We start from the raw sequence: 56255 nt of genomic DNA, 5'->3' as shown, positions 1-56255 counted from the left end.
GGCCAGTTGCAGCGCGGTGTCCGTGTCGCCGCTGGCCAGCTTTTGCTTCATGATCCCGCGAATGCCGACAAACCGCGTGCTGTCGGTTTTCAGCAGGCGCTTGTAGACCTCTTCAGCCTTGCGGTTGTCACCGACCATTTCCGCCGCCTGCGCGGTGATCAGGTCGGTCAGTTCCGGCTTGTGCAGGTACTTCTCGGCCTTGGTGGCCTTGGCAATCGCCAGCCGCCCCTCGCCCGAGGACAGCGCCATCAGCCCTTCGGCCAGCGCCTGATAGCCTTTGCGCTCGCGGTTGCGGTCAAAATAGCGGCTCAGCGCAGTGTCATCGCCGTTGATGAATTTCAGCGTCGCAATGACCAGACCGAACAGCTTGAAAAGCACCCATACGGCAAAGACAACGACGACGGCGGCCATGACCGATTGCAGGGGGCCAAGGGTGAACTCCATCCCTGCGACGGTGACTTGAATGCCCCCCTGACTTTCCAGCAGATAGCCCGCGCCAAGGGTCAGGGCCGCGACCAGCGCGACGAACACAACGATCTTGATTAGTGACCAAAGCATGGTTCCGACCCTTATTCCTGGTTCAGTGTCTGGGCGAGATCGGCAGCGGCGGCGAGGGCATCGCGCCGCAACCGGGCCATCGCCACCCAGTCCGACATTTCATTCCGTGCGGCCTCTGGCAGCGCCGCGAGTTCGGTCAGCACAGTGTCCAGATCGCCATTGCGCAGCGCCGCCTCGGCGCGCGACAGGACCGCGTCCGGGTCATTGCCTTCGCGTGGGGTGACAGAGCGTGCGCCCAGCTGATTGCGGAAGAACCCCGCAACGCCGCCCGCATCGTCCGCATTGGCACCGCTGGCGCGGGCCACGGCCAGCGCGTCACGCGCGGCGTCTGGAAAGCTGGAGATCAGCGCAGAGGCGGTGGGCAACCCGTCCTGAGCGCCCTCGACCAGCGGTGCCGGCACATCGACGCCGTTTCCTGTCAGCACCGCCAGCGGCTCTGCATAGGGCTGGCCATCGCGGGCGCGGGTGGTCAGGTCGGCCAGGGCCGCACGGCTTGCGGCAAGGGTCGCGCGGCTTTCGGCGCTTTGCTCTGACGCGCGGGCACGGGCGGCCATCGCCTCGATCTCTTTGCGCGCGGCCTCCATCGTGGCCAACTGGTCGGCCTGCGCGGCGGCGATTGCGGCCTTCTGCGCGGTCACATCGGCTTTCAGGGCCTCAAGCTCTCGCTCATAGGCGGCAACCGTCTCTGGCGAAACTGCGTCCACCAGCGGCTGTTTCTCGATCGAGGTCAGCCGGATGTCCAGCGCTGTGGCCTTGTCACTGATGGCTGTCAGTTTGGTCTCGACACTCGCGATGGCGGTCTGGAGGTCGGCAAGACCCCCTTCCAGCGCGGTGACAGAGGTACCAAGCGGGGTCAGATCGATCTTGCCCAGCGCCTCATCCGTCGCTGCGGTCCGCTTGGAAAGCGTGTCGATCTGCTCTGACTGTGACACCAGCGCGGCGCGGGTTTCCGCAAAGAACGGGTCTTCGACCTCTTCGGTGCCGCCCATGAAGGGCAGGTCCGGATAGCTGCCCGCGGCGTAGCCAAGCCCGGCGGCCACGACTCCCCCCAGCAGCATCGGCAGGAACCCGCCTTTGCGCTGAACCACCGTCTCTTTGATCACCTGCGGCGCAGCGGCGGCCATCGCCGGACCGGCACCGACCTCGGGCGCAGCGGCCTCGACCGTCAGCGTGTCCTCAAAGGGTGCTGCGGCCAGCACATCGTCCTCAACGATCACAGGGTCGGTATCCGACGGATCGCCGGTTTCCAGAACCGGATCGGCGACGGTGTCGTCCTCTGCTTGTGACCGAAAGGTGTCTTCGACAACATCTGTCGTCTCAGCCGTCAGTGTGTCTTCGCCCTCGGCACCCGTCAGGGTGTCTTCTGTCTCCGGCGCGTCAGGTGTCAGCGCGTCCGCCTCAGGCAGGCTGTCTTCGGCCGCACCGTTGTCGGCGGGCTTATCCTTCTTCGACTTCGCCACGTGATCTGTTCCCCTCGCATACCAACGGTCCACATAGATCGACCGAATCAATAATCTCCTGCCAGCGCCCGCTTCAGGAGGTCCGAGACAACCTCCCTCATTGCCTCCGACTCGGGCCGCTCAGCCACTTTCAGGTCCCGTTTATGCAGCGGCCTGAGCGCGTTGACCACAGCTTCGCTCATAGCCGCGACAAGAAGAGGCGCTTGTGCGCGTTCTTGCGCCAGCAATTTACCCGTCCGGGGGGAAAAGACCGGCACGACAACGGGCACCGTCCCCAGCAGCGCGGCGCGCGCCTGTTCCGTCAGGGGCTGCGCCGGTTGGTCGTAGATCACCGCCGAATTGCAGCTCACCCCGGCCTGAGACAGGCGTTGCGCCACGTCGCCCCGCGTGTGCCGCCCGTGTAGGTGCAACAGCGGCGCGGGCGTTTCGTGGGTCAACAGCATGGCGACCAGATCATCAGCCGAGCCATCGGCACTGTGCGCCCGCATACCCGCCGCCTCTGCCGCGCGCGCTGTCGCCGCCCCCACTGTGAAAGCAGGCAGATCGCGCCGACCGCCCAGCGCCTGCCAAGCCTCGACACCGTTGGCAGAGGTAAAGATCAGACCCCGCACCGCAGAGGCATCCGGCAGCGGCCCGGTCACATCGACCCGGAAAAGCGGAGAGATCACCGGGTCGAATTGCCGTCCCAGCGCCCTTAACTCCTCGGCAAACCGCCTTGAGGCTGGCTCTGGTCGGGTCAGGAGGAGAACGGGCAGCGGTCCGGGCATCGGGCCTCCGGGATTGTGGCGCGCGCCGGGTGGTGCTACCTGCAAGCGCCATAAGACGCAACGGGAACTCCTGATGTCCGCTCCCCTGATCCTTGGTCTGGAAAGCAGCTGCGACGACAGCGCCGCCGCCCTGCTGCGCGGACGGTCGGTGCTGGCATCCGTCGTGAAGGGACAGTCAGAGTTGCACGCGGATTTCGGCGGCGTCGTGCCAGAAATCGCCGCGCGCGCCCATGCCGAACGTCTGGACCTGTGCGTCGAAGAGGCGCTGGCCGAGGCCGGTGTGACCCTGCGCGACGTCGATGCCATCGCGGTGACGGCAGGGCCGGGGCTGATCGGCGGCGTGCTGTCGGGCGTGATGCTGGCCAAGGGTCTGGCCACCGGGCTGGAGGTGCCGCTGGTGGGCGTGAACCACCTTGCCGGGCACGCGTTGACACCGCGCCTGACCGATGATCTGGCCTATCCTTACCTGATGCTGCTGGTCTCTGGCGGGCATTGCCAGTTCCTGATTGTGCGCGGGGTCGAGGATTTTACCCGCCTTGGCGGCACCATCGACGACGCGCCGGGTGAGGCCTTCGACAAAACCGCGCGCCTGCTGGGTCTGCCGCAACCGGGCGGACCATCGGTCGAGGCCACCGCGCGGGAGGGCACCGAGACACGCTTTCGCTTTCCCCGACCGCTGCTGGACCGGCCCGGATGTGACCTGTCGTTTTCCGGGTTAAAGACCGCGCTCTTGCGGCAGCGGGATCAGTTGATCGCCGAACAGGGGGGGCTGCACCGTCAGGACGTGGCCGACCTCTGCGCCGGGTTTCAGGCCGCGGTGCGCGACGTGCTGGCGCAAAAAGCGCGGCGTGCCATTGCGGTATACATGGATGAGACCCCGGCCGCGCCCGCGCTGGCCGTGGCCGGTGGTGTGGCCGCAAACCTGACATTGCGCGGCGCACTGGAGGCACTCTGCGCCGAGACCGGGCTGCGCTTCACCGCACCGCCCCTGCGGCTGTGCACCGACAACGCGGCGATGATCGCCTATGCGGGCGGCGAATTGCTGGCGGCGGGTGTGACACATGACATGGGGCTGTCCGCCCGTCCGCGCTGGCCATTGGATCGGCTTGCGGCCCCGCTGGTGGGGTCGGGCAAGAAGGGGGCCAAGGCATGAGTGTCGCGGTCCTTGGCGCGGGGGCTTTTGGCACGGCGCTGGCTGTGGCGCTGTCGCGCAATGGGCCGGTCACGCTTTGGGCGCGCGACGCGAGGGCCCTGATGGACACCCGGCAAAGCCCGCGCCTGCCGGGTGTAACCCTGCCCGACGCGATCACGATTACCGGCGATCTGGCTCAGGCAACGGCCTGCGAAACCCTGCTGCTGTCGGTGCCGATGCAGCAACTCTCGGGCCTTTTGGACCGGATCGCCACGCCGATGCAGGGCCGCGCGCTGGTCGCCTGCTGCAAGGGGATCGACCTGACCGAAGGCGTCGGCCCCTCTGCCCTGATCGCGCACCACCAGCCGGACGCCACACCTGCCGTTCTGACCGGCCCCAGCTTTGCCGCCGATATCGCGCGCGGGTTGCCCACGGCTCTGACACTGGCCTGCGGAGACGGGGCCGCCGGGCGCAGCCTGCAAGCGCAGCTCTCGACCCCGGTGCTGCGCCTGTATCGCAGCGACGACATGGTCGGTGCGGAACTGGGCGGGGCGCTGAAAAACGTGATCGCCATCGCCTGCGGGGCCTGCATCGGCGCCGGGCTGGGAGACAGCGCCCGCGCCGCCCTGATGACCCGCGGCTTTGCCGAGATGGTGCGACTGGCCACGGCGCTGGGGGCGCGGGCCGACACCCTGTCGGGCCTGTCGGGCCTTGGCGACCTGACGCTGACCTGCACCTCTGACCTGTCGCGCAACTTTCGCTACGGGCTGGCGCTGGGACGAGGCGAGCCATTCGACCCGACCGTGACCGTCGAGGGGGCCGCCACCGCGCAGGCCGCTGCAAAGCTGGCGCAAGACCACGCGCTCCCCCTGCCCGTCTGCACCGCCGTCTCGGACCTGACCCAAGGCCGCTTGACCGTACGCCAAGCGATGGACACCCTGCTTTCCAGACCCCTCAAGGATGAATGACATGCTGATTGCCCTGATTGCCCACGACAAACCCGGTGCTTTGCAGATCCGCAAAGATACACGCGACGCGCATCTGGAGTATCTCAAGGCCACCAATGTCTCACAGGCCGGGCCGCTGCTGGACGATGAGGGCGGCATGATCGGCTCGCTGATCGTCCTCGACGTAGCGGACATGGCGGCCGCCAAGGAGTGGGCCGCAAATGACCCCTACGCCAAGGCCGGACTGTTTGAGAACGTCACCCTGACCGCGTGGAAAAAGGTGATCTGATGCGCTATTGGCTGTTTAAGTCCGAGCCGTCGACCTGGTCCTGGGACGACCAGCGCGCCAAGGGCGACGCGGGTGAGGAGTGGGACGGCGTGCGCAATTATCAGGCGCGCAACTTCATGCGCGAGATGGAATTGGGCGACCGGGGCTTTTTCTATCACTCGCAAAAGGAAAAGGCGATTGTCGGCACTGTCGAGGTGATCGCCAAGGCCCACCCCGACAGCAGCACCGACGATGACCGCTGGGAATGCGTGGACATCAAGGCGCTGGAAACGGCGCAAACGCCTGTCACGCTTGATGAAATCAAATCCGACCCACGGCTGTCCGAGATGGTGCTGATCAAGAACAGCCGCCTGTCGGTTCAGCCGGTTTCAGCAGAAGAATGGCGCGTGATCTGCGGTCTGGCCGGGCTGCCGCTCTGATCCTTGCTCTGACCCCCGGCTCCCTGGCCCAAGCCCAAGTCCATGCGCCGCTTCAGACCCGTTGAAGAAAACACAGATTTCGCGCACTGTTGCGGGGTTCGCGCGGCGCATCGGACCAGTATCCGCCTCTTGAAACCGTGCCGCAGACCTGTTGTGCAACCGGGATCTGGAGCCACCACACCATGTTGGAAATCGTAAACACACTTGTCGCCGCCGTGGTCGCCTTTGCCGCTGGCGCAGTCTGGTACATGAAGCTTGCGGACCCGTGGATGACGGCCGCAGGCGTGACGCGCGACGCCTCGGGCCAACCGGAGGGTGGGCAGAACCCGATGATCCTTGCCTTTACCTTTGTGATGCAATTGGTCGTTGCCGGGATGATGCGCCATATCCTTGCCTCCAGCGGGATCGACTCTGTCGGTGGCGGGCTGGTTTCGGGGCTTGGGATCGGGTTGTTCTTCATCACGCCGTGGATCGCAATCAACAATGCCAATGCCATGCGGCCCCCGATGCTGACAATCATCGACGGCGGGTATGCGACCGTGGCCTGCGGGCTGATGGGAATCGTGCTGACGCTGTTCTGAACAGCGGGAGGTCGAGAAAAACTAAATGGAGGGTTCCGGCATAGCCAGAACCCTCCGCTCACCCACGTGCTCCCTACGCACCACACGTGTAACGAAATCTACGGTTCCGGCCATTCTGGCCTGTCCCCTGCAACCTACGGATCAGGTCGCCGCAACGCAAATCCATTGTCCCGGCAATTTCGTTCAAATTCCTACGGCCCCTGTTCGGGTCAAGGGCGGGAAATGAAAAAGGCCCCCGTCCGGCGGGGGCCCTGGCAACACGGCGACTGCGTTCAGCCGTAGACCGATTCCTTGCCGAAATGCTTTGTCAGCATGTAGTAGATCACGGCGCGGTACTTGTTGCGCTCTGACTTGCCGTAGGTTTCGACAGCTTTGTTGATGGCCTCCATCAGTTCCGGACCATCGGAAAGGCCTAGTTTCTTGACCAGAAAGTTGTCTTTGACAGTGATCAGTTCCTGCTCCTGCGAGGAGGCGACGGTGGACGCATCCGCGTTATAGATGGCCGGACCGCAGCCGATTGTGACCTTGGTCAAAAGAGCCATGTCCGGGTCCATTCCGCACTTTGTCTTCAGATCTTCGGCATATTTGGCGATCAGTTCGTCGCGTTTTCCCATGTTCACTCCCACTGTCCTGCGCCGTTTGTGTCGGGCGCATTGTTTGCTGATGTCCGGCATTAACCTGCCGTGCGTGTGCATCGTGACCGCACAAGCAGGGCAATGGCAAGGGAAATGGCGGCGATAAGTTCCCCGTGGAGCGGATCAGCCGATGCCCCCAAGCGGCCTGTGCAATCCGCTGGCGTCCCCCGACACCGGACAGATTGGTCACCGGACAGGTCTGGCCAAAGGCTCCGGTATCTTGCGTTTCGCCCCGAAATCGGTGCCTTTTGGGGGCAGGCCCGACCACCGGCGTACCTGACCGGATCTGCGCCCCCCCACGGCAAGGGAGCCAAACATGACCGAACCCCGAACCGTCAGCTTTACCCAGATGAAAGACGGCACCAAAGCGGACTACGAACTTCTCGAAACACTGGAGAAACCCTATCTCGCCCTGACGCCCGACCGGGTGCTGGATGAGTTGCGTCGACAAGGCGATGTGACACTGGAGGGATACCGCATCACCCGGCTGACCCATGGACTGCAATCGGCCACGCGGGCGCAGCGCGACGGCGCTGATATCGACTGGATCGTGGGCACGCTGCTGCACGATGTCGGTGACGGGCTCGCTCCTCAGAACCATGACCGCTTTTCCGCCGAAGTCATCCGGCCTTTCGTGCGATGGGACGTCGCCTGGGTGGTGGAGCACCACGGCATTTTCCAGAGCTATTATTACGGCCATCACTATGGCTGGGACCGGAACGCACGCGACAGGTTCAAGGATCACCCCTGTTTCGAAAGCTGTGCCACCTTTTGCGAACGGTGGGACCAGTCAAGTTTCGACCCCGAGTACGACAGCCTCCCGTTGGCGCATTTTGAACCGCTTGTGCGGCAGGTCTTTGCCAGAAAAGCCTACGACCCCGACGTAATGCGTGAGGGTTTTGTCTCTGCGCTTGCGGGACCGAACTGAAACACTTGCCTTCGTTGAGCACCCGTTAACCGGGCATGGCTAGGGTCGCGACACGTCACGCAACCTTTGGATGCCATGGCCCGTACACTGATCGTTATCGTTTTGACCCTTACGGGTCTGGTGACCTGTCTCTGGCAGGGAAACCGCCTTGCCTACAACACATCCGAACAGGAACTGGCGCTCAGGGCAGAAACCTGGGCGCAGATGTGGGTGCGCCACATTGGCAACGAAAGTGGCCTCATAGACGCACTGATGCAGGGCGAACAGGTCACAGGGGATGAATGGACGCGCATCGCCGCCGGGGTCCACAACGACAACGTTTTCCGATTCAAGCTTTTCGATGCGCAGGGTCAACTGCTGTACGACAGCGACAAGGGGGCGCAGATGGCTGTCGGCGCGCCCGGCGCGCATGTCGACACCTCCCACAACCCGGACTTGGCGACCGTGTTGAGATCGCGGCAACCGCTGACCAAGCTGTTTTCCGGTGTCGGCAGAAACCGTCCCGCAAACTACGCGGAATCCTTTCTGCCGATCGTCAATGGCCCCGATTTGATGGCCGTACTGGAGATTTACACCGATGTCACCTTTGCGGCACAGCAAACGCGCCCGCTGTTTCGCAATCTGGTTCTGTCCGTCGGTCTCTTGATGGTTTCCGGCATGCTGCTCCCCCTGGGGTTCCTTTTGGTGCTCTGGGTCCAATTGGAGAAATCGAACCGCCGGTTGCAGGTCTCACGCCAGCGCGCCGAGGATGCGGAGCGTACAAAGTCCGAATTTCTCGCCAACATGAGCCATGAAATCAGGACACCGATGAACGGCGTGATCGCCATGTCCGAACTGCTGGAGCAAAGCGCGCTTGACGACGAACAGCGCAGCCTGACGCGGACCATCACCCAATCCTCTGTCGCGTTGTTGTCGATCATCAACGACATCCTCGACTTTTCAAAGGTCGAGGCAGGCAAGATGCAGGTCCATGAAGAAAGCTTTGACCTGCTGGCGGTGGTGCACGATGCCGCGACGCTGTTTTCTCCGGTCGCGGCGGCCAAATCCGTAGAGGTGGCCATCGAATGCACCCTCGCACCGCCGTTCTTTGTGGTGTCGGATCCGGCACGCCTGCGGCAATGCCTTCTGAACGTCATCGGCAACGCGGTAAAGTTCACTTTGGCGGGCCATGTCCACGTCTGGATCGGCCAGACCGAAATGGGCGAGGTGTCGATCAAGGTCACAGACACCGGGGTCGGCATCGCCGAGGACATGCTTGATCACGTCTTTGAGGAATTCTCACAGATCGAGGACGGGCGCACTCGGCGGTTCGAGGGCACCGGCCTTGGTCTTGCAATCACCTTGCGACTGACCCGTTTGCTGGGGGGAACTCTGACCGCGCGGTCCCGCAAGGGGGCTGGCTCGGTGTTCGAATTCCGCTTTCCCTTTGCCGCCGCACAGGCACCCCTGCGGGAGAAAACCTATTGGTCGACGGCCACCGAACGGCTTGCCGGGCACCGCGTCTTGGTGGTCGAAGGGTTCGACATCAACCGCCGCGCCCTGCGCACCATGCTGGAGTTCCTTGACGTCAAACCCGTTTTCGCGCGCGACCAAGAAGGCGCAAAAAGCCTGCTGTCCGCATTGGTGCGGCAACGCACGCCGCCGGACCTTTGCCTGATCGACAGCGCGCTGGACGGCAAAGCCCATGAGACCCTGCGCAAAGACCTTGAACACATAACCGGCGAGGGGTGCATGCCTTGCGTCCTGATGGTCGGTGCCGGACAGGAGGTGTCAAGCGATCGGCTGCAATCGCTTGGCTATGCAACGGTCCTGCGCAAACCGCTGGACATGCACGGTCTTGCGGCGGTCCTCAGCGGCGCACTTGGCGCGCCGCTGGACGCCACCCCGTCGTCCGACGATGCCACCGGCGACGCAAACGACAGGCCGCTTGCAGGCAAAACCGTTCTTGTGGCCGAAGACAACGCCACGAACCGGCTGGTCATCCAAAAGCTTCTCGCCGGATCGGGAGCAAAGCTGGAGATGGCCACAAACGGCGAAGAGGCGGTCGAATTCTATCAAAGGCTGCGGCCCGATCTTGTGCTGATGGACGTGTCGATGCCGGTCATGAACGGATATGAATCCACGCGGCACATCCGCGCCCATGAGGCTCAGGCCAATCTTGCCACCTGTCCGATCGTGGCCCTGACCGCCAATGCGCTGCCCGAAGACGAAAACGCCTGCCGTGCGGCAGGCATGTCCGATTTTCTGACCAAACCCGTGCGTCGGGCGGAACTGCTCGACACCTTGGATGGTTGGCTGCTGCCGCAGGAGGCACGGGCGCGGGCGGTTTGACCGTCCGCGCCCCGCCGCCTCAGTAGCGGTAGTGCTCAGGCTTGAACGGACCTTCGGGTTTGACGCCGATATAGCTGGCCTGCTCTTCGGTCAGCGCGCTCAGCTTGACGCCGATGCGGTCCAGATGCAGGCGGGCAACCTTTTCATCCAGATGCTTGGGCAGGATATAGACCTGATTTTTGTAGTTGTCGCCGTTCTTGTACAGTTCGATCTGTGCCAGAACCTGGTTGGTGAACGAGGCCGACATCACGAACGACGGGTGGCCGGTGGCGTTGCCAAGGTTCAGCAGACGGCCTTCGGACAGCAGGATGATCCGCGTGCCATCGGGCATCGTGATCATGTCCACCTGTTCCTTGATGTTGGTCCACTTGTGGTTCTTCAGCGCGGCGACCTGAATCTCATTGTCGAAGTGGCCGATGTTGCCGACGATGGCCATGTCCTTCATCGCGCGCATATGCTCGATGCGGATCACGTCCTTGTTGCCGGTGGTGGTGACAAAGATGTCAGCGGTGGCCACCACGTCTTCGAGCGGGGCAACCTGAAAACCGTCCATCGCCGCCTGCAACGCGCAGATCGGGTCGATCTCGGTCACGATCACGCGCGCGCCAGCACCGGCCAGCGACGCGGCAGAGCCTTTGCCCACATCGCCATACCCGCAGACCACGGCAACCTTGCCGGCCATCATGGTGTCGGTGGCGCGGCGAATGCCGTCGACCAGCGATTCCTTGCAGCCGTACTTGTTGTCGAACTTCGACTTGGTGACGCTGTCGTTCACGTTGATCGCCGGGAACGGCAGCAACCCGTCACGCACCAGTTGATACAGGCGGTTCACGCCGGTGGTGGTTTCCTCGGACACGCCCATGATCTGGTCGCGGACCTTGGTGAACCAGCCGGGGCTGGCGGCCATGCGCTTGGCGATCTGCTTTTTGATGACTTCCTCTTCTTCCGAGGTCGGCACCGCGATCACGTTTTCACCGGCCTCGGCGCGCGCGCCCAGCAGGACATACAGCGTGGCGTCGCCGCCATCGTCAAGGATCATGTTCGGGCCGTCTTCGAACATGAAGGATTTGTCGAGGTAATCCCAATGCTCTTCCAGCGACTGGCCCTTGATCGCAAAGACCGGAACACCGCTTGCCGCGATGGCCGCGGCGGCGTGATCCTGCGTCGAAAAGATGTTGCACGAGGCCCAGCGTACATCAGCGCCCAGCGCCACCAGCGTTTCGATCAGCACGGCGGTCTGGATCGTCATGTGCAGAGAGCCGACAATGCGGGCGCCCTTGAGCGGTTGTTCCGCGCCGTATTCGGCACGCAGGGCCATCAGGCCCGGCATTTCGGTCTCAGCAATGTCGAGCTCTTTGCGCCCGAACTCTGCCAGCGAAATGTCCTTAACAATATAGTCGTTTGTCATGTGGCTATGCTCCTGTGCCGCATATGCGGGATGCGACCCCGTACCAAAGCGGGCTATGATTGACAACAAGTGGGGATGCCATATTGAGAACGCGGTTTGAGGCCGGGGTGAAAGCTGATGGAATTTGAGCATCGCATCTGCGTGAACGCGTATGGATTCTACTGCGTGCCCGAGGCCTACGCGAAACGTGAGATCCCGAAAATCCTTGCGCAAGGTGGGGTTTATGAGCCCAACACCCTGTCCTTGATGGCGCGGCGGGCGCTGGGCGGCGACATTGTGTCCGGTGGCGCGTTTATCGGCGATTTCTTTCCGGCGCTCGCCCGCGCCGTGGCCCCCGGATCGCGTGTTGTCAGTTTTGAGCCTAATCCGCTCAGCTTTGCCGCGGCACAGCGCACAATTGCGCTGAACGGGTTGGGCAACGTCGATCTTGCAGCCGTCGCGGTGGGCGACGCCCCCGGCACCTTGCACCTGCAACTGGCGCGCGAAGGCGGCAGCGCCACGGCGGCCCGCGCCAAGATCGTCGGGACGCCGGATGAGGGTGAGACTGTCCCGGTCGAGGTTGTGACGCTCGACGATCTCTGCCCGGCAGATCGCCATGTCTCGATCCTGCATCTGGATGTTGAAGGCCACGAAAAACCCGCCCTGCTTGGGGCGCGGCGGATGATCGAACAAAACGCCCCGATGATCGTGCTGGAGGCGGACCGCCCGTGGCAACGCGGCATGTATACCGAATTCCTGACCGAACAGTTCCCCGGCCAAGGCTACGTCATGTGCGGCGGCATGGAACGGAACGTCTTTTTCATCGCCCAAGGTTGAGACAGAGCATGGCCCGCACACCCCGCGCATGGCAACGGATGCTGTCCGGTCGCAGGCTGGACCTGCTGGACCCGACGCCCGTCGATATCGAGATCGAGGACATCGCCCACGGTCTGGCCTTTGTGGCGCGCTGGAACGGTCAGACACGGGGCGACTATGCCTATTCCGTCGCCGAACATTCGCTGCTGGTTGAGGTGATCTTTGGCAGGCTTTGCCCACAGGCGCGCCCGGCGGAGCGTCTGACCGCGCTGTTGCATGATGCGCCGGAATACGTGATTGGCGACATGATTTCCCCGGTGAAGGCGGCGGTGGGGCCCGGCTATGAAGAGTTGGACAAACGGTTGACGGCGGCGATCCACATCCGTTTCGGACTGCCTGCGGTGACACCCCAGCGGTTGAAAAAGCAGATCAAGAAAGCTGATCGCATCAGCGCATGGATGGAGGCCACGCAGATCGCCGGCTTTACCCGCAGCGAGGCCGACAAGTTCTTTGGCGCGCCGGATCTGGACATGATCGCCGATCTGGGAATCCACCTGCGCCCCCCGGTGGAGGTGCGAAAGGAATTCACCGCGCGCCACGCGTTGCTTTTGCAGGAGATGCCATGATGCGGATCACTGTACGGACCGCCGGGCCGCTGGACTGTCGCCCGATGGTGGAACTGCTGAACGAGATCATCGCAGAGGGCGGGACAACGGCGATCACCCGTCCGCTCACCGCAGAGGACTTGCGCGAATGGATGGCGCGCGCGCAGGACCGCGCCGCGTGGCATCTGGCCGAGGATGAGGCGGGCACGATCATGGGGTTTCAATGGATCGAACCGGCGGGGTATCTGCCGCCAGAGGCCGCGGAAATCGCCACTTTCGCAGGACAGGGGCACACCGGCCTTGGCATCGGATCGGCGCTGTTTCGCGCAACGGAAGAGGCCGCGCGGGCGCTGGGCTACCAGTGGATCAATGCCAATATCCGCACCGACAATGCCGGTGGTCTGGCCTACTACCAGAGCCGGGGGTTCGAGGATTATGGCCGCAAGACCGGCGTGCCGATGGAAAGCGGGCAAATCGTCGACAAGGTGCTGAAACGCTACGATCTCTGAGACCGGCCAAAACCGACCAATAAACGGGCCGAAACAGGTGTCCGGCGCAATCCCATGCTCATCCCGTCGGACTGTCAGTTGCCGACATCCAGTCCTTTCGGCTCTGGATAGTCGATCATCAGATCGGTTCCGCTGGCCATGATGCAGCTTCGCGCATCGGCATTGGTGATCAGGACGGTAAAACGACCGCTGTCATCAGACCCCCAGAGTTCCAGCATTGTTGTCTTTGTCGTCAAACCTATCAGGATCTGGCGTTCGCCAAAGCGTTCATCAAGGCGCGCCACGACGGTGTCACGGTCGGCACAGAAAATCGCTGACTGCGCGACGGCAACAGGCGGCGCCAAGGCTGCGGCGCCCATGACAAGGGATGCGGTAAACAAACGTTTGAACATGTTCTCTCCTTTCGCTGGAGAGAGCACCACTGGCCCTCTCACCAGCATTCCATATCCTGTGACTTGGATATGGGGAGAGAACGGCCCGCGCGCCAACAAACGGGCCAGCACTTTTGCGTGTCGTGCCCGTCAGTGTCGGGGGACGGTCAGCGCGGAGAGCGTTTCGCCAGAATGCGCTGTAGCGTCCTGCGGTGCATGTTCAGACGCCGCGCCGTTTCCGACACGTTGCGATCACACAACTCATACACCCGCTGGATGTGCTCCCACCGCACGCGATCCGCGCTCATGGGATTTTCCGGCGGCGGCGGCAGGTCGTCGCCCTTGGCCAGCAGCGCGTTGGTGATGTCATTCGCGTCGGCGGGTTTCGACAGATAGTCCGTCGCGCCGATCTTGACCGCGGCCACGGCTGTGGCAATCGCGCCATAGCCGGTCAGGACAACCACCCGGCAATCCGGACGCTTGTCGCGCAGCACCTCGACCACGTCGAGCCCGTTGCCGTCCTCAAGCCGCAGGTCACACACCGCGTAGGCGGGCGGGCGGGCGGTGGCGATGGCGGTGCCTGCGGCAACCGATCCGGCCAGTTCCACCTCAAAGCCACGCTTTTCCATGGCCTTGGCCAGTCGCCTCAAGAACGGTTCGTCGTCATCAACCAGGAGAAGAGACCTGTCATCCCCAAGTTCTTCGATGCTGCGTTCCGCCAAGAGCTTTCCTCCTCACCGCCGGTGCGTGAGGTCGAGTATTAGCCGCGTAAACCTTGCTGGTCAAACGCATCTATTGCCGTCAAGAGGCGTCGATGTAGCAGGCCACCCGATTGGCCATTTCCTCAGGCGTCACTTCGCGGCGGAAGAAGTCGGCAAAGCCCGCCTCCGGCAGCACCAGATATGTGAAAGTCGAGTGGTCGACGAGGTAATATTCGGGGTCCCCGTCTTCCTGTTTGCGGTAGTAGGTGCGGTAGGCCTGGCTGGCCGCTTTGACCTGTTCGGGCGAGCCTGTCAGCCCGATCATGCGGTCATGCATCAATTCCGCGTACTCGCCCACAACCTCGGGTGTGTCGCGGTCGGGGTCGATCGAGATAAAGACCGGCGTCACGTCATAGCCGCGTTCCGTCAGCACATCCACGGCCTCGGCGTTGCGCGCTGTGTCGAACGGGCAGACATCGGGGCAAAAAGTGTAGCCAAAATACACCAGGCTCGGCGTTTTGATCACGTCTTTGTCGGTGACTGTCTCACCGGACTTGTTCACCAGAGTGAACGGCCCGCCAATTTGTTCGGCACCCCCGGCAATGCGGCTGGTGCGACATTGCGCATAGGGATCACCCGAGGCACCGCGCTGAGTGGCATACCAGATGCCGCCACTGACGGCGACAAGTGCTGCGAAGGCGGCGATTGCGGCAAGACGCTGCATGACTTTCTCTCTCCGGAATGTTTTAGCTTTAGCTATCGTGTGGGTGGCGGGACACAAGAGGGACGAAAGGGCGCAGATGGCGCAAGGCGACCTTGGATTGATCGGCGATGAGCAGCGCAGCAACTGGATTCGTCTCCGGACGATGATCCTTTTGCGCTGGTTTGCGGTGATTGGCCAGTTGACCGCCATCACAATCGCGCAACGCCTGTACAACCTGCAATTGGAACTGGGCCTGTGTTATCTTGCGGTGGGCGTCTCGATTGTCGGCAACCTGATCGCGATCTCGGTCTTTCCGGAAAACAAGCGGCTCAGCGAGACCGAGAACTTCATGATGGTGATGTTCGACCTGCTCCAGCTGTGTTTCCTGCTGTATTTGACAGGCGGGTTGCACAATCCGTTTTCCCTGCTGGTTCTGGGTCCGGTGACAGTCTCGGCAGCGGTGCTCAGCCTGCGGTCGACCTTTCTGCTTGGGTTGACCGCCTTCCTGCTGGTCTCGGGCATGGTGTACTATCACCTGCCGCTGCGGACAGAGCAGGGATTCATCCTGCGAATTCCGGATATTTTTGTGTATGGTCAATGGGTTGCAATCACGATCGCACTGGTCTTCATTTCTGTCTACTCGCGCCGCATCAGCCGCGAGATGAATTCGATGTCCGACGCGCTGGCGGCGACCCAGATGGCGCTGGCCCGCGCGCAGAAACTCAACGATCTGGGCGGCGTGGTGGCGGCGGCGGCGCATGAACTGGGCACCCCGCTGGCGACGATCAAACTGGCCTCGTCGGAACTGGCCGAGGAACTGGACGGCCACCCCGACCTGCGCGACGATGCCCTGCTGATCCGCGAACAGGCCGACCGCTGCCGCGATATCCTGCGCAGCATGGGCCGCGCCGGAAAGGACGATCTACACATGCGGCAGGCGCCGCTGGTCGAGGTGATCCGCGAGGCCGCCGAGCCACATCAGGATCGCGGCAAGGACGTCCTGATAGAGGACGGCCCCGGCCCCGGAGGCGAATACACCCAGCCGCAGATCCTGCGCCGTCCCGAAGTGATCCACGGGTTGCGCAATCTGATCCAGAACGCCGTCGACTTTGCCCGCACGCGGGTCTGGGTCGAGGCGATGTGGACCGATGACGTGGTGTCGATCCGTATCATCGACGACGGTCGCGGCTTTCCGCAACATCTGATCGGCCGCATCGGCGACCCCTTCGTGCGCCGCCGCCGCAGCGAAAGCGAAAAACGCGCACGGCCGGAGTATGAGGGCATGGGGCTTGGATTGTTTATCGCCAAGACGCTGCTGGAACGGACGGGGGCAGAGCTTAGCTTTGCCAACGGGACGGACCCCTACACGACCTCCGGCGACCAGACGGAGCGCCGTGGCGCTATTGTCGAAGTGGCCTGGCCGCGCGGTAAAATCGTGGCTGAAGCGACGAAACCCGGCAATCCATTGGGAGACAACCGACCAATTGAAATATGAACGTGAATTTTTCGTAAACGTTGCTTGGTTAACTTCAAATTAACCAAAGCACACTCAGAGTTTTCCCAAGTGATTGGAAACAGGGGACGAGGAAGAGCGTTGGAGGATTATCTCATTCTGGCAATCGGGGCCGGCGCCGCTGCCGCATTCCTCGTTGTTGTCTTGATCTTTCTCGCTCTGCGGCCGAAACGATCATCGCGACTGCACGTCGGAATTCCCGAAACGGTGTTGCTTTTCCGCAATGGCGAAGTTGTCGATCACACTCCGGATGCGGCCGAACTGTTCAACCGAACCATCCTGACCGGCATGGGCTGGGATGAGGTGCGTGAGGCGCTGTCGGCCGGTTTTCCGGACCTTCCCGCGAACGTGCCCGACCAACTTGTGACATGGTCCTCTCCCAGCGTTCCAAACGCCGAGCTTTTGGCGGAACCGTCGGGATCGCGCCTGCATCTGCGGCTGCGCTGCACGCCCGAAGGGGCCGCAAACCTGTTCCGCGCCCGGTGCCAAACGGACGAACACAGTCGGCTGGTCGATCTGTCGCGCAATGCGCCTGACGCTCTTTGGCACACGGACATGAACGGGAACCTGTTGTGGAACAACGACGCCTACGACGAATTGTGTCAGGATGCCGGAAAATCGGCAGAGGATTCCAGCCCGATTGATCTGAAACTGCCGGCGACGCGCGTGGAACGGACAACCCGCGTCAGCGTCAAGCCGGATGGACAGCCACAGCGCTGGTTCGAGGTGGTTTCGCGGCCTGTGCACGACGGCTGGATGCATTACGCCACCAGCATCGACAGTCTGGTGAATGCCGAGATGGCGCAGCGGAATTTTGTCCAGACCCTGACCAAGACCTTTGCCCATCTGCCCATCGGGCTTGCCGTCTTTGATCGCGACCGCCAGCTTGTGCTGTTCAACCCGGCTTTGGTCGATCTGACCCACCTGCCGGTGGATTTCCTGTCGGCCAAGCCTAACCTGCTCAGCTTTTTCGATCACATGCGCGAAAACCGCATGATGCCGGAACCCAAGAACTACGCATCGTGGCGCGACAAGCTGTATGACGTTGTCTCTGCCGCGCGCGAAGACCGCTATTGCGAGACATGGAACTTGCCGTCAGGCCTGACCTACAAGATCACCGGGCGGCCGCATCCCGACGGCGCTGTCGCGTTTCTGATCGAGGATATCAGCGCCGAAATCTCTCTCACACGCCGCTTCCGCTCGGAATTGGAGCTGACCCAGTCCGTGCTCGACTGCTTCGAAGATGCCGTTGCGGTGTTTTCCCGCCTTGGCGTCCTGACCTTTTCAAACGCGGCGTACCGGGCAAAATGGGAATGTGACCCGGACAGCGCCTTTACCGAAATTACCATCGTCGATGCCACCAATGACTGGCAGCAGGCCTGCGACGCCAGCCCGATCTGGCCGGATCTGCGCGAGTTTGTACTGACGCTCCGCGACAGGCAGGGATTTGAGGCGGATCTGGTCCGCAAGACGGGTGAAACGATGCGCTGCGTCGTGCAGCCGGTGGCCGCCGGTGCAACCCTTGTCCGGTTCTCTACTGTGGCTGCGATTTCAGAACGACAACTGCCGCACCCAAAAGAACGGCGCGCCGTCGGCTGAAGCCGCTTGCAGCGCCGCGCGGCGCTTGTATCCTCCGCGCCATGACGCCCCGCCACACCGCCCTGACCCTGCCCTCGCCAGAGGCGACCTGCGCCTTTGCCCAACGCATCGGGGCGGCGTTGCGGCCCGGCGATGTACTTTTGCTGTCCGGCCAGATCGGCGCGGGCAAGACCCATTTCGCGCGCGGCCTAATCCAGTCCTTGCTGGAAGTGCCAGAGGATGTACCCTCTCCCACCTTCACCATTGTCCAGACCTATGACACCACCGCCGGAGAACTGTGGCACGCCGATCTTTACCGGCTGACCGGCCCGGATGAGAGCGTGGAACTGGGCCTGACAGAGGCTTTCGAGACCGCCATCTGCCTTGTCGAATGGCCCGACCGCCTGCAAGAGCTTGCGCCCAAGGACGCCCTGCGCCTCAGCTTTGCGGCGGCAACCGACGAAGACACCCGCCATGTCACGCTCGACTGGGACAGCCCGCGCTGGGATGCGGTGATCGCGGAGCAGATGGCTTGATCGATTTTCTCGAAACCAGCGGCTGGGGCGATGCACGGCGGCAATCGCTGGCAGGGGATGCCTCGGCCCGGCGCTATACCCGGCTGTTTCGCGGCGTTGAGACCGCGATCCTGATGCAGGACCCCGAAGGCGACGTGGCGCTGTTTGCGCGTCTGGCGCGGCACCTGACCGGGTTGGGTCTCAGCGCGCCCCGCATTTTCGCCGAAGACGCCGCCCACGGCCTGCTGTTGATCGAGGATCTTGGTGACGGGTTGCTGGCCCGACTTGCGCAGGACACTCAGACCGAGCAGAGCCTTTACCTGCTCGCCACCGATGCGCTGATCGCGTTGCACCGCGCCTCGCCACCGCCCGATCTGCCGCTGGCGTCGCCTGACCGGCTGGCCGCGATGGTGGACCTTGCGTTTCAGCACTACACCCACGCGCCGGACGCTCTGCCGCAGGCTGTCGCGGCTTTTGCCCCGCTATTGCAAGTGCACGCAATGCCCGCCGACGTCATGGTGCTGCGCGACTACCACGCGGAAAATATTCTGTATCTGCCACGGCGCGAGGGTGTCGCCCGTGCCGGATTGCTCGACTTTCAGGACGCGCTGCAAGGGCATCGCGCCTATGACCTCGTCTCTCTGATCGAGGACGCCCGCCGCGATGTGTCACCCCAGACCGCCCGCGCCTGCATCGCGCAGTACCTGACCGCAACCGGCCTGCCCAAGGAGGCCTTTCACGCCTCGCTTGCCGTGCTTGGCGCCCAGCGCAACCTGCGTATCCTTGGCGTCTTTGCCCGTCTTGCGTCCACGCGCGGCAAACCGCATTACATCGATCTGATCCCGCGGGTCTGGGGCCACCTTCAGGCCGATCTTGCCCATCCGGTTCTGGCCACCGTGAAACCAATTCTGGACGCGGCCCTGCCCGCGCCCGACACAGCCCATCTGGAAAGACTGAAAGCCCGATGCCCAACGCCGTGATGCTGTTTGCCGCCGGGTTCGGCACCCGGATGGGGGCGCTGACCGCAGACACGCCAAAACCGCTGATCAAGGTGGCGGGAAAGCCACTGCTGGATCACGCTTTGTCCCTGACCGAGGGCGTAGCCACCCGTGTCGTCAACGCGCACTACCTGGCGGACCAGATAACGGCGCATCTCAAGGGCCGCGACGTGCATGTCTCTGTCGAGCAACCAGAGATCCTCGACACCGGCGGTGGCTTGCGGTTTGCGCTGTCGACTCTTGGAACACAACCTGTGTACACATTGAACACAGATGCCATCTGGAACGGTCCAAACGCGCTGGACCTGCTGCGCGGGGCGTGGGACCCGGACCGCATGGATGCGCTGTTGATGTGCGTGCCCCTGTCCCGTGCGGTTGGGCGAAAAACCGGCGGCGACTTTGCCTTGCAGCCCGATGGACGGCTGACCCGCAAGGGGGACCTTGTCTACACCGGCGCGCAGATCATCAAGACCGACGGGTTGGCCAACATCGACGAACGGGCCTTTTCTCTCAACACACTCTGGAACGCTCAGGCAGAGGCAGGTCGTCTTTTCGGCCTCACATACCCCGGTCACTGGTGCGACGTGGGCCACCCGGAGGGCATCAAACTGGCCGAGGATATGCTGAATGTTTGACACCCCCGGCCCCCGCCTCTTTGGCCTGCCCTGTGGTTCGGATTTCGCCACCGAACTGGTTGCCGGTCTGCGCGCCCGGATGAAAGACACCCCGCCAGAGGCGCTGGCGCAGGTGGAAATCTACGTCAACTCGGACCGCATGGCGCGGCGGTTGCGCACCGTGTTCGATGCCGGGCCCGCCTGCCTGCTGCCGCGCATCCGGCTGGTCACCGATCTGGCCGATCCGCTGACCCGCGCCGCGTTGCCCGCGTCCATTCCACCGCTGCGCCGACGGTTGGAACTGACCGGCTTGGTGTCCGAACTGCTGGACCGCGCGCCGGAACTTGCGCCGCGCGCGGCGCTGTTCGATCTGGCCGACAGCCTTGCCACCCTGATGGAGGAAATGCAGGGCGAAAACGTATCGCCAGAGGTCATCGAAAACCTTGATGTGTCGGACCAGTCCGGCCACTGGCAGCGCGCGCTGACCTTCCTTCAGATCGTCCAACGCTACTTCGAGACCGACGGCGCCCCGGACCCGCAAAGCTATGCCCGCCGCGCGATGGATATGCGGCTGCTGCAATGGCAAGCCACACCGCCACAGCACCCCGTTCTGGTCGCCGGCTCCACCGGATCACGCGGCACCACCGCCAGTTTCATGGCCGCCGTCGCGCGCCTGCCGCAGGGTGCGGTGATCCTGCCCGGCTTTGATGCCGAAACACCGGACACCGTCTGGGCGCAACTGGACGACTCGCTGACCGGTGAGGACCATCCACAGTTCCGCTTTGCCAAACTCATGCAGGCGCTGGATCTGTCGCCGGGCGACGTCCGAAGCTGGACCGACACGCCGCCCCCCAGCCCCGCGCGCAATCGCGTGCTGTCGCTGGCCTTGCGGCCCGCGCCCGTCACCCACCAATGGCTGTCAGAGGGGCCGTCCCTGCCGTCGCTGCCCGACGCGATGCAGGACGTCACGCTGGTCGAGGCCACAAGCCAGAGGGATGAGGCGCTGGCCATCGCCCTGCGCCTGCGGCAAGCGGTCAAGGACGGCCAGCGCGCGGCGGTCATCACCCCAGACCGGATGCTGACCCGGCGCGTGACCTCGGCGCTGGACCGCTGGAACATCCTGCCCGACGACAGCGGTGGTACGCCCGCGCAACTGACGCCGCCGGGGCGGTTGCTGCGCCATGTGGCCGAAGTGTTCGTCAAGCCGCTGACCGCCGAGATGCTGCTGACCCTGCTCAAGCATCCCCTGACCCACAGCGGGGCGGACCGTGGCCCGCACCTGCTGAACACCCGCGATCTGGAACTGTATATCCGCCGCAACGGGATGCCCTATCCACAGCCCGAACCGCTGGCGAAATGGGGGGAAACCCGGTCGCGCGGCGACTGGGCCACATGGGTCGGGCAACAGTTCTGCGGCCACGACCATTCCGGCAAGCGCGCCCTTACGGACTGGATCGCAAGGCTGGTCGCGCTGACCGAATCCATCTGCGCAGGTCCGGGGGTCAAAGGCTCTGGCGGGCTCTGGAAAGAAGCGGCAGGCCGCAAGCTGCACGGCGTCATCGCGACTCTGACGCGCGAGGCCGAACATGGTGCCGACATGAGCGCCCGCGATTTCGCCGACCTGCTGGGCGCGATGCTGTCGCGCGAAGAGGTCCGCGACCGCGACGCCCCGCACCCGAGCATCCTGATCTGGGGCACGCTGGAAGCGCGCGTCATGGACGCCGACCTTGTGATCCTTGCCAGCCTCAATGAGGGCAGCTGGCCGGAATTGCCCGGTGCCGACCCGTGGCTGAACCGTCAGATGCGCGCCAAGGCGGGGTTGCTTTTGCCCGAGCGCCGCATCGGTTTGTCGGCGCATGACTTTCAGCAGGCGGCAGGCGCGCCCGAGGTCTGGATGACCCGCTCGATGAAATCGGATGAGGCGGAAACCGTGCCGTCGCGCTGGGTGAACCGGATGATGAACCTGATGCGCGGCCTGCCGGACCGCAACGGCCAACAGGCCATCGAACAGATGCAGGCACGGGGCAATCGCTGGCTGGCGCTGGCCAGTGCCTCGGAAACCCCAATTACGGCCGATCCCGCGCCACGCCCCTCTCCAGCCCCGCCTGCCGAGGCGCGGCCGAAACAACTGTCGGTGACAGAGATCAAACGCCTCGTCCGCGATCCCTTTGCCATCTACGCCAAGCGCGTGCTGCGGCTGAAACCGCTGGACCCGCTGATGCAGGCCCCTGATGCGCTGATGCGCGGCATTCTCACCCACAAGGTGCTGGAGGAGTTTGTAAAGGCCACGCAGGAAGAGCCGCTGAACCTGACGCCCGACGCGCTGCTGGCACTGGCAGAGCAGATCATCGGCGATCCCGAACAGGTGCCTTTTCCCACCGTGCGCGCGCTCTGGCAGGCTCGGATGGCCCGCATCGCGCCATGGTTTGTCGAGACAGAAATTGACCGGCAGGCCCACGCCACGCCCAGCCAGTATGAGATCAAGGGGCAGGCCACGATCCCGGCGCTGGGGTTCACCCTGACCGCCACCGCCGACCGAATCGACATCGACGGGCGCGGCGGCGCGCATATCTATGACTACAAGACCGGCGCGGCGCCTTCGGCCAAGGAACAGCGCAGCTTTGACAAACAGTTGCTGCTGGAGGCGGCGATGCTGGACGATGGCGGCTTTGCCCCGCTGGAACCGCCGCATGTGGAACGTGCGGTGTTCATCTCGCTCCAGCCCAGCAACCCAAAAGAGGTGCTGGCCCCGCTGGAGGACGCGCCGCCGGAACAGGTCTGGGCAGAGTTTGTCTCGCTAATCGCCACCTACTACGATCCGACCACCGGCTTTACCGCCCGACGTGCCCTGCAAAAGGACAACGACGCAGGCGATTACGATCACCTCGCGCGGTTCGGCGAATGGGACGTGACCGACGCCCCGGTCAAGGAGACCCTGACATGATGCGCGATGAGGCGACCCAGCGGCAGGTCGATGCCGCCGCCCCTTGGCATTCCACATGGCTGGCCGCCAATGCCGGATCGGGCAAGACCCGCGTGTTGACCGACCGGGTGGCGCGGCTGTTGCTGGACGGGGTCGACCCCTCGCACATCCTGTGCCTGACCTACACCAAGGCCGCCGCGACAGAGATGCAGAACCGCCTGTTCAAACGGCTGGGCGCTTGGGCCATGCTGGATGAGGCCGGGCTGCGCGCGGATCTGGAACGGCTGGGGGTTGAGACGGACCTGTCCGGCGACTACCTGCGCGCGGCGCGCACTCTGTTCGCCCGCGCGATTGAGACACCGGGCGGGCTGCGCATTCAGACGATCCATTCGTTCTGCGCATCCCTGCTACGGCGGTTCCCTTTAGAGGCCCGCGTCACCCCCCAGTTTCAGGAGATGGAGGATCGCTCGGCTGAACTGCTGCGCGCCGAGGTGCTGGACCGCCTTGCCGAAGGGCCGCAGGCGCATCTGTTGCGGGACATCGCGCCCTATATCTCGGGCGATGACGTGGAAAAATTGACAGCGCAGCTGTGCCGCCGTCGCGATGCCTTTCAACCTGCCATGAGCGCCGCAGAGATCCGTCTGGCCTACGGTCTGGGCGCGGATGACAGTGACGACACCCTGCTGGAGTCGGTCTTTCTGGGCTCTGAACTGGCGCTGTTCGAGGCGTTGGTGCCCTACCTGCGCGACGGCGGCAAAACGGACGGCACGCTGGCTGACCAACTGACCGCAATCGAGTCCGCCGATGCCGAGGCGCTGGACATCCTGCAAACCGCGCTGCTGACGCAGGCGGGCACCATCCGCAAGACGCTGGGGACCAAGAAACCGCGCGCCAACGCGCCCGATCTGTTTGAGGCGCTCGACCAATTGGCACGCCGCGTCGAGGACGCCCGCGTTACGCAGATGGCCCTTGCCGCCGCCCGGCGCGACGCTGCCCTGCATGCCTTTGCCGGGCATTTCCTGCCCGCGTATGAGGCCGAGAAGATGCGGCGCGGCTGGCTGGACTTTGACGATCTGATCACCCGCGCGCGGGATCTGCTGAGCGATCCGGGTGTCGCGGAATGGGTGCTCTACCGGCTGGATGGCGGTATCGACCATATTCTGGTGGATGAGGCACAGGACACCTCTCCGGTGCAATGGCAGGTGATCGAGCGGCTGGCGCAGGAATTCACCGCCGGCGAAGGTGCGCGCGCCGATGTGCGGCGCACCATCTTTGTGGTCGGTGACAAGAAACAGTCGATCTATTCGTTTCAGGGGGCCGATCCGTCTGAATTTGACCGGATGCGCGATGATTTTGCCGACCGTCTGCACCGGACCGAGGCCCCGCTGGTGTCGATGGGGCTGGAATACAGTTTCAGGTCGGCCGAGCCGATCCTGCGGCTGGTCGACAACACCTTTGACGGCGCGCAGGCGTCGGGGTTTGTGCCCGACCAATTGCACCGCGCCTTCAAGGAGGCCATGCCGGGGCGCGTCGACCTCTGGCCGCTGGTGGACAAAGTCGGCGACGAAGAGGACGGCGCATGGCATGAACCGGTCGACCGGCCGAGTGCGACACATCACACGGTTTTTCTGGCGCAACGGATCGCGCGGTTCATCCGCCAGACCATCGACGCCAAGACGCCCCTGCCCGAAGAGATCGGCCATTCCGGCACTTACCGCGCGCGGCCCGTTCATGCGGGCGATGTGCTGATCCTCGTGCAAAAGCGGGGCCGTCTATTCAAGGAAATCATCCGCGCCTGCAAACAGGAACGCCTGCCCATCGCCGGGGCGGATGTGCTCAAGGTCATGGCAGAACTGGCGGTGCGCGACATCATCGCGCTGCTCAGCTTCCTGTCCACGCCAGAGGACGACCTGTCGCTGGCGACCGTCCTGCGCTCTCCCCTCTTTGGCCTGAGCGAACAACAGCTTTTTGACCTCGCCGCGCGGCGGGAACGTAAATATCTCTGGGAAGAACTGCGCAGACGGCGCGAGGCCTTCCCCGATGTGCTGCGGGTGCTGGATGACCTGCGCGGGCAAACCGACTTTCTGCGCCCCTATGACCTGATCGACCGCATCCTGACCCGCCACAACGGCCGCCGCTTGCTGATCGGGCGGCTGGGGCCAGAGGCAGAGGATGGCATCAACGCGCTGCTGCAACAGGCGCTGGCCTATGAACAAAGCGCCGTGCCCTCGCTGACCGGGTTTCTGGAATGGGCGCAGTCCGACAATCTGCGGATCAAACGCGCGCCTGACAGCGCCGGAGAGACGTTGCGCGTCATGACGGTGCATGGCTCCAAGGGGCTGGAAGCGCCCATCGTGATCCTGCCGGACTGCGCAGAACCAGACAACCGGCTGCGCGACGACCTGTTCACCGATGACCACGGACCCCTGTGGAAAGGCACCGCCGACGCCCAGCCACCGCGCCAGCAGGCGGTGATCGACGCGGCCAAGGAGAAAGCCGCGCAGGAGAAAGACCGGCTGCTGTATGTGGCCATGACCCGCGCGGAAAAATGGCTGATCGTCGGGGCTGCGGGCGATCTGGGGAAATCCGGTGAGGCCTGGTACGATAAGGTGTCGCGCGGGATGGCGCGTTCCGGCCCGGACCGCCAGATCTTTGACTTTGGTGATTTGGGCGCGGGTGAGGGCCAGCGACTGGGCCTTGCGGACTGGTCTCATCTGCCGTTTGAGGACGTGACCCGCACCGCGCCCCCCGCGACGGAGATGCCCGCGCATCTGCTGGACCCGGCCCCACCCCCGGCAGAGCCGATCAAGGCGCGCAGCCCGTCGGACCTTGGCGGGGCAAAGGCGCTGCCGGGGGCGGCGGGCGACACAGAAGAAATCGCCAAGGCGCGCGGCACCGCCCTGCACCTGTTGCTGGAAAACCTCGCGCCCCTTCCAGCCGACAGGCGCAGGGACGCCGCCGAGGCCTTGGGCCAGCAGATCGAGGACGATCCGGACCTAGCCATCGTCGGCAGCCAAAAGGCGCAGATCCTCGATGAGGCGTTGGCCGTCCTGTCCGCCCCACATCTTGCCCATGTCTTTGCCCCGGACGCGCTGGCAGAGGTGCCCGTCACCGCCGACCTGCCCGGTCTTGGCCGTCTCCACGGCGTGATCGACCGGCTGATTGTCACGCCCGAGACCGTGACCGCCATCGACTTCAAATCCAACCGCACCGTGCCGGATGACGCTGCGCGCGTGCCGGACGGTCTGCTGCGGCAGATGGGGGCCTATGCCGCCGCGATGGCGCAGGTCTACCCGGATCGGCGCATCGAAACCGCGCTGGTCTGGACCGCCAATGCCCACTATATGCCGCTGTCACACGAAGCTGTGACACAAGCTCTCGCGCAGGCAGGCACACCTTGACGGCGCGGACCACGCTCCATACCTTCTCGATCCTGTCAGCTTGCCCCAAACCCCTAGGAGAATCCCCATGGCCACCGTCGCCGTCACCGATGCCACCTTCGACGCCGAAGTGAAGAATTCCGACATCCCCGTTGTCGTCGACTTCTGGGCCGAATGGTGCGGCCCCTGCAAGCAGATCGGCCCCGCGCTGGAAGAACTGTCCAAGGAAATGGAAGGCAAGGTCAAGATTGCCAAGGTCGATGTGGACCAGAACCCGAACACCGCAACCGCCATGGGCGTGCGCGGCATTCCGGCGCTGTTTGTCTTCAAGGACGGTCAGGCCGTGTCCAACCTTGCCGGTGCGCGCCCCAAAGCCGCGCTGCAAAGCTGGATCGAAGAGTCGATCTGAACCGCCTAAGCGATTGATGTTTCAGGGGCGCCTTCGGGCGCCCTTGTCGTTTTGGCCGATGTGGCCCATATCGGCGGTCAGAAGAGAAGGATCAGTCACATGAGCGACGACAGCTTTCCCGGATGGCACGGCACCACGATCATCGGCGTCCGCAAGGGCGGACAGGTGGTTATCGCGGGCGATGGTCAGGTCAGCCTTGGCCAGACCGTGATCAAGGGCACCGCGCGCAAGGTGCGCCGCCTGTCGCCGGGTGGTCATGATGTGCTTTGCGGCTTTGCCGGATCGACCGCCGATGCCTTTACCCTGCTGGAGCGGCTGGAGAAAAAGCTGGAGGCCGCGCCGGGCCAGTTGCAGCGCGCCAGCGTCGAGCTGGCCAAGGACTGGCGCACCGATAAATACCTGCAAAAGCTGGAGGCGATGCTGATCGTCACCGACGGACAGGAACTATACGTCATCACTGGCGCGGGCGACGTGCTGGAACCGGAACATGACGTGGCGGCCATCGGATCGGGCGGGAATTTCGCGCTCGCCGCCGCGCGCGCCATGATGGACAGCGACCAGACCGCCGAAGAAGTGGCGCGCAAAGCCATGGCCATCGCCGCCGACATCTGCGTCTATACCAACGGCAACCTGACCGTCGAAACGCTGGGCTGAGACGAATTTTCGTCGAAAATTCGCCCCCACCAACGCACAGGATTCCCATGACTGACCTGACCCCCCGCGAAATCGTCTCGGAACTCGACCGGTTCATCATTGGCCAGCAAGAGGCCAAGCGTGCCGTTGCCGTCGCCCTCCGCAACCGTTGGCGGCGCAAACAACTGTCGGATGATCTGCGCGACGAGGTCTATCCCAAGAACATCCTGATGATCGGACCCACCGGCGTCGGCAAGACCGAGATCAGCCGCCGACTGGCGAAACTGGCCCGCGCGCCCTTTATCAAGGTGGAGGCGACCAAGTTCACCGAGGTTGGTTATGTCGGGCGTGACGTGGAACAGATCATCCGCGATCTGGTGGACGCCGCCATCGCGCAGACGCGCGAGCAGATGCGCGAAGACGTCAAGGCGCGGGCCCATCTGGCCGCCGAGGACCGGGTGATTGAGGCCATCGCTGGCAAGGACGCCCGCGAAGGCACCCGCGACATGTTCCGCCGCAAGCTGAAAAGCGGCGAGCTGGACGACACGATGATCGATCTGGACGTGGCAGAGACCGCCTCCCCCTTCCCCACCATGGAGATCCCCGGCCAGCCGGGGGCCAACATGGGGATGATGAACCTCGGCGATATCTTTGGCAAAGCCTTTGGCGGGCGCACCACGCGCAAGCGTCTGACCGTCGCCGAAAGCTATGAGATCCTGATACAGGAAGAGGCGGACAAGCTGCTGGACGATGAACAGGTCAAGGCCGCGGCGCTGGAATCGGTCGAGCAGAACGGCATCGTCTTTCTGGATGAGATCGACAAGGTGGCGGCCCGGCAAGAGGCCCGCGGGGGCGATGTCAGCCGCGAGGGGGTGCAGCGCGACTTGCTGCCGCTGATCGAGGGCACGACCGTTTCGACCAAACATGGCCCGGTCAAGACCGATCATATCCTGTTCATCGCCTCGGGGGCGTTTCACATCGCCAAGCCGTCCGACCTGCTGCCGGAATTGCAGGGGCGTCTGCCGATCCGGGTGACGCTGCGGGCGCTGACCGAGGCGGATTTCGTGCGCATCCTGACCGAGACGGACAACGCCCTGACCCTGCAATATACCGCGTTGATGGCGACCGAGGAGGTCACCGTGACCTTCACCGATGAGGGCATCGCGGCGCTGGCGAAGATCGCCGCCGAGGTGAACAGCAGCATCGAGAATATCGGCGCGCGGCGGCTGTACACGGTGATGGAGCGGGTGTTCGAGGAGCTGAGCTTTACCGCGCCGGATCAGGCCGGGGTAGAGGTGACGGTGGACGCCGATTTTGTCGAGGCGCATCTGGGCGAGTTGACCCGTTCCACCGATCTGAGCCGCTATGTTTTGTGAGGGCTCTGACCGGGTGTCCACGCGTGGACAGGGTTTGGGGTATGTAGAATCAATGGGTTACAGAGACGGTTTTACCTTTCAGTAACAAACTGAGGCTTGATCCGATGCCTTGGATCCGTCCTAGGCACGGTGGTTTTCGCGGACGTCAGCCCTTGGCCAGCAGCACGTGTAGGGTGGGTTTTCAACCCACCGCCCGGAACAAAAAAAAACGCCCCGCAGACCCTGCGGGGCGTTTGTCATTCACGAGGTCCCGGTTCAGGCCCGGACCCCGGTTGGCCTCAGGCCATCCACCACCGTTCGGCCATGCGGGCGTTGTCCATCTGCCAGAGGTTGCCGACCGTGTCCGGGTTGGCGACCTTATTGCTGACCGCCTGCACGTAGTTGGCGAACATCGGCAGCACCACACCGCCGTCGTCCTTCAGGATCTGCTGCATCTCGCCGTACATCTCGCGGCGCTTGTCGGAGTCCAGTTCGGCGCGGGCGGTGACCAGCAGGTCCTGGAAGCGCTCGCTGTCCTCGCGGCCCCACTGCGTGTCGTTCCACGGCACACCTTCTTCGTAGGCGGTCGAGAACATCCAGTCCTCGGTGGCGCGGCCCGACCAGTAGCAGGCGCAGAACGGCTTTTTCAGCCAGACGTTGGACCAGTAGCCATCCGCCGGTTCCTGCACCACGTTGATATTGATGCCCGCGCTCTTGGCCGAGGCCTGATACAGCTGCGCCGCGTCGACCGCGCCCTCAAAGGCCGCGTTCGAGGCCGACAGGTCGATGTCCAGCGAGGAAAGACCCGCCTCCTTGAGGTAGAACTTGGCCTTGTCCGGATCGTAGGCGTTCTGTTCCATCTCGGCGGCGAAATACTGGTTGGCCGGGCCGATCGGGGTGTCATTGCCGACGCGGCCATGACCCAGCAGGATCTTGTCCACCAGTTCCTGACGGTTGATGGCGAATTTCAGCGCCCGGCGCACGTTGACATCGTCGAAGGGCGCGACATTGGTCAGCATCGGGAAAGTGTACTGCTGGTTGCAGGACACTTCCTGGATGCGCACCATCGGGTTCGCCTTCAGCAGCGCCTCTGTCTTGAGGTCGATCCGGTTGATCGCGTCGACCTGGCCGGTCAGCAGCGCGTTCATCCGGGCGGTGTTGTCGTTGACGGCGATGTATTCGACCGAATCGAAATAACCTGCGCTGTCGCCTTTGTAGTGGCTGTCGACACGGGTCGCGACCATGCGCACGCCGGGCTCAAAGCTTTCGACCTTGTAGAGGCCGGTGCCGATGCCCTTGGCGATGGCCTCTTCGATCTGGCCCGCCGGGTACATCAGCAGGTGATAGTCCGACAGCAGATAGGGGAAGTCGGCGTTGCCCGCCGCCAGAGTGAACTGCACCTGATGGTCGGTGATCTTCTTCATGTCGGTGATGGCTTCGACAATCGGCTTGGCCGCCGATTTCGCGCCGTCGGCCACGTGCAACTGCAACGAGGCGATCACGTCATCGGCGCCGAAGGCCTTGCCGTTGTGGAAGGTCACGCCCTGACGCAGGTCAAAGGTCCAGGTCTTGGCATCTGCCGAGGCCTCCCAGGAGGTCGCCAGTTCGCCGACCAGCGATCCGTCCGCCTTCACCTCGGTCAGGCTGTCAAAGACCGTGCCCTGCGCGCTGGCGATCATGTAGAGGTCAGAGTGGGTCCGGCCATCCCAGCTGTCGCTGGTGTTTGCGCCCGACAGGGCGGCCCGCAGGCGGCCGCCGCGTTTCGCCTGCGCCCGCAACGGCAGGCCGGATGCGGCCAGCACACCTGCGGCGGCCCCGGTGGTCAATAGTCCACGTCTGCTGATTCTGGTCATGTTCGTCTCCCTTGGTCATCGCCTGCCGGGGTGCATGCCCTGGCAGGTCATCTGTTTATAGCGACTGTCTTACGACATTTTGCCGACGGCGGCATCGCCGATGTTATCAACTCCGCGTTCCCTGAGCAGATTGGTCAGCCAATCCGGGTCCATCTCGGGGACCGAGGACAACAGAAGATCAGTGTAGGCATGGTGCGGCGGCCGGAACATTTCTTTTTTCGGGCCCTGTTCGACAACTTCGCCGTCCTTCATCACCACCACCTCATCGGCAATGGCGCGCACGGTGGCAAGGTCGTGGGTGATGAACATGTAGCTGAGTTTCAGTTCATCCTGAAGGCGCGCCAGCAGCCGCAGAATGCCCTCGGCCACCAGTTGATCCAGCGCGCTGGTCACCTCATCGCAGATGATGAATTTCGGTTCTGCCGCCAGCGCGCGGGCGATCCCGATGCGCTGTTTCTGCCCGCCCGACAGTTCGCTGGGCAGGCGGTCAAAATACTGGGCGGCGGGCATTTCGATCTGCTCCAGCAGATCCTCGACCCGTTTGCGTTTTTCGCGGCCTTTCAGGCCCATGTAGAATTCCACCGGGCGGCCGATGATCTCACCAATCGGTTTGCGCGGGTTCAGCGCGGTGTCGGCCATCTGGTAGATCATCTGGACCTGCCGCAACTGGTCCTTGGAGCGTTTGCGATAGTCCAGCGGCAAATCCTGCCCGTCGAGTTCGATCCGCCCGATGCGCGGCGGCAAAAGCCCGGTGATGCAGCGCGCGGTGGTGGATTTTCCCGACCCCGATTCGCCCACCACGGCGACGGTGCGGCCCTCGTGGATGTCGAAACTGACATCGCTCAACACATCGACGGAGCCATAGGCCGCCGTGACCCCCACGACAGAGATCACCGGGGTGGCATCGGCGGAAACCGGCGGTTTCTGCGGGCGTTCAAAGGCGCGCACGGCCCAGAGGCTTTTGGTATAGTCCTCAGTCGGCGCGCTCAGCATGGTGCGGGTATCGGCCTCTTCGACCTCATCGCCCTTGAGCAGCACCTTGATGCGGTCGGCCATCTGCGCCACGACCGCAAGGTCATGGGTGATGTAGATCGCGGCGGTGTCGAATTCCTTGACGATCTCGCGGATGCTGGCCAGCACCTCGATCTGGGTGGTGACGTCCAGCGCGGTGGTCGGTTCGTCAAAGATGATCAGGTCGGGGCGGCAGGCCATGGCCATCGCCGTCATCGCGCGCTGCAACTGGCCGCCGGACACCTGATGCGGATAGCGAAAGCCGATCTCATCGGGGTTGGGCAGGCGCAGCTTGCGGTACAGTTCCATGCCGTCCTGTTCGGCGTCCTGCCGGGAGGACACGCCATGCTGCACCGGCGCTTCGGCGTGCTGGTCGATCAGTTTGTGCGCGGGGTTAAAGCTGGCGGCGGCGGATTGCGCGACATAGGCGATACGCTTGCCCAGCAGGCGGCGCTTGACCTCTGCGCTGGCCGACAGCAGGTCGATGCCGTCGAAATGCACGCTGCCGCCGGAGATGCGCACGCCGTCGCGGCAAAAGCCCATGGCGGCAAGGCCGAGGGTCGATTTGCCCGCGCCGGATTCGCCGATCAGGCCCAGCACCTCACCCTTTTTCAGGGTCAGGTCGACGCCGTTGATGATGGGCATCCATGTCTCATCGGACCGCCCCTCGATCCGCACGTCGCGCATGTCCACCAGCAAATCAGACATGGCTCACTCCTTCAGGCCGGAACTGCGTTGCAGCATCCAGTCCACGACAAAGTTGACCGCCACGGTCAGCAGCGCGATGGCCCCGGCCGCCATCAGCGGCAGCGCGGCAGTCAGCGGCGAGAAGGCGGCGAAGTTGATGAATTGCGCAAGGTCGCGCACCATGGTGCCCCAGTCCGCCAGCGGCGGCTGGATGCCCACGCCAAGGAACGACAGCGCCGCGATGGTCAGGAACACAAAGCAAAAGCGCAGCCCGAATTCGGCCAGCAGCGGCGCCATGGCGTTGGGCAGGATCTCACGGAAGATGAGATAGGTCCGCCCCTCGCCGCGCAGCTTGGCCGCCTCGATGTAGTCCATGACGACGATGTTCATGCCCACCGCACGGGCAAGGCGAAAGACGCGGGTGCTGTCGATCACCGCGATGATCAGCACCATGTAGACGGTCAGCAGCCATTTCTCCGACCCGGCCCATGCGCTGGCGATGGTCATCAGCAACAGCGCAAAGATCAGCGAGGGGATCGCCATCAGCACGTCGACGGAGCGGCTGAGGAACTGGTCGAACCAGCCCTGCACCACCGCCGCCAGAAACCCGAGACTGCCGCCAAGAAAGAAGGCGATGCAGGTGGTGGCAAAGGCGATGCCCACCGTGTTCTGCGCGCCGTAGATCAGGCGGCTCAGCAGATCGCGCCCGATCTGGTCGGTGCCCAGCAGATGCGCCGGATTGCCACCCGTGGCCGCGTTGCCGCCGGGCAGCGCGTTGACCTGATCAAAGACCTCGGCCTGACCATAGGGCGCGATGGCCCCGGCAAAGATCGCAAGGATCGCGTAAATCAGGATGACCAGCAGCCCGAACGCCGCCGTCAGCGGCATCTGGCGAAACACCTTTTTCGTCCCGCCGGTGCCGACCATCCGACCCAGAGACCGGAAAATCCATGCCGCGACACCAAAGATGGCAAAGCCCTGCACCGCCCAGCGAAAGAACAGCACCCCGGCCACCGGCACGCCCTGCGCGCTGACCGCCGGCTGAAAGTAGTACCAGACGCCAAAGATCACCACCGCCACGCCCAGCACATAGCCAAAGGCCACCGCCAGCGGCATGTCGCGAAAGGCCGGTTTGTTGCCTGTCGCCATCTGGCCGGCAAAGCGCATGACCCAGCCAGCGGCCAGAAAAACCGCGAAACCGGCAGCGATCCAAAGCAAGGTGGTCATTTGGGATGCCTCAGGCGCGGGTTGGAGAGGATCGACAGGATGTCCGCCGTCAGGTTCAGCAGGATATAGGCGGCGGCAAAGATCAGGCAGCAGGCCTGCACCACCGGGATATCGCGGATCTTTACGCTGTCGACAAAAAGCTGTCCGATGCCCGGATAGACAAACACCACCTCGACCACCACGACACCGGTGATCAGATAGGCAAGGTTCAGCGCGATCACGTTGATGATCGGCGCAAGCGCATTGGGCAGCGCGTGTTTGATGATGACGCGCATCGGCTTGATGCCCTTCAGGCGCGCCATCTCGATATAGGGGCTGGCCAGCAGGTTGATGATCGCCGCCCGCGTCATCCGCATCATATGCGCCGTGACCACCAGCGTCAGGGTCAGCGCAGGCAACATGGTCTTTTGCAGACGCTCGCCAAAGCCCATGCCGTCATAAATGTTCGACAGCGAGGGCAGCACCGGGTTCAGCACCGCCAGAAACAGGATCAGGATATAGGCGAGGAAAAATTCCGGCGAGGAGATCGACGTCAGCGTCGAGATATTGGCCACCTTGTCAAAGACAGAGTTGCGGTAGAGCGCGGCCAGAATGCCCAGCATCACCGCAAAGGGCACCGCAATCGCCGCCGTGACCCCGGCAAGGAACATGGTGTTGGCAAAACGCGGCGCAATCTGTTGCGCCACCGTGGTCCGCACACCGGAATCGTCGCCGACAAAGCTGGCGAAATTGGCCTGCGCGAAAGAGTTGCCAAGGTCGCCCCGCATCGCCCCGGCCAGCCAGTCGAAATACCGCGCGATGGGATGCTGATCCAGTCCCAGATCACGGCGGATCGCCTCGACCGCCTCGGGTGTCGCGCCCTGGCCAAGGATCGCCTCGGCGAAGTCACCGGGCAACATGTTGACGGCTGTGAAAATGACGATTGAAACGATGAACAGCGTCAAAAGTCCCAGCGCAAGGCGCTGAAGGATGATTTTTATGACCGGATTCAAGGTCCCTGCCAGTGTGTTGTTTTCATTACAGTCACGTTAGCGTCTGATTTGCGCGTGTAAACCCCGCACGTGACCCGCGATCAATCTCTGGCCAGCGCTAGATCGTCCATCACCCGCACCAGTTCCGCGCTGATCCCCGGCTCTGACAGGGCGTGACCGGCGTTGCGGATCATGCGCAGATCCGCCCCCGGCCATGCCTCGGCCAGTTCCCACGCGCGGCGCGGCGGGCAGATCATGTCATAGCGCCCCTGAACGATCACACCCGGCACATCGCGCAGCCGGTCGACGTTGTTCAGAATCCAGCCGTCTTCCTCCAGAAACCCGGCGTTGATGAAATAGTGATTCTCCAGCCGGGCAAAGGCGCGGGCATATTCCCCCGGCGCCATGCCGCCCTGCCCGTTCGAATAGACAGAGGCCAGCGCGTTTTCCCACGCCGACCATGCCTGCGCAAAGCGTGTCTCTGTCGGCAGGTCGCCACTGAACAGACGTTTGTGATAGGCCCCGATCAGATCGTCATGTTCCTCTTTGGGCACCATGTCGATGAACCGCGCCCAGGGTTCGGGCCAGAACTGCCCCGCGCCGCCGCCGTAAAACCACGTCAGTTCGGCCTGCGTCATCATGAAGACGCCGCGCAACACCAGATGCAGGACCGCCTCGGGGTGGGTGATCGCGTAGATCAGCGACAGCGTCGCCCCCCAGCTGCCGCCAAAGATCACCGCCTTGCCCACGCCCAGCATCGCGCGAATCCGTTCGATATCAGCGACCAGATCCCATGTGGTGTTGTTGGTGACGCTGGCATGGGGGCGCGACCGGCCACAGCCCCGCTGATCGAACAGCACAACCCGGTAGTGGCGCGGATCGAAATAGCGCCGCATCGCCGGACTGCATCCGCCCCCCGGCCCGCCATGCAGCACAATCACCGGTGTGCCGTCGGGATTGCCGCATTGTTCGACATAAATCGAGTGACCGTCCCCCATATCCAGCATGCGTTGATCGTAAGGATCGACCGCAGGATAGAGATACTGCACTGCGCGCTTTTGGCCCGGGATTTTGTCCATGCCCTACCTATATTGCCCACAAAGGCCAAAAGACCATGGGGAAAGTCATGACTACCACCGTCGATGCATCCGAGATCGCCAAGTTCGAAGCCATGGCCGCAGAGTGGTGGGATCCGAATGGGAAATTCAAGCCCCTGCACATGCTCAACCCCTGTCGGCTGGATTATATCACCAGCCAGATCGCCGAAGAGTTCGACCGCGACCTGAAGGCACCCCGCGCCTTTGACGGGCTGCGCATTCTGGATATCGGCTGTGGCGGCGGGTTGCTGTCGGAACCGATGGCGCGTCTGGGGGCCACGGTGGTGGGCGTCGATGCCGCCGAGCGCAATATCCCCGTGGCGCAGACCCACGCCGCGCAATCGGGGCTGGAGATCGACTATCGGTTCACCACCGCCGAGGACATGGCGGCGGCGGGCGAACAGTTCGATGCTGTTCTGAACATGGAGGTGGTCGAACACGTATCCGACCCGTTGGCCTATCTGACCGCCTGCCAGCAGTTGCTGAAACCCGGCGGGCTGCACATCTGCTCGACCATCAACCGCAACCCCAAAAGCTTTGCCATGGCGATTGTCGGCGCAGAATACGTCATGCGCTGGCTGCCCAAGGGCACCCATGAGTGGTCGAAATTCATCACCCCGGATGAGCTGTATGACCTGATGCGCCGCGCCGGGCTGGAGCCGGTGGACCGCAAGGGCTTTGTCTTCAACCCGATCACATGGGGGTGGAGCCTGTCGGATCGCGATCTGAGCGTGAACTACGTGACGGCCTCGCTGAAGCCCGCCTAGGAAAAGATGGGGGCTCCCGCCCCCGTCTCCCTGCGGTCGACTCCCCCGGGGATATTTTTGGACAGAAGAAACCGGGAGCCGCGCTTTGGTGTTTCTTCTGTCGTGAAATATCCCGGGGGTGAGGCCGCAGGCCGAGGGGGCAGCGCCCCCTAGTCTTCCAGCCGCAGCCGCAACTCGCGCAGCACCGGCAGGGCCGCGCGGACGCGGTCCTCACCCAGATCGCCCATCATCTCGTCTATCAGCGGCATGATCGCGTTCAACGCCGCCGCGCGCGCCGATTGACCGGCGGGAGAGATCGACACCAGTTTCTTGCGCGCGTCGTCCCAATCCGGGCGGATGTGGACGTAACCGGAGATTTCCAGTTTCGACAGCGTGTTGGTCATCGCGCCACGGGTGACGTGAAAGGCGCGGGCCAGTTGCGCCGGGGTGCGTTCGCCGCCCCGCGCCAGATGGTTGAGCACCGAGAAATGCGAGATTTCCATGCGGTTCGGCAGCACCTTGGTCAGCCGGGCGCGCAGCAGTTGGTCCGCTGTCAAAAGCTCGCTGAACAGCGAGATGGCAAGGGCGCTGGCCTCACTCATGTGTCCGGCCCCGTTTCAAATGGCCCGGTAAAGGCGCGGTCATGAGTCAGGGCGGGCACCTTGGCCCGCGCGTCGGCCACGGCGCTGAGGTCCAAATCGACGCAATAGACGCCCGGATCGATGCCCGCGTCCAAGATCACCTCTCCCCAAGGGGCGATCACCATGCTGTGCCCGTAGGTCTTGCGCGGGCGACCGGACTGGGCCGTGTGGGTGCCGGTCTGCGCCGGGGCCAGCACGTAGCAGCCGGTTTCAATCGCGCGGGCCTGTAGCAAGGGTTGCCAGTGCGCGGGGCCGGTGCCGGGGGAAAAGGCTGCCGGGACGGTCAGAACCTGCGCCCCCGCCTGCGCCAGCGCGCGGTAGAGATAGGCAAAGCGGACATCATAGCAGATCGTCAGGCCAAAGGTGGCCAGCGGCGTTTGGGCCAGCACCGCACGGTCCCCCGGCGCATAGCCAGAGGATTCGCGGTAGGTTTCGGTCACTGACACCTGCACGTCGAACATGTGCATCTTGTCATAGCGCGCGGCGATCCCGCCATCCGGGCCGATCAGGACCGACCGGTTCACAAAGCGCGTCTCTGGCGGGTCGGCCTTTAGCGCCAGCGACCCGGCCAGCACCCAGAGGTCCAGTTCCGCCGCCGTGGCGCGCAACCCGGCCAGCACCGGGTCATCGCCCTCATGCCGCAGAACCGCCGTCTGGTGCGCGCGGTTCATCGAGACGCAGTTGCAGACCTCGGGCGTCAGCGCGATCTGCGCGCCCTCCGCCTTGGCCCGGCGCAGCATGTCCTGCATCGTGCCAAGGTTCTCTGCCGGATCGTCCGACGAGGTCATCTGGATCAGTGCGACCCGCATTCAGGCCGCCAGCAGAGCGTCCAGCTTTCCCTGCCGCTCCAGCGCGGCGAGATCGTCATAGCCGCCGACATGGGTCTCTCCGACAAAGATCTGCGGAACGGTGTGGCGGCCATTGGCGCGTTGCATCATTTCGGATTTGCGCCCCGGCTGTGCCAGAACGTCGATGGCGGTATAGTCGACACCTTTGCTGTCTAGCAGCCGCTTGGCCGCGTGGCAAAAGCCGCAGAGCGGCGAGAAATACATTTCGACCGGTTGCATATCGGTCCTCCGGTTTGTTCGTGCGTTCCCGAAAGGACTTAAGCGTCTTTGGCCGCCCGCGCCAGCACGCTGACACAAACCTCTGTTGCGCCCGCCGCAAGACAGGCCTCGGACGCGGCGGCAAGTGTCGCGCCGCTGGTCATCACATCATCGACGATCAGCACCGGCCGTCCCCGGATCAACGGCAGCCGCCAGTCGGGCACCTGTATCCGGCCCTGAAGCGCGACAAAGCGTTCCTCACGGCCCTTGCCCTCCAGCGGTTGGGTGGCCCGCACCCGGTGCAGCGCGTCGGGGCACCAGTCACATCCCAGTTCCACCGCCAGCGCCTGTGTCAGCAAGGCCGCCTGATTGTAGCGGCGGCGCAGGTGGCGGTTGACGTGCAAGGGCACCGGCACCGCCAATATATTGTCGCGCATCAGGCCGCGTGACACCCGCGCCATCCATTTCGACGCCGGGCGGGCGATGTCATGCCGATCACCGTGTTTTAACCCCAGCACCATCCGCCGCCCGCGATCGCGGTACACCAGCGCCGCCCGCCCCTGCACCCAGGGCCGGGCAATGTGCAGGCAATCGTCGCAATGTTCCGCATGGTCCGATTGACCCGGCAGCGGCACGCCGCAAAGATCGCAGGCCAGCCCGGACACAAAGGGGGTATCGCGCCAGCAGGGGCCACAAAGGCCAAAGTCCGACTCGACCAGCCCGCCGCAGGCCAGACAGCGCGGCGGGTAGACCATCTGCACCAGCGTTTGCATCCCCGCCGACCACAGCCTATGAGCCATGCTATGCCCACTCCCCCGCGCCTCACCGACCGGCACGCCCTGAATCTGCACCGCGCCCGCGCGCGTGCCGACGCGCTGTTCCTGCATGAAACCGCGCGCGATGACGCACAGGATCGGCTGGGAATGGTTAACAGGGCGTTTACGGACGTGGCGATCGTGACGCCGTTTCCGCAGGTCTGGCGGTCTGCCTTTCCCGAGGCCCGCTGTCTCGCCGACGATGAGGTGCTGGACCTTGAAGAGGCCTCTTGTGATCTGGTGATCCACGGGCTGTGCCTGCATTGGGCCGATGACCCGGTGGGCCAGATGATCCAGTGTCGCCGCGCGCTGCGGCCCGACGGGCTGTGCCTTGTGCTGACGCTTGGCGGGCAGACCCTGCATCAGTTGCGTGCCGCGCTGGGGCAGGCGGAAACCGAACTGACCGGCGGCCTGTCGCCGCGCGTGGCCCCGATGGGAGAAATCCGCGATCTGGGCGCGCTGCTGCAACGGGCGGGATTTGCCCTGCCGGTGGCCGATTCCGATCCGCTGACCGCCAGCTACGCCACGCCGCTGCACCTGATGCGCGAGCTGCGCGCCATGGGCGAAAGCAACGCCCTTGCCGCCCGTCTGCGCCGCCCGACCCGCCGCGCCGTGCTGCTGCGCGCGGCCGAGATTTATGCGCAGGCCTTCGCGTCCGAGGATGGCCGCGTGCCCGCCACGTTCGAGATCATCACGCTGACCGGATGGGCGCCCGACGCCTCGCAGCCGCAGCCCTTGCGCCCCGGATCTGCGGCACAACGCCTGTCCGACGCCTTGGGCACCTCGGAAACGCCCCTGAACGATTGACGTATCTTGGACCGGAGATATGTACAGCAAAACGCCTGACCACAGGACCATAGCCATGCTCGACGCCACAGGACCCGCCACCCGCCCCGACCACGCGCCCAGCGACCACCCGAAACTGCCGGGCGACCGTGTGGGTATTCTGCTGGCCAATCTCGGGACGCCCGACGACACCGATTACTGGTCGATGCGCCGGTATCTGAACGAATTCCTGTCGGACCAGCGTGTCATCGACTACCCGCGCTGGAAATGGCAGCCGCTGTTGCAGCTGATCATCCTGACCAAGCGGCCGTTTTCATCGGGCAAGGCGTACAAGTCGATCTGGAACGAAGAGGCGAACGAAAGCCCCCTGCTGACCATCACCAAGGCGCAGACCGCCAAGATCGCCCAGCGCATGGCCGAACGGTATGGCGACCGCGTCAAGGTCGATTACTGCATGCGCTACGGCAACCCCTCGACCAAGTCCAAGGTGCAAGAGATGGTCGCGGCGGGATGCCGCAAGATCCTGTTTTTCCCGCTGTATCCGCAATATGCCGGGGCCACGTCCGCCACCGCGAACGACCAGTTCTTTCGCGCGCTGATGGCGGAAAAATGGCAGCCGACCGCGCGGGTCGTCGATCCCTATTTCAGTCATCCGATGTATATCGAGGCGCTGGCCCAGTCGATCGAACGCGCCTATGCCACAGCCGACGCGCGGCCCGATATTCTGGTCTGTTCCTACCACGGCGTGCCCAAGCGGTATCTGCTGGAGGGTGACCCCTATCACTGTCAGTGTCAGAAAACGACGCGCCTGCTGCGCGAGCGTTTGGGATGGGACGAATCGCAGATCGCGACCACGTTCCAGAGTCGATTCGGCCCCGAGGAATGGCTGAAACCCTACACCGTCGAAGAGGTCGCGCGGCTGGCCAGGGAAGACGGCAAAAAGCACATCGCGGTCTGCGCGCCGGCCTTTTCGGCGGACTGCATCGAGACGCTGGAAGAGATCAACGAAGAGATCAAGGAAAGCTTTGAAGAGGCGGGCGGTGAGTGGTTCACCTATATCCCCTGCCTGAACGATGACGCGGCGCATTTGGATGCGTTGAGCCGTGTGATCGAGGAAAACCTTGGCGGCTGGGTCTCCTGACCCGGCCAACCTCACGGTTTCGTTGGCTTAAACGCGCTAAAACATGGCCCCTGAAACGAAAAAAGGCGATGCCGTCGCACCGCCTTTTTCCTATTTTTAGAAACCGTTGACGATTAGTCAGCGGCAGCAGCTGCGATGATCGCGATCAGGAGCAGCGGGATCAGGATGCCAGCGGAGGACGATGCCTCTTTGGTTTCTTCCACGATCACGACGGGCTCCATGACAACGTCGTCCTTGGCATAGGAACCGGCGAATGCGGTGGTGGCTGCGCCAGCGAACACGGCTGCGAGAGCGATTTTCTTCATGTTTCTTCTCCAAGTAATCGCCTATCGCGGTCATTATTGAACACACGACAGGCACCCAAGACTTACCTCGTATCTCTGTCTAAGCAGTATTTCAGAGGCTTTGCAATTGGTTCTTGGGGACCCGATTTGGCCGCCGGGGCCCATGTCGTCAAATTAGCAACACCTGTGTTCCGACATAGGCCATTCCGTAAAGTTGCTCGATGTGTTCGTTGTACAGACCGATGCAGCCGTTGGACGACCGACGCCCGATTTTGCGTGTGTCATGAGTGCCGTGGATGCGGTAATAGGTCCAGCCAAGGTGCAGCGCACGGGTGCCCAGCGGGTTGTCCGGGCCGGGGCCGACATAGTCCGGCCACTCGGGGTTGCGGATCTTCATCGAGGGGGTGGGACGCCAGTCCGGATTGGGGTCTTTCAGCACCACGCGGGTGCGGCCACGCCGGGTCAGATCCTCTGTCAGCGGCACCGATGAGGGATACAGGAAATAACTGCCGTCCTCGCGCCAGTAGTGCAAAGCCCGCGACGAGATGTCGACAAGGATCGCGCCCTTGCTGAGGTTGCTGAAATAGTCCTGCCATGCCAGCGTGCGGAAACTGGAGATATTGCGGCGCACGACGTTTGTGACGTCACGCTCAATCTCTGTGCTGTCGTCCTGTGCAAGGACCGGGGTGCTGATCAACGCTGCGCCGCCCGCCAGGAACGCGCGGCGGTCAAAGGGTCTTCCTGCCGAATCTGTCATACTGCAATGTCCTCGGGGATGATTTTGCTGTTGCGACATATTATGGCCTGAATGCCGCAGTCGCAATTCAAACGCTTGTCAACAGGCCTTCTCACGCCGATGTGGGTTTGATTGGCAACGCGTTCCTCGGTAAGGCAGGGGAAACGAAGAAATCAAGAGCAGCCATATGAACCGACGCGCCTTCCTTGCCATGTCTTCCGCTGTCGCCATGGCCGCCTGCACCACAACACCCATTGATTCTGAGCCTCGCATGGGTCCGGACGGCAAACCGCTGCCAAAGGTTTACCGGATTTCGGCGGGCCAGACCGGGCGCATCCAGTACCGGATGCTTGATTCGGTGAACGCGCTGCGCAAATCCGCAGGTGTCCCCGAACTGGAACTGGATTCCAAGCTGACCGCCGCCGCCGCCACCCACGCCCGCGACATGTCGGTGCAGAACCGCCCCTGGCTGTTTGGCTCTGACGGATCGTCGCCCATCGACCGGATGAACCGCGTCGGCTATTCCGGGCGCTACATCGGCGAGGCGATCTCGGAAAGCTATGAGACAGAGCTGGAAACCCTCGCCGCATGGATGGAGCGTGAGGACACCCGCCGCATCATCCTTGACGGGTCGGCGCGCGATCTGGGCTTTTCCTGGTTCCAGGAACCCAATGGCAAGATCTGGTGGGATCTGGTGCTGGGCGAACCCGGCAAGGCAGGCCCCGTCCTCAGCCAGACGCCCCCTCCGGCAAGCTGACACTCCCACATCCCCGGCCCGACAGCCGACATTACCGGACCGGCGCAGGGCGGGGCGATCCCCGCCGCGCACCGACGCACGGTCAGGGATTGATCGTGATCGGGGTGCCGTTCTTGACCATCGAATAAACCTCACGGATTTCCCGGTTGGTCACAGCGATACAGCCCGCCGTCCAGTCGCGTCCGCCCTTGCGGTACTCACGCGGGCGTCCGTGGATAAAGATGTCGCCGCCCGGACTTTTGCCCAGTTCGCGCGCCTCTGCGCGGTCCTCGTTGTTCGGATAGGACACGCCGATCGACAGGTAGAACTGGCTGTTCGGATTGCGGCGGTCGATGATGTAGCTGCCCTCTGGCGTCTTGCCGTCGCCCTCGACCTTCTTGTCGCCATCGGGCGCAAAGCCCAGACCGACATCATAGCTTTTCAACACGCCCTGACTGCTGAGCAGGTGCATCCGGCGTTCGGCCTTGTTGACGACGACATGGGTCACCGCCGGCCCCCTGTAGGTCGGAAACTTGCCGCAGGCGGCGGCGGATAGTCCAAGTGTTACCAGCAGGAGAACCCTGAGAATCGTCATTTTACTGCCCCGTTTGTTTTTCGGGATTCTACCTCAATCGGGGCGCTTTGCGTAGCTCACGTTTTCGCCATCGCCCGTCTGTTCAACCAGACGCCGCTCTATCGCCTCCAGCCGGGCCAGAACCTCATCGCGGTACAGATCGGTGCGTTCGTTGTCTTCTTCGTGGTGGGCGTCCTGCATCGAGTTCACGATCAGGCCGACCAGCAGGTTCACCACGGCAAAGGTCGTGACCATGATGAAGGGCACGAAAAAGATCCAGGCATAGGGGTAGACCTCCATCACCGGGCGGACAATCCCCATCGACCAGGATTCCAGCGTCATGATCTGGAACAGCGAATAGGCCGACATCCCAAGGTTGCCGAACCAGTCGGGAAAGCTGTCGCCGAACAGCTTGGTCGCCATGACGCTGCCGATGTAAAAGATGATCGCCATCAGCAGGAACACGCTGCCCATGCCGGGCAGCGCGGTGATGAACCCCTCAACCACGCGCCGCAGCCGTGGCGCGACAGAGATCACCCGCAGCACCCGCAGGATTCGCAGCGACCGCAGGACAGACAGGCCCCCCGCCCCCGGCACCAGCGCGATGCCGACAATCACAAAGTCAAACACGCTCCACCCGCTGCGGAAAAAACGCGCGCCCCGCGCCACCAGCTTGGCGGCAATCTCGACGATGAAGACGCCAAGGCACAGCTTATCCAGCGTGGTGATGAAACCGCCAAAGCGGGTCATCAGGGTCTCGGATGTTTCCATCCCCAGCACAACGGCGTTCAGGATGATGACGGCGATGATGGCGTTCTGGACGCGGGGCGCGTCGACGATGGCCCCGACGCGGGCGCGGAAATCCATAGGGTCACTTCTCCAGATGCAATGCGGCGACGAGTTCCACATGGGTGGACCAGCGGAACTGGTCAACCACCTGCACCCAGTCAAGGCGATAGCCCGCCGCCTGCAAGCGCGCGACATCGCGCGCAAAGGTGACGGGGTTGCACGACACAAAGGCCATGCGCGGCACCCGCGCGCGGGCCAGTTCCGCCACCTGCGCCTCTGCCCCGGCGCGCGGCGGGTCGATCACCACACCGTCAAAGCGTGCCAGCTCATCCGGCAGCAACGGGTTGCGGAACAGGTCACGCACCGCATGGGTAACATGGCGCAGCCCCTGCGCCTGCCGCCAGCCCTGATCCAGCGCGCGGGTCATGGGTTTGTCGCCCTCGACCGCGTGCACGCGCGCCTTTTCCGCCAGTGGCAGGGCAAAGGTGCCGCAACCGGCAAACAGATCGGCAATGTGGCTGGCCCCGTCCAGCGCCTCTTGCACAGCCGCCAGCAGCGCCGCCTGACCGCTTTCCGTCGCTTGCAAGAACGCGCCGGGGGGCGGCACGACCAAAGCCGCGCCAAACCGCTGGTGCGGCGGCAGAAAGGTCAGCACATCGTCGTCCCACGCCAGCCGCGCCAGCCCTTCGGCCTGCGCGATGGTGGCCAGTTCGGACCGCAGCGCATCATCTATCGGCTTGCCCCCGGTCACCGCGACATCAAGGCCCGACAGGCTTTCCGTCACCAGAACCGACAGCTCGCCCTTGCGCGAGGCCCCGGCGACGGCCAGCCGCTCGACCATGGACAGGGCAGCGGCCAGCGCAGGCGTGACCAACTGGCAATCCGGCACCGCCACCACCACGTCCGAGGCTTTCTGGTGGAACCCGACCAGCGCGCCCTTCTTGGTGCGCCGCGCGGAAAAGCTGGCCCGGCGACGCGATTGCGCGGGGGAGGTAAAGGTGGGCCGCATCGGCGCGGCCAGATCCTGCGCCTCCAGCGCCCGCCTGACCACGTCTTCCTTCCAGCCGGTGACAAACCCGTCCGAGGCGTGCTGCAACTGACACCCGCCACAGGATTTCGCATGGCGACAGGGCGGCGACACCCGGTCGGTCGAAGGCGTCACGATCTTCGGCGCGCGCATCACGCCACCCGAAACCTCGCCCGCGACCACCTCACCCGGCAGCGCCCCCGGCACATAGACCGGCCCCGGTGCAATTCCGTCGCCCCGGTGGCCCAGCCGTTCGATCGTCACCTGATGCGTGCCGTCGGACATGCGCGCTCCCCTGCCGTTTCTTCTCTGTAAAAATACCCCATATCCGCCACCTGCGGCAGGCGCCAGCGCCTCGGGCTATTCCGCCGCCTCAGAGCCGATGAATCCACCCGACTGACGCTCCCAATAGCGGGCGTACAGACCGCCGCGCGCCAACAGCGCCTCGTGTGACCCTTCTTCGACGATCCGGCCCTGATCCATGACCACGATCCGGTCCATCTGGGCGATGGTGGACAGACGGTGCGCGATGGCCAGCACGGTCTTGCCCTTCATGACCTGTTCCAGCGCGCCTTGGATCTCTGCCTCAACCTCGGAGTCCAGCGCGCTTGTCGCCTCGTCCAGCACAAGAACCGGGGCGTCCCGCACAATCGCGCGGGCCAGCGCGATGCGCTGGCGTTGACCGCCGGACAGCTTCACGCCGCGCTCGCCCAGCCGCGCGGCGTAGCCGGTGTTGCCCCTGTGATCCTTCAGGCCAAGAATAAACTCATGCGCCGAGGCGCGGCGCGCGGCCTCGAACACCTCTTCGTCGCTGGCATCGGGCCGCCCGTAGCGGATGTTTTCCAGCGCCGAGCGGTTGAACATCGCGGTTTCCTGCCGGACCACGGCGATCTGGCGGCGCAGCGCGTGCTGTGTCAGGTCGCGGATATCCGTTCCGCCCATCAGGATGCGCCCCGATTCGACATCGTAGAGCCGCAGCAACAGCGACACGGCGGTGGATTTCCCCGCCCCCGAGGCCCCGACAAGCGCAACCTTTTCCCCCGGTGCGATGGTCAGGTCGAACCCCGACAGTGCGCGGGATTCGCCGCCGTAGGCAAAGCCGACCTTGTCAAAGCGGATCTCACCGCCCCGCGCCTGCGCCACAGCCTCTGCGCGGTCCACAATCTCATGCGCCGGGGTCAGGGTGCCGATGCCGTCCTCCATCTCTCCAATGTTGGTAAAGATCGACATGGCCACGCGGCCCAGCCGGTTGGTCAGCATCGACAGGCGGGTGGTGATCATCGCCGTCACGGCGATGTCGCCGGCGCTCGCCGTGCCCTGACTGTAAAGGTACAGCGCGCCAAGGATCGACACGACCGGCAGAATGCCCCCCAGCGTCATCAGCACCATGCGAAAGATCGCCGACAGATCGCCGAAATCCAGCGCGCGGGCGCGGTAGGTTTCCAGCGCCGCGCGGGTGGCGGCATCTTCGTCCTCATCCCGCGCGAACAGTTTGACCGTCGAGATGTTCGAAAAGGTGTCGACGATCTGCCCGGTGACGACCGTGCGCGACCCGGCGCGGGCCTTGGACAGTTTTTGCACCCGCGGGATGAAAAAACGCAGCGCCAGCGCATAGAGCACCGCCCAGACCGCAAAGACCCCCAGCAGGCGCACGTCGATCGCGCCCAGCAGCAGAAAGGCCCCGGCGAACATCGCCAGCGCGTAGACCACCACATCGGTTGTCTCCAGCACCAGATCGGTGAGAGAGCGCGCGACCTGTAGCGCCTTTTGGCTGAGCCGCCCGGCAAAGTCGTTCTCAAAGAACCGCATGGAATGGCCCATGACGTGGCGGTTCAGCCGTTGCAGCACCATCGGGAACAGGTTCGGCCCCAGCATGACGCCGGATACACCGGCATCAAAGACAAACAAAACCGGGCGGATCAGCAGGAAGAACACCAGACCAAAGACGATCAACCCCCAGTACGGCCCCCAAAAAGCCCCCTGCCCGGTGACCTCGGCCCCGTCGATCACCCAGCCGGTAAAGCGCGCGGCGACCAGTTCCGACACACCCGTCAGGGCGGTGATCAACACCGCCAGCAGGATCGGGCGTTCCGCACCTTTCAGCGCCCAGCGGGTGAAGGGCCACAGGCGTTGCGGCGGCGCGCCATCGGCGGGCTGGAACGGGTCGATCTGTGGCAGCAGGCGGCGGATCATTCGGCGGCCTCTGCCGCGTCATCGCCAAGAAATCCGCCTGATTGGCGGTCCCAGAACCGCGCGTATAGCCCGCCACGCGCCAGCAAGTCGTCATGTGTACCCTGTTCGGAGATGCGGCCCTGATCCAGCACGATGATCCGGTCCATGCTGGAAATGGTCGACAGGCGGTGCGCAATGGCCAGCACGGTCTTGCCCTCCATCACGCGGGACAGGGCGTCCTGAATGTTGGCCTCTACCTCTGAGTCCAGCGCGCTGGTCGCCTCATCCAGCACAAGGATCGGCGCGTCCTTGAGGATCGCGCGGGCAAGGGCGATGCGCTGGCGCTGTCCGCCAGACAGTTTCACCCCGCGTTCGCCCAGATAGGCCTCATATCCGGTGCGGCCCCGGAAATCGCCCAGTTCCAGAATAAACTCATGCGCCTCGGCGCGTTTGGCGGCGGCGATCACCTCATCCTGTGTGGCGTCGGGTTTGCCGTAGCGGATGTTGTCCAGCGCCGAGCGGTTGAACATCGCGGTTTCCTGCGTGACCATGCCGATGGCGCTGCGCAAACTGGCCTGCGTCACGGTCGATACGTCGGTGCCGTCGATGCGCACCTGCCCGCTTTCGGTGTCGTAGAGCCTGAGCAACAAGGACACCAGCGTCGACTTGCCCGCGCCGGACGCCCCGACAATGGCCAGCTTTTCCCCCGGTTTCACGGTCAACGACAGGTCGGCCACGCCGCCTGTGCGCCCGCCATAGGCAAATTCGACCGCGTCAAAGACGATCTCTCCCTCGGGCACCGCCAGATCCACGGCGCCGGACTGGTCGGTCAGCGCGTGCGGCACGCTGAGGGTGGACATGCCGTCCTCAACCTCGCCGATGTGGCCGTAAATCACCATCAGGGTAAAGCTGATCCAGCCGGTCATCTGCGCCAGCCGGATCGTCACCGCGCCGACGGCGGCGATGTCACCGGGGGACACGCCCGCGCTGCGCATGGCGATGGCGGTGCCGACCATGATCACCGGCAGCAGCCCGGCAATGAAGATCAGCCCAAGACGAAAGGCGGTGGTCGCCTCGCCAAAGCGCAGCGCCTTGCCGCGCAGGGATTCCATCGCGCCCAGCGCGCGGCGGTCCTCATGGCTGTCGCCGGCGAACAGTTTGACCGTCTTGATGTTGGAAATCGTGTCGACAACCTGCCCGGTGACCATGGCCTGCGCCTCTGCCCGCGCGGCAGAGCGCGCGCGGATCTGCGGCAGCATCAGCCGCAGGAACCCCAGATACAGCGCAAACCACCCCGCCAGCAGCAGCAGCATCAGCGGATGGATCGCCCCCAGCAGGACAGCGGTGCCGATCACCGTGGCAAGACCGAAGGTGACGGCGTTCACCGTCTCGATCACGATTTCGGTCAGCGAGCGCGCCGCCTGAACCTTTTTCTGCGCGATCCGGCCTGCGTAATCGTCATCGAAAAACGTCACCGACTGGCCAATGGTCCAGCGATACAGCCGTGCCAGCACCAGCTTGAAGATATTCGGCCCGATCATCACCGATTGCGTCAGCGCCAGACCGCCAAACAGCAGCGGTCGCGCCACCAGCAGCAGGGAAATGGCCAGCAGCACCAGCCCGCCGTGATCCGCCAGAAACCCCTGATCGACCGGGGTGTCCACGGCGTCGACCACCCGGCCCAGCAGGTACATCGACAACACCTCTGTCACCCCGGCGGCGACAGAGATCGCCACCCCCAGCCCGATGATCAGCCAACCGCCGCGCAGGGCCCAGAGGACAAACGGCCAGAGCCGGTCGGGCGGCATCCCGTCGGCCTGACGCTCCGGGTCCATCAGGTTCCCGGCGCGGTGGATAAAGCTTTCGTACAGGGTCCGCATCACTCCGCCGCCTGCGTGTCAGGATCAAGAAAGCCGCCCGATTGGCGCGCCCAGAAGCTGGCATATAGGCCGCCCTGCGCCAAAAGCGCGTCATGGCTGCCCTGTTCGACGATCCGGCCCTGATCCAGAACCAGAATGCGGTCCATCTGGGCGATGGTAGACAGGCGGTGCGCGATGGCGATCACCGTCTTGCCCATCATCATCCCGTAGAGGGTGTCCTGAATCGCGGCCTCTACTTCGGAATCCAGCGCGCTGGTGGCCTCATCCAGCAGCAGGATCGGCGCGTTCTTGAGGATCACACGGGCCAGCGTCACCCGCTGGCGTTGCCCGCCGGACAGTTTCACGCCGCGTTCACCGACGTGGGCGTCATAGCCGGTGCGCCCCTGCGGGTCCGCAAGGGTCAGGATGAAATCATGCGCCTGCGCCTGTTTGGCGGCGTCGATCATCTCTGCCTCTGTCGCATCGGGACGACCGTACAGGATGTTGTCGCGCACCGAACGGTGCAACAGCGCCGAGTCCTGCTGCACCATGCCGATGTTCAGCCGCAGACTGTCCTGCGAGACTTGCGAAATGTCCTGCCCGTCGATCAGGATGCGCCCCTGTTCCACGTCGTAGAACCGCAGAAGAAGCTTGACCAGCGTCGACTTGCCCGCCCCGGACCGGCCCACAAGGCCCAGCTTTTCGCCCGGCGCGATGGTCAGCGAAATATTGTCGAGGCCCCCGGACCCGCGCCCGTAATGGTGCGTCAGGTTTTCCAGCCGGATCTCGCCCCGGTCCATCACCAGCGGCTTGGCATCCGGCGCGTCCAGCAGGGTGATCGGCTGGGCAATCGTCTCCATCCCCTCGGCCACCACGCCAAGCTGGCGGAAAAACGTCGTCAGCGCCCACATGATCCAGCCGGTCATCGCGTTCAGCCGCAGGGTCAGCGCGGTTGCCGCCGCCACCGCCCCGGTCGAGGCCGCGCCCTGCATCCAGAGCGCGATGGCCCAGCCCACGACACCGACGATCAGCACTCCGTTCAGCAGCACCAGCACCACGTCCATCAGCGTATAAAGCCGCATCTCGATCTGAAAGGTCTGGCGCGTGTCCTCGATCGCCTCTTTGGCGTAGTCCAGTTCGCGCGAATGATGGGCGAACATCTTGACCGAGTGGATGTTGGTATAGCTGTCCACCACGCGGCCCGTGACCTTGCTGCGCGCGTCGGATGCGGCCTTGGACGCGGGGCCAACCCGCGTCACGACCCAGCGCATCAACACCGCGTACAGCGCAAACCAGACCACCAGCGGAATCATCAGCCGCGGGTCGGCATCGCCCAACAGCACCAGCGCCCCGATCAGATAGGCCAGCGAAAAGGTGATCGCGTCAAAGACCTGAAACACCGCCTCACCGGCGGCGGGCGGGGTTTGCATGATACGGTTGGCAATCCGCCCGGCAAAATCATTCTCAAACCAGCCGACCGACTGCCGCAGCACATGGGCGTGTGCGCGCCAGCGGATCAGCGTGCCAAAGTTGGGCATGACACCGTTGTTAAGCAACAGCACATCCAGCGCCTGCAACAGCGGACGCAGGAACAGGATGAACAGCCCCAGCCCGATCAGCGCCGTGCCATGGGTTTCCCAGACCAGCGTCGGATCGCCGGACAGGATGTCGACCACCCAACCCATCATCCAAAGCAGCCAGATTTCTACCGCCGCCACCAAAACCGAGGTCAAAGCCGTCCAGACAAAAAGGCCCCGGAACGGCCGGGCGTAGTCCATCAGGAACGGCAACAACCGCTGCGGCGGGACATCCTGTTGCGGATAAGGCGCATAGGGGTCGACGAGATTTTCAAAAAAGCGAAACATACCGGGGCGCTCCTCGGAGCCAATAGACAATGATAAGGTAAAACGGGTCTGGCCAAAGCCTGCCCGCGCGTGCAGGTCGGCTCAGCCGAAGCTGATATGAATCCTGTCACGCACCATCATGTCTCCCGGAGAAAAAGCTGAGTCGGGACTTTCTAGGACAGAAAATTCGGTCTGTCACCCCTCGTCGAGCCAGCGGCGCAGCTCTGCCTTGTCCGGGGCAAACCCCTCTGCGATCCAGTGATCTTCGGCGCGGCGCAGCGCCTCGCCAAGGGCCGGCCCCTGATAGTCTGGTATCAAGTCCTTGGCCTTCAAGGGAAATTTCGCTTCCGCGCCCTTGGTGATTGGCACAGCCATGTCCGTCGGCAGGGGGCTGCCGAAGCTGGCGGCGCGCAGGGCCATGACGTTCTGCGCCACCTCGGCCCCGTGCCGGTAGGCCAGTTCCGCCGGTCCCTGAGTGCTGCCCGTCAGATCGCGGTACAGCACCAAGGCCCGCTGCTGCGACTTGGACAGGCGCAGCGCCTCACCGTCGAAATAGCCCAGCACCGCCATGCGGGCCATCGGATCGGGTGCCTTGCCCAGCGCCGTCTCAAACATCAGATAGGGCCCCAATGCGGTGATCCCCGCGCCCGGAAGAACGTGGGCCAGAACGCCCAACCGCTCCATCACCGAGACGGCAACCAGCGGATCGGGCGCTTGCAGCAGCTTGACCATCTCATGCCCCACCCGTTCACGCGACAGCACGTCCAGCCCATCGATATTGGCGGCGATGGCGGCCAGTGCATCGGGGTCCATGCCCGCATGCGGATCGCCGTACCACGCGGAAAAGCGGAAAAACCGCAGGATGCGCAGGTAATCCTCTTTGATGCGGGTATCCGCATCGAGGATAAAGCGAAAGTGCCGCGCCTCCAGATCAGGCAAGCCGCCCAGTGGGTCGATCAGCGTGCCGCGCCGGTCGGCATAAAGCGCGTTCATGGTGAAATCGCGCCGCACCGCGTCCTCGTGCACGTCGTCGGCATAGCGGATCACCGCGCGGCGGCCATCGGTTTCCACATCGGCGCGGAAGGTGGTGATTTCAAACCCCTCACCCCCCGCCACCACGGTGATTGTGCCGTGGTCGATGCCGGTGGGCACCGTCTTGAGCCCCGCTGCCTTGGCCAGGTCCATGACCCGGTGCGGACGGGCATCGGTCGAGATGTCCACATCGCTGACCGGCACACCCAGCAGCGCATTGCGCACGCAACCGCCCACCGCATAGGCCAGATGACCGGCGTCCTCCAGCATCCCCATCACGGTCTGCGTCGCCGTCGAGGCCAGCCAGTCGCCGGTCACACGGGTCACGGCTGGACCCGGTCAGCCAGCCCGCGCAGCATCCGCGCCGTCGCGCCCCAGATGTAATAGGGACCAAAGGGCGCGGTGTAATACAGCCGACGCTGCCCGCGCCAGCGCCGCCCCTGCACCGAATAGCGCGCCGGATCAGTGACATGGGCATAGGGCACCATGAACACCTCATCGACCTCACCCGGCTCTGGCACCGGGGTGAAATCGCCATGCACAAGGCCGATGACCGGCGTGACCAAAAACCCGGTCACCGTCTCATGCGGCGGCAGCGTGCCCAGCACCTCAACCTGTGCCGGGTCCAGCGCCACCTCTTCATGCGCCTCGCGCAGGGCGGCGGCGGTCTCATCCGCATCACCCGGATCGACCTTGCCGCCGGGAAAGGCGATCTGGCCGGGGTGGTGTTTCAACCGGCTGGAGCGTTTGGTCAGGATCAGGTCCAGCCCGTCACGCCCCGGTTTGAACGCCGCCAGCACCCCTGCGGGGCGCAGCTTGCGCCCCTCGGGCAGGACAATCGTCGGGTTCAGGTCGAAATCCGAAGAGGGCGCGCCGGTGGTGTCCGGCGCGCGCCGCAGAGCCGCGATCTGGTCAGTCGTTGCCATCGGCGTTGAATCCCACGGTGGCCGGGTCCAGCTCATAATGCGCGCCGCAGAACTGGCAATCGGCGGTCACAAGCCCCTCATCCGTTGTCATATGGCCGATGTCCTTGGCCGAATAGATCGACAGGCTCTGGCGCACACGGTCCTCGGAACAGGTACAGCCAAAACGCACCGGCTGCATCTCAAACACGCGCGGCTGTTCCTCATGGAACAGACGCACCAGCAGGTCGGTCGGCGGCACGCTGGGACCGATCAGTTCCAGCTGTTCAAGGGTCGCAAGGTGGCTGTTCACCCGGTTCCAGTTTTCCTCGGTCTCACCGTCGACCAGATCCCCGGCCTGCAACAACCCCGCTTCGCCCGACCCGCCATCCTTGGCAAAGGGCGAGGCCTTGGGCATGTGTTGCAGCATGATGCCGCCCGCGCGCCAGTGTTCGGCGACCCCCGGTTCGGTCGAGCGGCCGTAGGACAGCGCGAAGGTGGTCGGCAACTGTTCGGACTGGGCGAAATAGGCCGCCGCACAGTCAGACAGGTTGTTGCCTGCGATGGGGGTAATGCCTTGATAAGGCTGCATTCCCTTGCCCTGATCGATCATGATCGCGAAATAACCCGCGCCCAGCTGTTCGAACGGCGGGGCGTCGGTGATGCGGTCGCGGTCAAAACTGGCATAGGCGCGGATGCGGGCGGGCTGGCCCTCTTCCTCGGGGCCGTAATAGTCGGTGGCGATCATCCGCACCGGGCCGTTGGTCTGGACCTGCAAGGACAACTTCCACCGCAGTTTGACGGTCTGGCCGATCAGCGCGGTCAGCAGCGCCATTTCCGCCACCAGCGCCTCGACCGGGGCGGGATAATCATGTTGTTGCAGGACGCCGGACAGTACGCCGTCAAGCCGCGCCACGCGGCCGCGCATGTCCGAACGGTCAAGCTGAAAGGGCAGGACTGTGTCGTCCCAGGCGATTTTGTTGCCGATGCTCATGGGGTTTCCTTGTCTGCCTTTGGCTGGCATATCGCGTCCATATAGGGCCATTGGGCCGGGACGCAAAGGGGGCCGGACATGACGCCACGGTTTGGCACACCGCCACAGGCGAAACGGCGGTATAGCCTGCGGCCCGGCGCATATGCAATCCTACCGCGCGATGGCCGTCTGCTGTTGACCCATCAGGCGGCGCCCTTGCCCGAGGTTCAATTGCCCGGCGGCGGGATCGATCCGGGTGAACACGCCCTGCAAGCGCTGCACCGCGAGGTGTTCGAAGAGACCGGCTGGCGTATTGCGCGGCCACGCAGGCTGGGTGCGTTCCGCCGGTTCACCTTTATGCCGGAATATGACCTCTGGGCGGAAAAGCTGTGCATTATCTATATCGCCACCCCGGTGCGCCCGCACGGCCCCCCGACCGAGGTTGGGCACGCAGCACTGTGGCGCACCCCTCGCGACGCAATACGCGAATTGGGGAATCCGGGCGACCGTGCCTTTGTAAAGCGCCACTTCGCGCTCAGATAACTGCGCCGTTGCCGATCAATCGGAGCCGTGCCGGTTCTTGAGAACATCGAATTCCAGCAGCGTCGCCGAGACATCGTCGCTCAGCTTGCCCGCGTTGCCCATCTGCGAAGTGAGACGCCAGAACATGTCCTCCAGGATGTCCGGCCCGGCACCGCACCGCGCGCTTTCGCGGAAAATCTGGACCAGACCGTCATCCCCCAGCATGTCGCCGTTTTTCATCACCGCTTCGGTGAAGCCGTCGGAGTAAAGCAGCAACAGGTCACCGGTTTGCAGGGTGAAATCGTGCTGATCATAGGACACCTCATCCACCAGCCCGATCGGCAGACCGCCATCGCCGATAAATTCGTGGCTGCCGTCCGGATGCAGCAGCAGCGCCGGGGAATGCCCCGCCTGCACCATGCGCATCCGCCCGGTGGACAGGTCCGCCGCGACATAGGCAAGGGTGAGATATTCCTCGACCCCCGGATCGGCAGACAGTCGTTGGTTCAGCATACGCGCCGTCTCTGCCGGTTCGCGCATCGCGAAAAACCGGTCGAATCGCCGTTCCAGCGCGACGTTCTGCTCCGGGAAGGTGGCGGACAGATAGCCCGCGACGCGCGCGGTCACCATGGCCGAGGTGATCCCGTGGCCCGACACGTCGATACTGTACAACCCCAGCCGTCCGAACCCCGGTTTGAACATACCCACAAGATCCCCTCCGACATGACCGCAGGGACGCAGAAGCAGGCTGACCCGCGAGGTCAGGATCTCTGTCATCCGTTCCGGCACCAGCGACTGCTGGATCGTGCGGGCCTGACGCAGATCGTTGTCGATGGCGGTGTGAATTTCACGCAATTCATCAAATGCCTCAGACACTTGGCGGTTTTTCTCGGACAATTGCCGTTCCATTGAGACAATGCGCTCGCCCGCCGTGATGCGCGCCCGCAGTTCCGGGGCGTTGACCGGCTTTGTCAGGAAATCGTCCGCCCCGGCATCCAGGCCCTCGGCGATGTCGCCTTTTTCGCTCTTGGAGGTGAGCAGGATGAAATACCCATAGCCCTCATTCTTCAACTCGCGGAAAAGACGGCAGAATTCCAGCCCGGACATCCCCGGCATCATCCAATCCGACAGCACAAGATCCGGCGGGTGTTGCCGACATATATTCAGCGCGTCCTGACCGGACTCTGCGGTCAGCACCTCATACCCCCAGCGGCGGACCATCGTTTCCACCATCTTGAGTTGCGCACGACTGTCGTCAACGACCAGAACGCGTTGAATTGCGCCAGTCACTACCGTCGGAATGCCTTTTCTCTGAATCTGCAAGGCGGACCTTTTCGAAACTGTCATCGGTTCGCGACAGCTGTAGGCACAGATCCTTAACGAGCCTTGAATGGTAAAATGCCGTTCATTCTTGGGGCCCGCTTTGCGTTTGGGAAAGATGCCATTTACCCCCGGCACTTATACACAGGCTGCCCGCCATGCCGTTTGTTGGCGCGTGGGTCATCGGGTGAGGCCCGCCTTGCAGCAGGGTCAAAATGATGGAGTCAGGGTATGATTGACTGGTCACGCGTGGATGAACTGGTGGATGAGATCGGACCAGAGGATTTCGGCGAGGTGGCAGATCTTTTTCTTGAAGAGGTCGAGAACGCTATAACCCATCTGGAATCCGGTGAGGGCAACCCGGTTGTCACCGAAGAACAGATGCATTTCCTGAAGGGCGCGTCCAT

The 56255-nt window shown here is 63.8% G+C and carries 55 protein-coding genes (2 of these 55 running past the window's edge); 26 read left to right on the top strand and 29 right to left on the bottom strand.

What is annotated here, in order from left to right:
• The 3 genes in view from ACN0S5_RS03660 to ACN0S5_RS03650 are tightly spaced (at most 47 nt apart) and all read right to left on the bottom strand, a layout consistent with a single transcriptional unit that may run on beyond the window.
• A protein-coding gene (locus ACN0S5_RS03660; RefSeq protein ID WP_417206050.1) for a heme biosynthesis protein HemY crosses the window boundary here: on the bottom strand, window positions 1–558 show its 5' end (the start). Its footprint begins 984 nt before the window's first position; 558 of the gene's 1542 nt are visible here — the first part of the coding sequence; the start codon lies at window positions 556–558; its stop codon lies beyond the left edge, outside the window.
• 11 nt (window positions 559–569) lie between these two features.
• Window positions 570–2018, bottom strand: a complete 1449-nt coding sequence (locus ACN0S5_RS03655) for a COG4223 family protein (RefSeq protein ID WP_417206048.1) — start codon at window positions 2016–2018, stop codon at window positions 570–572.
• 47 nt (window positions 2019–2065) lie between these two features.
• The gene (locus ACN0S5_RS03650) at window positions 2066–2785 is read right to left on the bottom strand and encodes a uroporphyrinogen-III synthase (protein ID WP_417206046.1); all 720 of its coding nucleotides are present in this window, start codon (window positions 2783–2785) and stop codon (window positions 2066–2068) included.
• A 73-nt stretch (window positions 2786–2858) separates the two neighbouring features.
• On the opposite strand from ACN0S5_RS03650, the gene tsaD reads away from it, so the two are divergent.
• The 5 genes from tsaD to ACN0S5_RS03625 all read left to right on the top strand — a co-directional run bounded on the left by tsaD (window position 2859) and on the right by ACN0S5_RS03625 (window position 6153).
• Window positions 2859–3938, top strand: coding sequence for a tRNA (adenosine(37)-N6)-threonylcarbamoyltransferase complex transferase subunit TsaD (gene tsaD, locus ACN0S5_RS03645; RefSeq protein ID WP_417206044.1), 1080 nt, complete (start codon window positions 2859–2861; stop codon window positions 3936–3938).
• The gene (locus ACN0S5_RS03640) at window positions 3935–4885 is read left to right on the top strand and encodes an NAD(P)H-dependent glycerol-3-phosphate dehydrogenase (protein WP_417206042.1); all 951 of its coding nucleotides are present in this window, start codon (window positions 3935–3937) and stop codon (window positions 4883–4885) included. The genes tsaD and ACN0S5_RS03640 overlap by 4 nt, the downstream gene beginning before the upstream one ends.
• A gap of 1 nt (window position 4886) precedes the next feature.
• Window positions 4887–5153 carry a YciI family protein gene (locus ACN0S5_RS03635; protein ID WP_417206040.1) on the top strand — a complete coding sequence of 89 codons (267 nt, stop codon included), beginning with the start codon at window positions 4887–4889 and terminating at the stop codon, window positions 5151–5153.
• A complete protein-coding gene (locus ACN0S5_RS03630) occupies window positions 5153–5572 on the top strand; it encodes an EVE domain-containing protein (RefSeq protein ID WP_417206038.1) in 420 nt (139 codons plus the stop codon). The genes ACN0S5_RS03635 and ACN0S5_RS03630 overlap by 1 nt, the downstream gene beginning before the upstream one ends.
• 185 nt (window positions 5573–5757) lie before the next feature.
• Entirely contained in the window at window positions 5758–6153 is a 396-nt protein-coding gene (locus ACN0S5_RS03625; protein WP_417206071.1) for a DUF1761 domain-containing protein, read from the top strand.
• A 272-nt stretch (window positions 6154–6425) separates the two neighbouring features.
• On the opposite strand, the gene ACN0S5_RS03620 is transcribed toward ACN0S5_RS03625, so the two are convergent.
• The gene (locus tag ACN0S5_RS03620) at window positions 6426–6767 is read right to left on the bottom strand and encodes a DUF2853 family protein (RefSeq protein WP_417206036.1); all 342 of its coding nucleotides are present in this window, start codon (window positions 6765–6767) and stop codon (window positions 6426–6428) included.
• Window positions 6768–7104: 337 nt separating this feature from the next.
• Here ACN0S5_RS03620 and ACN0S5_RS03615 point away from each other — a divergent pair, with 337 nt between their 5' ends.
• Both ACN0S5_RS03615 and ACN0S5_RS03610 read left to right on the top strand, forming a co-directional pair.
• Complete coding sequence (locus ACN0S5_RS03615; protein WP_417206035.1) at window positions 7105–7716, top strand: HD domain-containing protein; 612 nt, start codon at window positions 7105–7107, stop codon at window positions 7714–7716.
• Window positions 7717–7791: 75 nt separating this feature from the next.
• On the top strand, window positions 7792–10047 hold the full coding sequence (locus ACN0S5_RS03610) for a response regulator (protein WP_417206033.1): 2256 nt from the start codon (window positions 7792–7794) through the stop codon (window positions 10045–10047).
• Between the two features lie 19 nt (window positions 10048–10066).
• Here the strand turns inward: ACN0S5_RS03610 and ahcY are convergent, their stop codons facing one another.
• On the bottom strand, window positions 10067–11455 hold the full coding sequence (gene ahcY, locus ACN0S5_RS03605) for an adenosylhomocysteinase (protein WP_417206031.1): 1389 nt from the start codon (window positions 11453–11455) through the stop codon (window positions 10067–10069).
• 117 nt (window positions 11456–11572) lie between these two features.
• Here ahcY and ACN0S5_RS03600 point away from each other — a divergent pair, with 117 nt between their 5' ends.
• Genes ACN0S5_RS03600 through ACN0S5_RS03590 form a run of 3 tightly spaced genes read left to right on the top strand, consistent with a single transcriptional unit; the run spans window position 11573 to window position 13364 of the window.
• Window positions 11573–12271: an FkbM family methyltransferase gene (locus ACN0S5_RS03600; RefSeq protein ID WP_417206029.1), complete on the top strand. Its 699-nt coding sequence runs from the start codon at window positions 11573–11575 to the stop codon at window positions 12269–12271.
• Window positions 12272–12279: 8 nt separating this feature from the next.
• The gene (locus ACN0S5_RS03595; protein ID WP_417206028.1) at window positions 12280–12876 is read left to right on the top strand and encodes a hypothetical protein; all 597 of its coding nucleotides are present in this window, start codon (window positions 12280–12282) and stop codon (window positions 12874–12876) included.
• Window positions 12873–13364, top strand: a complete 492-nt coding sequence (locus tag ACN0S5_RS03590) for a GNAT family N-acetyltransferase (protein WP_417206026.1) — start codon at window positions 12873–12875, stop codon at window positions 13362–13364. The genes ACN0S5_RS03595 and ACN0S5_RS03590 overlap by 4 nt, the downstream gene beginning before the upstream one ends.
• Window positions 13365–13438: 74 nt before the next feature.
• Here the strand turns inward: ACN0S5_RS03590 and ACN0S5_RS03585 are convergent, their stop codons facing one another.
• The 3 genes from ACN0S5_RS03585 to ACN0S5_RS03575 form a co-directional block, all read right to left on the bottom strand.
• Complete coding sequence (locus ACN0S5_RS03585) at window positions 13439–13756, bottom strand: hypothetical protein (protein WP_417206024.1); 318 nt, start codon at window positions 13754–13756, stop codon at window positions 13439–13441.
• A 146-nt stretch (window positions 13757–13902) separates the two neighbouring features.
• Window positions 13903–14457 (bottom strand): ActR/PrrA/RegA family redox response regulator transcription factor, encoded by a 555-nt coding sequence (locus ACN0S5_RS03580; RefSeq protein ID WP_323767895.1) that lies wholly within the window; start codon window positions 14455–14457, stop codon window positions 13903–13905.
• Between the two features lie 79 nt (window positions 14458–14536).
• On the bottom strand, window positions 14537–15160 hold the full coding sequence (locus tag ACN0S5_RS03575; protein ID WP_417206022.1) for an SCO family protein: 624 nt from the start codon (window positions 15158–15160) through the stop codon (window positions 14537–14539).
• A 76-nt stretch (window positions 15161–15236) separates the two neighbouring features.
• On the opposite strand from ACN0S5_RS03575, the gene regB reads away from it, so the two are divergent.
• From regB to hslU, 10 genes are all read left to right on the top strand, one after another.
• Window positions 15237–16634 (top strand): sensor histidine kinase RegB, encoded by a 1398-nt coding sequence (gene regB, locus ACN0S5_RS03570; protein WP_417206020.1) that lies wholly within the window; start codon window positions 15237–15239, stop codon window positions 16632–16634.
• 99 nt (window positions 16635–16733) lie between these two features.
• Window positions 16734–18251, top strand: coding sequence for a PAS-domain containing protein (locus tag ACN0S5_RS03565; protein ID WP_417206018.1), 1518 nt, complete (start codon window positions 16734–16736; stop codon window positions 18249–18251).
• Window positions 18252–18292: 41 nt separating this feature from the next.
• On the top strand, window positions 18293–18766 hold the full coding sequence (tsaE, locus tag ACN0S5_RS03560) for a tRNA (adenosine(37)-N6)-threonylcarbamoyltransferase complex ATPase subunit type 1 TsaE (protein WP_417206016.1): 474 nt from the start codon (window positions 18293–18295) through the stop codon (window positions 18764–18766).
• Window positions 18763–19725, top strand: coding sequence for an aminoglycoside phosphotransferase family protein (locus ACN0S5_RS03555; RefSeq protein ID WP_417206014.1), 963 nt, complete (start codon window positions 18763–18765; stop codon window positions 19723–19725). The genes tsaE and ACN0S5_RS03555 overlap by 4 nt, the downstream gene beginning before the upstream one ends.
• Window positions 19710–20378, top strand: coding sequence for a nucleotidyltransferase family protein (locus tag ACN0S5_RS03550; RefSeq protein WP_417206012.1), 669 nt, complete (start codon window positions 19710–19712; stop codon window positions 20376–20378). Before ACN0S5_RS03555 ends, ACN0S5_RS03550 begins: the two co-directional genes overlap by 16 nt.
• On the top strand, window positions 20371–23301 hold the full coding sequence (addB, locus tag ACN0S5_RS03545; protein WP_417206010.1) for a double-strand break repair protein AddB: 2931 nt from the start codon (window positions 20371–20373) through the stop codon (window positions 23299–23301). Before ACN0S5_RS03550 ends, addB begins: the two co-directional genes overlap by 8 nt.
• Window positions 23298–26681, top strand: coding sequence for a double-strand break repair helicase AddA (addA, locus tag ACN0S5_RS03540; protein WP_417206008.1), 3384 nt, complete (start codon window positions 23298–23300; stop codon window positions 26679–26681). The genes addB and addA overlap by 4 nt, the downstream gene beginning before the upstream one ends.
• Window positions 26682–26748: 67 nt before the next feature.
• Complete coding sequence (gene trxA, locus ACN0S5_RS03535) at window positions 26749–27069, top strand: thioredoxin (protein ID WP_417206006.1); 321 nt, start codon at window positions 26749–26751, stop codon at window positions 27067–27069.
• Window positions 27070–27168: 99 nt separating this feature from the next.
• Window positions 27169–27723: an ATP-dependent protease subunit HslV gene (gene hslV / locus ACN0S5_RS03530; RefSeq protein ID WP_417206004.1), complete on the top strand. Its 555-nt coding sequence runs from the start codon at window positions 27169–27171 to the stop codon at window positions 27721–27723.
• Window positions 27724–27770: 47 nt separating this feature from the next.
• The gene (hslU, locus tag ACN0S5_RS03525) at window positions 27771–29078 is read left to right on the top strand and encodes an ATP-dependent protease ATPase subunit HslU (RefSeq protein WP_417206002.1); all 1308 of its coding nucleotides are present in this window, start codon (window positions 27771–27773) and stop codon (window positions 29076–29078) included.
• Window positions 29079–29356: 278 nt separating this feature from the next.
• Here the strand turns inward: hslU and ACN0S5_RS03520 are convergent, their stop codons facing one another.
• The 5 genes from ACN0S5_RS03520 to pip all read right to left on the bottom strand — a co-directional run bounded on the left by ACN0S5_RS03520 (window position 29357) and on the right by pip (window position 35885).
• A complete protein-coding gene (locus ACN0S5_RS03520) occupies window positions 29357–30910 on the bottom strand; it encodes an ABC transporter substrate-binding protein (RefSeq protein WP_417206001.1) in 1554 nt (517 codons plus the stop codon).
• A 69-nt stretch (window positions 30911–30979) separates the two neighbouring features.
• Entirely contained in the window at window positions 30980–32629 is a 1650-nt protein-coding gene (locus ACN0S5_RS03515; RefSeq protein ID WP_417205999.1) for an ABC transporter ATP-binding protein, read from the bottom strand.
• Window positions 32630–32632: 3 nt separating this feature from the next.
• Entirely contained in the window at window positions 32633–33835 is a 1203-nt protein-coding gene (locus ACN0S5_RS03510) for an ABC transporter permease (protein WP_417205997.1), read from the bottom strand.
• Window positions 33832–34827: an ABC transporter permease gene (locus tag ACN0S5_RS03505; protein ID WP_417205995.1), complete on the bottom strand. Its 996-nt coding sequence runs from the start codon at window positions 34825–34827 to the stop codon at window positions 33832–33834. The genes ACN0S5_RS03510 and ACN0S5_RS03505 overlap by 4 nt, the downstream gene beginning before the upstream one ends.
• A gap of 80 nt (window positions 34828–34907) precedes the next feature.
• Complete coding sequence (pip, locus tag ACN0S5_RS03500; RefSeq protein ID WP_417205993.1) at window positions 34908–35885, bottom strand: prolyl aminopeptidase; 978 nt, start codon at window positions 35883–35885, stop codon at window positions 34908–34910.
• A 47-nt stretch (window positions 35886–35932) separates the two neighbouring features.
• Here pip and ubiG point away from each other — a divergent pair, with 47 nt between their 5' ends.
• Window positions 35933–36670, top strand: coding sequence for a bifunctional 2-polyprenyl-6-hydroxyphenol methylase/3-demethylubiquinol 3-O-methyltransferase UbiG (gene ubiG / locus ACN0S5_RS03495; RefSeq protein ID WP_417205991.1), 738 nt, complete (start codon window positions 35933–35935; stop codon window positions 36668–36670).
• A gap of 149 nt (window positions 36671–36819) precedes the next feature.
• On the opposite strand, the gene ACN0S5_RS03490 is transcribed toward ubiG, so the two are convergent.
• The 4 genes from ACN0S5_RS03490 to ACN0S5_RS03475 are packed head-to-tail and all read right to left on the bottom strand — an operon-like array spanning window position 36820 to window position 39136.
• Entirely contained in the window at window positions 36820–37251 is a 432-nt protein-coding gene (locus ACN0S5_RS03490) for a MarR family winged helix-turn-helix transcriptional regulator (RefSeq protein ID WP_417205989.1), read from the bottom strand.
• Window positions 37248–38099 carry a carbon-nitrogen hydrolase family protein gene (locus ACN0S5_RS03485; protein ID WP_417205987.1) on the bottom strand — a complete coding sequence of 284 codons (852 nt, stop codon included), beginning with the start codon at window positions 38097–38099 and terminating at the stop codon, window positions 37248–37250. The genes ACN0S5_RS03490 and ACN0S5_RS03485 overlap by 4 nt, the downstream gene beginning before the upstream one ends.
• Complete coding sequence (gene grxC, locus ACN0S5_RS03480; RefSeq protein ID WP_417205985.1) at window positions 38100–38357, bottom strand: glutaredoxin 3; 258 nt, start codon at window positions 38355–38357, stop codon at window positions 38100–38102.
• A gap of 38 nt (window positions 38358–38395) precedes the next feature.
• Window positions 38396–39136, bottom strand: a complete 741-nt coding sequence (locus tag ACN0S5_RS03475) for a ComF family protein (protein ID WP_417205983.1) — start codon at window positions 39134–39136, stop codon at window positions 38396–38398.
• 3 nt (window positions 39137–39139) lie between these two features.
• Here ACN0S5_RS03475 and ACN0S5_RS03470 point away from each other — a divergent pair, with 3 nt between their 5' ends.
• The gene (locus tag ACN0S5_RS03470; RefSeq protein WP_417205981.1) at window positions 39140–39958 is read left to right on the top strand and encodes a class I SAM-dependent methyltransferase; all 819 of its coding nucleotides are present in this window, start codon (window positions 39140–39142) and stop codon (window positions 39956–39958) included.
• Window positions 39959–40013: 55 nt separating this feature from the next.
• The gene (hemH, locus tag ACN0S5_RS03465; RefSeq protein ID WP_417205979.1) at window positions 40014–41078 is read left to right on the top strand and encodes a ferrochelatase; all 1065 of its coding nucleotides are present in this window, start codon (window positions 40014–40016) and stop codon (window positions 41076–41078) included.
• A gap of 113 nt (window positions 41079–41191) precedes the next feature.
• On the opposite strand, the gene ACN0S5_RS03460 is transcribed toward hemH, so the two are convergent.
• Window positions 41192–41383, bottom strand: a complete 192-nt coding sequence (locus ACN0S5_RS03460; RefSeq protein ID WP_089276425.1) for a ferrochelatase — start codon at window positions 41381–41383, stop codon at window positions 41192–41194.
• Between the two features lie 148 nt (window positions 41384–41531).
• Complete coding sequence (locus tag ACN0S5_RS03455; RefSeq protein WP_417205976.1) at window positions 41532–42119, bottom strand: L,D-transpeptidase; 588 nt, start codon at window positions 42117–42119, stop codon at window positions 41532–41534.
• A gap of 166 nt (window positions 42120–42285) precedes the next feature.
• Between ACN0S5_RS03455 and ACN0S5_RS03450 the strand changes: the two genes are divergently transcribed.
• Complete coding sequence (locus tag ACN0S5_RS03450) at window positions 42286–42855, top strand: CAP domain-containing protein (protein ID WP_417205974.1); 570 nt, start codon at window positions 42286–42288, stop codon at window positions 42853–42855.
• 82 nt (window positions 42856–42937) lie between these two features.
• Here ACN0S5_RS03450 and ACN0S5_RS03445 read toward each other — a convergent pair whose 3' ends face one another.
• The 9 genes from ACN0S5_RS03445 to ACN0S5_RS03405 all read right to left on the bottom strand — a co-directional run bounded on the left by ACN0S5_RS03445 (window position 42938) and on the right by ACN0S5_RS03405 (window position 54027).
• Complete coding sequence (locus ACN0S5_RS03445; protein ID WP_417205972.1) at window positions 42938–43429, bottom strand: L,D-transpeptidase family protein; 492 nt, start codon at window positions 43427–43429, stop codon at window positions 42938–42940.
• Window positions 43430–43462: 33 nt separating this feature from the next.
• Complete coding sequence (locus ACN0S5_RS03440; protein ID WP_417205970.1) at window positions 43463–44275, bottom strand: ion transporter; 813 nt, start codon at window positions 44273–44275, stop codon at window positions 43463–43465.
• A gap of 4 nt (window positions 44276–44279) precedes the next feature.
• The gene (locus tag ACN0S5_RS03435) at window positions 44280–45509 is read right to left on the bottom strand and encodes a class I SAM-dependent RNA methyltransferase (protein WP_417205968.1); all 1230 of its coding nucleotides are present in this window, start codon (window positions 45507–45509) and stop codon (window positions 44280–44282) included.
• Window positions 45510–45584: 75 nt separating this feature from the next.
• The gene (locus ACN0S5_RS03430) at window positions 45585–47417 is read right to left on the bottom strand and encodes an ABC transporter ATP-binding protein (protein WP_417205966.1); all 1833 of its coding nucleotides are present in this window, start codon (window positions 47415–47417) and stop codon (window positions 45585–45587) included.
• Window positions 47414–49276, bottom strand: a complete 1863-nt coding sequence (locus ACN0S5_RS03425; RefSeq protein ID WP_417205964.1) for an ABC transporter ATP-binding protein — start codon at window positions 49274–49276, stop codon at window positions 47414–47416. Before ACN0S5_RS03425 ends, ACN0S5_RS03430 begins: the two co-directional genes overlap by 4 nt.
• Window positions 49276–51120, bottom strand: coding sequence for an ABC transporter ATP-binding protein (locus tag ACN0S5_RS03420; protein WP_417205962.1), 1845 nt, complete (start codon window positions 51118–51120; stop codon window positions 49276–49278). Before ACN0S5_RS03420 ends, ACN0S5_RS03425 begins: the two co-directional genes overlap by 1 nt.
• Window positions 51121–51294: 174 nt before the next feature.
• The gene (locus ACN0S5_RS03415) at window positions 51295–52458 is read right to left on the bottom strand and encodes a CCA tRNA nucleotidyltransferase (RefSeq protein WP_417205960.1); all 1164 of its coding nucleotides are present in this window, start codon (window positions 52456–52458) and stop codon (window positions 51295–51297) included.
• Window positions 52455–53057 carry a CoA pyrophosphatase gene (locus tag ACN0S5_RS03410; RefSeq protein ID WP_417205958.1) on the bottom strand — a complete coding sequence of 201 codons (603 nt, stop codon included), beginning with the start codon at window positions 53055–53057 and terminating at the stop codon, window positions 52455–52457. The genes ACN0S5_RS03415 and ACN0S5_RS03410 overlap by 4 nt, the downstream gene beginning before the upstream one ends.
• Window positions 53044–54027, bottom strand: a complete 984-nt coding sequence (locus tag ACN0S5_RS03405; RefSeq protein WP_417205956.1) for an Hsp33 family molecular chaperone HslO — start codon at window positions 54025–54027, stop codon at window positions 53044–53046. The genes ACN0S5_RS03410 and ACN0S5_RS03405 overlap by 14 nt, the downstream gene beginning before the upstream one ends.
• Window positions 54028–54105: 78 nt before the next feature.
• Here ACN0S5_RS03405 and ACN0S5_RS03400 point away from each other — a divergent pair, with 78 nt between their 5' ends.
• The gene (locus tag ACN0S5_RS03400) at window positions 54106–54549 is read left to right on the top strand and encodes an NUDIX hydrolase (protein ID WP_417205954.1); all 444 of its coding nucleotides are present in this window, start codon (window positions 54106–54108) and stop codon (window positions 54547–54549) included.
• A gap of 15 nt (window positions 54550–54564) precedes the next feature.
• Here ACN0S5_RS03400 and ACN0S5_RS03395 read toward each other — a convergent pair whose 3' ends face one another.
• Entirely contained in the window at window positions 54565–55875 is a 1311-nt protein-coding gene (locus ACN0S5_RS03395; RefSeq protein WP_417205952.1) for a PP2C family protein-serine/threonine phosphatase, read from the bottom strand.
• Window positions 55876–56079: 204 nt separating this feature from the next.
• Between ACN0S5_RS03395 and ACN0S5_RS03390 the strand changes: the two genes are divergently transcribed.
• Window positions 56080–56255, top strand: partial view of an Hpt domain-containing protein gene (locus tag ACN0S5_RS03390; protein ID WP_417205950.1) — the 5' portion only. The gene runs 160 nt beyond the window's last position; 176 of the gene's 336 nt are visible here — the first part of the coding sequence; its start codon is at window positions 56080–56082; the stop codon falls past the right edge of the window.

The sequence above is a fragment of the Antarctobacter sp. genome (assembly GCF_048262615.1).
Lineage (GTDB): Bacteria > Pseudomonadota > Alphaproteobacteria > Rhodobacterales > Rhodobacteraceae > Antarctobacter.
This window is presented reverse-complemented; position numbering and strand designations above follow the sequence as displayed.

Coding starts and splice junctions, on each gene's coding strand:
- grxC (WP_417205985.1), bottom strand. CDS start 38,357: ATGCAACCGGTCGAAATGTATTTCTCGCCGCTCTGCGGCTTTTGCCAC.
- ACN0S5_RS03430 (WP_417205966.1), bottom strand. CDS start 47,417: ATGATCCGCCGCCTGCTGCCACAGATCGACCCGTTCCAGCCCGCCGAT.
- ACN0S5_RS03455 (WP_417205976.1), bottom strand. CDS start 42,119: ATGACAGATTCGGCAGGAAGACCCTTTGACCGCCGCGCGTTCCTGGCG.
- ACN0S5_RS03520 (WP_417206001.1), bottom strand. CDS start 30,910: ATGACCAGAATCAGCAGACGTGGACTATTGACCACCGGGGCCGCCGCA.
- tsaD (WP_417206044.1), top strand. CDS start 2,859: ATGTCCGCTCCCCTGATCCTTGGTCTGGAAAGCAGCTGCGACGACAGC.
- ACN0S5_RS03445 (WP_417205972.1), bottom strand. CDS start 43,429: ATGACGATTCTCAGGGTTCTCCTGCTGGTAACACTTGGACTATCCGCC.
- ACN0S5_RS03450 (WP_417205974.1), top strand. CDS start 42,286: ATGAACCGACGCGCCTTCCTTGCCATGTCTTCCGCTGTCGCCATGGCC.
- ACN0S5_RS03405 (WP_417205956.1), bottom strand. CDS start 54,027: ATGAGCATCGGCAACAAAATCGCCTGGGACGACACAGTCCTGCCCTTT.
- hslV (WP_417206004.1), top strand. CDS start 27,169: ATGAGCGACGACAGCTTTCCCGGATGGCACGGCACCACGATCATCGGC.
- hslU (WP_417206002.1), top strand. CDS start 27,771: ATGACTGACCTGACCCCCCGCGAAATCGTCTCGGAACTCGACCGGTTC.
- regB (WP_417206020.1), top strand. CDS start 15,237: ATGGCGCAAGGCGACCTTGGATTGATCGGCGATGAGCAGCGCAGCAAC.
- ACN0S5_RS03590 (WP_417206026.1), top strand. CDS start 12,873: ATGATGCGGATCACTGTACGGACCGCCGGGCCGCTGGACTGTCGCCCG.
- addA (WP_417206008.1), top strand. CDS start 23,298: ATGATGCGCGATGAGGCGACCCAGCGGCAGGTCGATGCCGCCGCCCCT.
- ACN0S5_RS03435 (WP_417205968.1), bottom strand. CDS start 45,509: ATGTCCGACGGCACGCATCAGGTGACGATCGAACGGCTGGGCCACCGG.
- ACN0S5_RS03510 (WP_417205997.1), bottom strand. CDS start 33,835: ATGACCACCTTGCTTTGGATCGCTGCCGGTTTCGCGGTTTTTCTGGCC.
- ACN0S5_RS03620 (WP_417206036.1), bottom strand. CDS start 6,767: ATGGGAAAACGCGACGAACTGATCGCCAAATATGCCGAAGATCTGAAG.
- pip (WP_417205993.1), bottom strand. CDS start 35,885: ATGGACAAAATCCCGGGCCAAAAGCGCGCAGTGCAGTATCTCTATCCT.
- trxA (WP_417206006.1), top strand. CDS start 26,749: ATGGCCACCGTCGCCGTCACCGATGCCACCTTCGACGCCGAAGTGAAG.
- ACN0S5_RS03610 (WP_417206033.1), top strand. CDS start 7,792: ATGGCCCGTACACTGATCGTTATCGTTTTGACCCTTACGGGTCTGGTG.
- ACN0S5_RS03470 (WP_417205981.1), top strand. CDS start 39,140: ATGCCCACTCCCCCGCGCCTCACCGACCGGCACGCCCTGAATCTGCAC.
- ACN0S5_RS03585 (WP_417206024.1), bottom strand. CDS start 13,756: ATGTTCAAACGTTTGTTTACCGCATCCCTTGTCATGGGCGCCGCAGCC.
- ACN0S5_RS03410 (WP_417205958.1), bottom strand. CDS start 53,057: ATGGCAACGACTGACCAGATCGCGGCTCTGCGGCGCGCGCCGGACACC.
- ACN0S5_RS03490 (WP_417205989.1), bottom strand. CDS start 37,251: ATGAGTGAGGCCAGCGCCCTTGCCATCTCGCTGTTCAGCGAGCTTTTG.
- ACN0S5_RS03615 (WP_417206035.1), top strand. CDS start 7,105: ATGACCGAACCCCGAACCGTCAGCTTTACCCAGATGAAAGACGGCACC.
- ACN0S5_RS03575 (WP_417206022.1), bottom strand. CDS start 15,160: ATGCAGCGTCTTGCCGCAATCGCCGCCTTCGCAGCACTTGTCGCCGTC.
- ACN0S5_RS03595 (WP_417206028.1), top strand. CDS start 12,280: ATGGCCCGCACACCCCGCGCATGGCAACGGATGCTGTCCGGTCGCAGG.
- ACN0S5_RS03550 (WP_417206012.1), top strand. CDS start 19,710: ATGCCCAACGCCGTGATGCTGTTTGCCGCCGGGTTCGGCACCCGGATG.
- ahcY (WP_417206031.1), bottom strand. CDS start 11,455: ATGACAAACGACTATATTGTTAAGGACATTTCGCTGGCAGAGTTCGGG.
- ACN0S5_RS03650 (WP_417206046.1), bottom strand. CDS start 2,785: ATGCCCGGACCGCTGCCCGTTCTCCTCCTGACCCGACCAGAGCCAGCC.
- ACN0S5_RS03635 (WP_417206040.1), top strand. CDS start 4,887: ATGCTGATTGCCCTGATTGCCCACGACAAACCCGGTGCTTTGCAGATC.
- addB (WP_417206010.1), top strand. CDS start 20,371: ATGTTTGACACCCCCGGCCCCCGCCTCTTTGGCCTGCCCTGTGGTTCG.
- ACN0S5_RS03460 (WP_089276425.1), bottom strand. CDS start 41,383: ATGAAGAAAATCGCTCTCGCAGCCGTGTTCGCTGGCGCAGCCACCACC.
- ACN0S5_RS03475 (WP_417205983.1), bottom strand. CDS start 39,136: ATGGCTCATAGGCTGTGGTCGGCGGGGATGCAAACGCTGGTGCAGATG.
- ubiG (WP_417205991.1), top strand. CDS start 35,933: ATGACTACCACCGTCGATGCATCCGAGATCGCCAAGTTCGAAGCCATG.
- ACN0S5_RS03400 (WP_417205954.1), top strand. CDS start 54,106: ATGACGCCACGGTTTGGCACACCGCCACAGGCGAAACGGCGGTATAGC.
- ACN0S5_RS03395 (WP_417205952.1), bottom strand. CDS start 55,875: ATGACAGTTTCGAAAAGGTCCGCCTTGCAGATTCAGAGAAAAGGCATT.
- ACN0S5_RS03425 (WP_417205964.1), bottom strand. CDS start 49,276: ATGCGGACCCTGTACGAAAGCTTTATCCACCGCGCCGGGAACCTGATG.
- ACN0S5_RS03485 (WP_417205987.1), bottom strand. CDS start 38,099: ATGCGGGTCGCACTGATCCAGATGACCTCGTCGGACGATCCGGCAGAG.
- ACN0S5_RS03630 (WP_417206038.1), top strand. CDS start 5,153: ATGCGCTATTGGCTGTTTAAGTCCGAGCCGTCGACCTGGTCCTGGGAC.
- ACN0S5_RS03600 (WP_417206029.1), top strand. CDS start 11,573: ATGGAATTTGAGCATCGCATCTGCGTGAACGCGTATGGATTCTACTGC.
- ACN0S5_RS03420 (WP_417205962.1), bottom strand. CDS start 51,120: ATGTTTCGCTTTTTTGAAAATCTCGTCGACCCCTATGCGCCTTATCCG.
- hemH (WP_417205979.1), top strand. CDS start 40,014: ATGCTCGACGCCACAGGACCCGCCACCCGCCCCGACCACGCGCCCAGC.
- tsaE (WP_417206016.1), top strand. CDS start 18,293: ATGACGCCCCGCCACACCGCCCTGACCCTGCCCTCGCCAGAGGCGACC.
- ACN0S5_RS03515 (WP_417205999.1), bottom strand. CDS start 32,629: ATGTCTGATTTGCTGGTGGACATGCGCGACGTGCGGATCGAGGGGCGG.
- ACN0S5_RS03440 (WP_417205970.1), bottom strand. CDS start 44,275: ATGGATTTCCGCGCCCGCGTCGGGGCCATCGTCGACGCGCCCCGCGTC.
- ACN0S5_RS03640 (WP_417206042.1), top strand. CDS start 3,935: ATGAGTGTCGCGGTCCTTGGCGCGGGGGCTTTTGGCACGGCGCTGGCT.